Source organism: Candidatus Aminicenantes bacterium (assembly GCA_011049425.1).
GTDB lineage: Bacteria > Acidobacteriota > Aminicenantia > UBA2199 > UBA2199 > UBA876.
In genome coordinates this window covers 1-57671 of sequence record DSBM01000125.1, presented here as the reverse complement: position 1 = coordinate 57671, position 57671 = coordinate 1, and the positions used below count along the sequence as shown (strand labels likewise).

Sequence of the window (57671 nt, the reverse complement as noted above, 5' to 3'; positions counted from 1 at the left end):
GAAGGAAACGCACGTGCGGGGAATTGATATCGAGCCGGATCCACTTCCGCCGGCCGCAACATCATGGCCTGGAATAATTGCCGCGGCAGCCGCAAGAGGGCAACTGCCGTGAAAAGGAGTGTCGCCGTGAAGCAAAACAAGGTTTTTCCCGCGGGCAAGGTGGTGCTGACCGGTTTAATCCTGGCTACGATCTTTACTTACCTGCATGCCCTGGTTTTGATGAACGGAATCCCGCCCTATCTGGGCGGTGACGGAAAGGCCATCGAAAGCCGCGTGATGAAGGCAACGTCCATTTTCCTTGAATCCAATGCCGATGCCTTCCTGTTGTTTAGCGAGGTGGAAACCGGGTATGAGGCGGATTTCGATTTCAAGCGCGGTGGGGAGTTGGCGGATTCAGCCATTGAAAAGTTGGCCTGTTCAAGGGAGCATTACGCGCAGGTTTTGGCCGTGGCCGCGGTTTCGGAATACGATGCCGCGGCCCTGGAGCGGCTGCGTTGTTTTGACTATCGGGGATTTGCAACAAAAAACAACCTGTTGGTTGCGGTCATGGAACGGGTGGCAAAGAACCTGTCCAACGGCGATATCCCCGGAGTACTGCGCCGCAACCTGGCCCATGTTGATCAAATCATCCTGGGGATGCAGAAGATCCGCGAGCTGATGCAGCAGGGCATCTGCCCGCCCATTGAATCGATATGGAAGTTGTTGCAGAACTATTCAGATGCCATCTTATACGGCAATTATGCCACGCTGGTGTTTTACAATGCTTGAAAAATCCATCATTTTGGTTGATCCGGGCCCCTCGGCGGAAATAAGGGGGGAAGAGCAAGGCTCTTTCCGCCGGGGGGTTTGGTTTGCATTTTGGTTTCCACGGCTGATATGATCGCTGGGGAGCGCTTATGATCCGGGAATTCCTCTGTTTTGAAAGCGGCCGCGTGTTGGGTGACCGTCGCATTGTCGGGGTTGGCTTGCTCATTCTCTTGATTACCACTTTCCTGGTGGTTAGCGGCTATCGCAACCATGCCGCGTTTCAATTAGAGAAAGAGGCGTTTGTCAATTATGAACGACAACGGATTCCCCAATATGTCAACTACGCCCAGTACGCGGCCCTTGGATTCCGTGTGCTCTTTGAACCATCGCCGCTGGCTGTTTTCACCGAAAGCGGCAGATTGCTGGCCAGCGTGGAAAGCAAGGTGGACATGAGCGAATTGGTCCAAATTTACAACGTGCACAAAGGGCGCCAGCTTTTCACGGTCAAAGGCTATTTCAGCGATGTGTTCGGCTTTCTGTTTGTCATCGGCACCTTGATCATGGTCTATAGCGGAGCGGCGACTTTTTCCAGTCGCTCCGCCATTGTCCTGCGCATGCAGTTTCTGGGTTATTCACGCGTGTTCTGGGGAGTTCTTTTAAGTCGTTTTACTGTTTTATCCGCACTTTTTTGTATTCCCATTGCAAGCCTTTGCGCTCTGGCCCTCTGGGGAAGCATCGCTTTTTCTCCGGCCGAGATCCGTCATCTGCTGGCCGCTGGGTTGTTGTTGTGGGTGGTACTGGCTTTTTTTTTCATCCTGGGGTTTATGCTTAAAGGGGTCTTCCGGTTCAGCAAAAACACCCTGTTATGGAGCTTTTTGATTTGGTTCGCGCTGGTGTTCCTGGTTCCGGAATTGGTTGCCGAGTACGTTTACGTCCGGTCGCAACGTTTGCCGTCCAACGACTCGTTGAACTTCCAGAAGCTGCGGGTTGTATTGGAAAACGAGGCCCGGGCGGTGGAACATGTACGCAATATGAGCCAGAAAAAGGATGTCGACATGAAAGCGGTGGTTCGAAAGCAAGTCCATTTCTTTATGAAAAACATTCATCTACTGAATCGCAATATCGAACTTGATATGACACGGCGGGTTTCCAGCCTGATCCGGCAATACGAACGCGTCTCTCTATTGATCCCATCCCAGTTTTTCCTATTCGTCAATCGTGAGATATCGGGATTGGGATATCGCGGATACCTTGATTTCAAACAGCATGTCATGCATCTTCAGGAGCGTTTTATGCGCTTCTTTTTTCAGCAACACTACTTTCACAAAGCGGAAAAAGTGAAATCCTTTGTTCGTCCGGGAGAGAGCGTTTACCAGTCACCCAGTTACTTGACCACCATGTTCGGGTGGGGGGTATGCCTGATCCTGTTGTACATGATCATGATGTGCGCCTGGTCTCAGCGGCGTTACCATCGCCTGGCGAAAGAACCATGATTCGCATGTCCGGATTGACGCTGGGAAAAGGCAATGATTGCGTGCACGACCTGAACCTGGCCGTGGCGGACGGAGAAATCTTTTGCCTGCTATGCAAACAGGGAGTTCTGCGCAAGCGCCTTTTTTCCGTATTGCGGGGCTTTTCTCTCCCGGATCATGGAGAGGTGGTTTTCCCGGGTAACGCAACCGAAATAAAGGCAGGAACGGTTGCCCTGGAGCCGGTAAATGCCGCTGATTTTGATGCCGAAGCCACCCTCAATGCCCACCTGTCATTCCTTTGCCGCGCCGCCAAGCTTTCCCGGGAAGCCGTATATGAGATCCTGATCAAATTGAACGTGGGCGAGGAACAACTGGACAGACGTTTGCGGGATGCGGATGAAGAGGCTTTCCGCAAGTTGGTTCTGGCCATAATCATGGCGATCCCGGCGCCCAACCTGATATGCAACGATTTGATCCATGGTGAAAAAAAGGCTTTTGAACTGGAATTTAACAAATTGCTGATGCAACGCCGTCAAAATGGTCACGCGATTCTTTATCTGACCGATGATATTTTTTACGCCTTGCAGATTGCGGACCGGGTCTCTTTTATCAAGAAGGGCCGCCTGCTGCCGCGGGAGCCAATCCCCGCCATGGACCTGGAAGAGATGGACCTGATGCGGCTGTACAACAAATATCTGGGCTGATCACCCTGAATCGGTCAACGCTTCAGGTTGAATGCGCTGATTTTTCGGTAGAGAGAGGGTCGGGAAATTCCCAACAGCTTGGCCGCACGGCTGATGTTGAATCCCGTGGATTCAAGTACCTGTTGGATGTGTTCTTCTTCAATCTGCTTCAAGGTCTTGACCGGTCCGTTCCCCGCGGTTGAGCGGTCCAGGATCTTGGTGGGCAGGTGTCTGGGTTGAATTTCGGTGCCGTCGATAAATGTCACGATTTCAAATACCGTGTTTTTCAGTTCGCGGACATTTCCAGGCCAGTGGTAGGCTGTCATATACGCTTGTGCTTCGTGGGACAAACGCACCACTTCCTTGTTGTAGGTGAGAGCCGCGCTGCGCAGAAAACCATCGGCAAGCAGCTTGATATCTTCCGGGCGTTTGCGCAAAGGCGGAATGATTAGGCGGATCTGTTCCACCCGGTAGAAGAGATCCTCACGAAACAGTCCGGTATCAACCATTTGTTTGAGACTGCGGTTCGAAGCCGCAATTACGCGGACATCCAGCCGGTCCATGCGGCGGCTTTTCAGGGAGATGACTTCGCCGGACTCAAGTACGCGTAACAATTTGGACTGAATGGATTGGGGTAGTTCTCCGATTTCGTCCAGAAAAATGGTTCCCTTATCCGCCAAACGAAACCGTCCGGAATAACTGGAATCGGCACCTGTAAAAGCTCCCTGCTCAAATCCAAACAACTCTGATTCGGCCAGATGCTCAGGGATCGCGGCACAGTTAACGGGAATAATGGGTCGATGCTGACGGGGAGACGCATTGTGAATGGCGTAAGCCAGGAGTTCTTTCCCCGTGCCGGTTTCGCCCTGGATCAATATGGTGCGATCGGATTCCGCGGCTTCCCGGGCCTTGTGTATCACTTGGCGCATTAAACGACTGCGGAACTGAATGCGGTCAAAACTGGAAAAATCACGCAGAGAACCACGCAATTCCCGATAGCCCGCCAACTGGCGATTGACGTTCAGCGCCTTCTGGATGGTGGCCAACAGGATTTCCCGGTCAATCGGTTTTACCAGGAAATCGTATACGCCCATTTTCATGGCCTGGATCGCCATATCCAGGTTGCGGGTACCCGAGATGACAATTACGCGATTGCGGTCTTCTTCGCGGATTTGGTTCAACAGGGAGGTGCCGTTGCCGTCCGGTAAAGTCAGATCCAGGAGTATTAGCTCGTAAATGGTTGTTTTCACCGTGGACATCGCCTGTTTCAGGGTGGGAGACTCCTCAATACTGTAATTTCGGCGCATGAGGATGCGCCGCAGGGAGTCCCGCAGGGCGTTGTCATCCTCTACAATCAAGATGGTTGCCTTGCCGTTCATGCTGATTTCCCCGGGAGAACTAAAAGTACCGTCGTGCCCTTTTTCGAGCTCTGGATCTCAAGGTCCCCCTTCAGGCTGGTCATGATGCCATAAGAAATATACAGCCCCAGGCCGGTGCCATTGGTTTTGGTGGTGAAAAAAGGCTCCAGAACATGGTTTTTATGCTTTTGTGGGATACCGGGGCCATTGTCGCTGACAGCGATGACATGGCGCCTGTTTCTTTTTGTCTTTGTACACTCCGCATACGCGCGGACTCCAATCTCTCCCCCCGGACCCGCAGCGTCGAACGCGTTAAACAGGACGTTGAGCAAAACCTGGTGGAGACGGTTGCGGTCAGCGTGGCTCACCAATGATTTTTCGAAGCGGGTGTGGATCCGGGCGCCTTCGGGTATGCGTTTGCAGGGAAGACTTTCCAGGGTTGATTCCACCAGCGCTTTCAGGTCGACTTCCTCTACCTGCAAGGGACGAAAACGCGAAAAACTCAGCAGGGATTCGATCAACTCATTCAAACGGATCATCTCTGTGCGGATTTTGCCGAATGAGCGCATGGTTTCCGCGGAATTGAGATCGCCGTCCTGTAACTCCTGGAGCTCCAACAACACGGTGCTCATGGGAGTTTTCAGCTCATGGGCGATGGATGCCGCCATTTGGCCCAGCAGGACCAGGCGATCAAATTTAAACAATCTATAGTGGTTGCGGTCATTCTCCAGTTCCAACCTTTCCATTTCAATGGCAGGAACGATGATGGTTGCGCATTGGTCAAGAATGTGGGCCATTGAAGTTGGGGAAATCCGGCACTTGCGCTCCATTCGCGCGGCCACCACTCCGCGATGGTAGCCGTGAAAATGGATCGGCAGAATGAGGTTGATACCCAGGCGGTCGATCAATCCGTCTGTGTCCCGATTAAAGAGGATGCGATACATGTCGGAACGGCCATTGATGACCAGCGGGTTGGTGCGGTGGTTGAAGCAGGTGATCAGGTTGCTGTCATCGGCCAGGTTGGTGAGTTCTCCGACGTCTCGTGTGCGGCCGTAGGTCGAGAAACGGTTGCCGTCGCCGTCGCGGTAAAAAAGGACGAGAGGTCCCAGGGGAAGATGGCGCATCAAAAGTTCCGGCAACCGGTGCAGGAATGATTCAATCGCCGCAGACTCATTCAGTCCGGTGGACAGGGCTTTCAACAGATTTGCGGTCTCGTCTTTGCGATGCATTGTCTGCGCAGTGTCGCCAAACCAGCGAGAGCGGACTCCCATGCCGCAAACGGCTGGTTGACGCCCCCTTTGGCTGTCCCCGCTTCCAGGTCCAGTCAGGTGCGGTTTCATGCTGTTGAAAGAGCGCGCCTGATCCCCCCGTTTCCGGGACCTTTTCATATTACCGGTTCGGGGAGGTTGAAGTCAAGGCGGTTCTGTGGGCGAAGTCAAAAAATGTGGAAAACATTGAGAAGGGGACCGTTAAGAGAAGCCGGCGGCATGCGTATGGTCTGCTCCGTGGGGCTGTGTTATAATTCGTCCATGCTGGATTTGAATTATGTGCGCCAAAACCTTGAGCAGGTAAAGAAAAAGATCACTTCCAAGAAAGTCGATTTCGATAGCGAAACATTTCAGGCAGTGGATGAAAAGCGGCGGCGCCTGATTACGCATGCGGAAGCGCTGAAGGGCAAGAGAAAAGCCATCTCCAGACAGATTGGTATACTGCGTCGCGACAAAAAAGATACAACTGAACTGGAACAGCACAGTGTCGCCCTGGGACGGGAAGTAGAGGCGTTGGACGAGCAGCTCGGAGAGGTGGAGAGAGAGTTCAATGAACTGTGGCTGAACCTTCCCAACCTGCCGGACGATTCCGTTCCCTTGGGACGTGACGCCACCGATAACCGGGTGGTCCGGCAATGGGGCGAAAAGCCCGCTTTTGATTTTGAGGCGCGGCCGCATTGGGAATTGGGTAGTGATATCGGACGGCTGGATTTTCCCCGTGCCGCCAAGATCGCCGGTGCCCGCTTCGCGGTCTACTTCGGTAACCTTGCCCGCCTGGAGCGGACGCTGATCCAGTTTATGCTTGACATGCATACCCGCGAGCACGGTTACACGGAAGTGTTGCCGCCTTTTTTGGCCAACTCGGACAGCTTGACGGGTACGGGGAATCTACCCAAATTCAAGACAGACCTGTTCAAAGTTGAGGGCCAGGATTTTTACCTGATCCCAACCGCCGAGGTTCCCCTGACCAACCTGCATCGCGATGAGGCCTTGACCAACGCCGATTTGCCGCTGAAATACGTGGCGTATACACCGTGTTTCCGCAGCGAGGCGGGATCCTACGGCAAGGATATGCGCGGCATTATCCGCAATCACCAGTTCAACAAAGTGGAGTTGCTTAAGTTTGCGGCCCCGACGCGTTCCGCAGCTGAGTTGGAGTCCTTGACCATGGATGCGGAACGCGTCCTGCAAAGACTGAACCTGCATTATCGCGTGGTGCTGTTGTGTACGGGTGATATGTCTTTTTCGTCAGCCAAGACGTATGATATCGAGGTTTGGATGCCGGCACGCAATGATTACATGGAAATCTCTTCCTGTTCCAATTTCCATGATTTCCAAGCCCGCCGGGCCAGAATCCGGCTTCTGGATGAAAAAGGCCGGAAAACTTTTCCACACACCCTTAATGGATCCGGTCTTGCCGTCGGGCGCACAGTAGCCGCCATTATGGAAAATTTCCAGACCACTGACGGCGGAGTGCGGATTCCCCCGATACTGGAGCCGTTCTTTCCCGGGCAGGCCAGGTTGGTGTAGATGCCCTATTTTCGCTGTCGTTTTTGTAACGTAGCCGGCAGGGTTTCACAAAGGGTTGTGTTCGCCGCCGGCCGCCGTGAATTGGAAGCCTTATACCGGGGCGATGGGGACGAAAAGATCATCTCGGCCCAACGCCTGTTCGGCATGAACCGGTCGTTGCGCAATCTGTTCTCAAGGCGCATCCGTTATGGCGAGTTTCTCTTGTTCAACCAGAAACTGGCCGTGTTGCTGCGTGCCGGCTCTTCATTTATCCGGGCGCTGGAAGTCATTCTGGAAGGCATGCGCAAAGGACCGCTCAGAGAAGTGGTCACCCGGGCCCTGAGTGACGTGCGCAACGGGGTGCAGATTTCCGATGCCCTAAACAACAGCCAACTTCCATATGTGCGTATTTACCGTGCGTCCCTGCTCGCGGGTGAGGGCAGCGGCAACCTGGACAGCATGTTGCGGCAGTTCAACACGTACCTGGAGCGAATCAACACGTTGCGACGCAAAACCGTCAGCAGCCTGACCTACCCGGCGATTCTGTTTGTGCTCATGATTCTCATGGTGGGCGCCGTGATGGTTTTCGTGATCCCGCGTTTTTCCGAATTCTACGGCAACTTTGAAGCAGAAATGCCGGGAATCAGTTTGTTTTTCATTCAATCCTCGCGATTTCTCAAGGCAAACGCCCCGATCATCCTTGCCGGTTTGGCGGCCATGGTACTGGCGCTGCGCCTGGCGGAAAAGCTCAACCCCGAGTTGGCCGTTACCGACCGCATCAAGCTCCGCGCCCCCTTTGCAGGCGGGATTATTCGTGAGCGTGCTTTTTCAGTTTTCTCGCGGACGTTGTCGATCCTGATTGCCGGCGGTGTTACGGTCCCGGATGCCGCAGAAGTCGCGGTCACCGGCATTTCAAACCGTTGGCTTTACCTGCGCATGCGCAATGTACCGGAAGAGATTCGCAGCGGGCGATTGTTGTCTGAAGTGCTGGCCGGGGTGCCGGATATCCCATCCATTACGGTCGAATTGGTGCGGGTAGGCGATTCTTCCGGCAACCTGCCGGAAGTTCTGGATCAGAACAGTGAATTCCTGGAGGCCTCCATTGACATGAAGGTGGCATCCGTCATATCCTTAATTGAACCGGTGGTGATTGTGATACTGGGCCTGGTGATCGCGTTTATGCTGTTGTCGATTTACCTTCCCATTTTCAATACCGTTCAGGTGGTGCGATGAACCCGACCGTTGATTTGAAAGACGCCCGCATCGACTACGATTTGTTGTCGATCTTTCCACCCGAATTTCTGATTGCCCAGTTGATTTTCCCTTTGCAGGACGACGGCGAAGCCATTCAGATCGCCATGGCGGATCCGAATAACCTGGAAAAAGTGGCCCTGGTGGAGAATTTTGTCCGCAAGGCTGTTGTGCCGATGCCGGCGGACCGGGATGAGATCGAGCGATTGCTCAAACGCAGTGATACATTTACCCAGGCGCTCAAACAAAGAACACAGACGTTCTTTCAAAAACGTTCCACCCGCGAAGCAGAGGAAGAAACCCTCAGTATTGAGCAGGTGAGCGAAGAGGACGACTCGGTCATTCAACTACTCAACAACATCGTATTTTCCGCGGTCAACAAGAAAGCCTCGGATATCCACCTGGAAAGCCAGGCGGGATCCGTTGTGGTGAAATTTCGCATTGACGGCATTCTGCATCAAGTTATGGAACCGCTGGATCCGCTCTATCACATGCCCCTGTTGACCCGCTTAAAAGTAATCTCAGAGTTGGATATCGCGGAGCGGCGGGTTCCCCAGGACGGTCGCTTTCGCTTGAAATTCAAGCACAAGACCATCGATTTCCGGGTTTCCATTATGCCGGGTATCTACGGAGAGAATGCGGTGATCCGCATCCTCGACCGGGAGATGATCACAGAGAATATCGGAGAATTAAAGCTGAGCCAGTTGGGGTTTTCCGATTCCCTGTTGGAGATGGTTTTGTACTATATCACCCAACCCTACGGCATGTTTCTTGTGACCGGCCCCACGGGTAGCGGTAAGACCACAACCCTGTACGCGGCGCTCAACCAGATCAAAAAGCCGGAAGATAAAATCATCACCATTGAGGATCCCGTGGAATACCAGATATCGGGAATTACACAGATCCCGGTAAACGAGAAAAAAGGGTTGACTTTCGCGCGCGGACTGCGGTCCATTCTGCGTCATGATCCCGACAAGATCATGGTTGGAGAGATCCGTGATCCCGAAACCGCCCAGATTGCCATCCAGTCTGCACTTACCGGGCATCTGGTGTTTACCACGGTTCACGCCAACAACGTATTCGATGTGTTGGGACGATTCATCCACATGGGGGTGGACAGCTATAGTTTTGTCTCTTCCCTCAATTGCATCGTGGCCCAGCGCCTGGTGCGGGTGCTTTGTCCCGAATGCCGCCGGCGTGTCCGCCTGACAGAGAAAGACTTGCAATTCAACCGCATTGACGCGGAATCTTTCCCGCGTCAGGTGTTCGAAGCCGGTGGATGTCCGGAATGCGGCGGTTTGGGATACTCGGGACGCACCGCCATCGGCGAGATCCTGGAACTGACCGATGATATCAAGGAGATGATTCTGCAGAAAAAACCCACGTCGGAGATCAAGAGAGTGGCCATGTCCCAGGGCATGTTACCCATCCGTTTAAACGGCCTGGAAAAGGTGAAAAGCGGCGGAACATCCCTGGATGAACTCAATCGGGTAACCATAAAGGAATGGTTGTAGAAAAGTTATTTTTTTCGTATCCACGCCCTTCACGCTACTGCGTAATCGGGAGTGGACAGCTGGATTGCTTTCACAGAGAAAAGGGCCGTCTGCGGCGGATGCACTCCGTTGAAACCCGTGGCATGATGAATATGAGCGTGGATGATGCCGGCCGCCTGGCTTCGGTACTTGGAAACCGGTCCTGGGGTGTGTTTCTCCGTTCCGATCCGTTTATCTTTAATATCTTTGATTTTGAACACTTGCCCCGCGGCGCAAAAAAACAGCGTGAATTGGCGCAGTGGCGATTGGAAAAAGTTTTCCCCGAAGACCTGTCCAATTTTATTCATACCGTACTTCACCCCGGGGGAAAGCGATTGTTGTCCGTTCTGCTGCCGTTGCGTGATGCCGGCAGGGTGGAGGATTGGTTTCGTGAACACCCGGCATCGTTGACATTCCTGGGAAACTCAACGTTGGAGTTGATGAACCGGTTGTGGGCCGGCGGCCTGGCCGGAATGCGCAAACAATCTCCCCAGGTCATGATTGAACTGGATCACCAGCTGGGTGTGGCGGTGTTCCAGGAATCGAGCCGGCCCTACTACATGCGCAAATTTCGCTGTGATTCAGAGCAAATGTTCCTCATGGAGGTTCGCAAAACCCTGGAGTACGTAAAAAGCAACTACAGCCGAACTCCCCGTTCCGTGGCTTTTTTTCCCGGGAGACCCAAATTTGCTTTTAGCAATCAAGCCGAAATATGGCGGCAACTGAATTTGACGCCGTTCGCAATACCCGGTGGCGCGGCGTTTGCCATGTCGGGGGCCGGATGAAGCACCTTGACTTGAACATGGCGTCTTCGCGGCGCCCCGATTGGTTGCGTTTCTGGGGAGTTGCGGTATTCTTGCTGGGAGTCTCCGCACTCCTGGTGTGGAATGGCTGGCGTGCGCTGAATCATGAAAGTGAACCGTCTGGGGAAGCAAAGCTGGAAATGCGATCCCTGCGTGAAGCGGACCGAAACCACAACGCACGCATGGAAACGATCAGCGCAGAGATCCAACAATTACAAAAGCGATGGGATGCTCAGGTACGCTTTGCCAATGCCTTGATCAACCGCAAAACCTACTCTTTTCTCAACAGCATGAACCAGTTGGAGAAGGCTTTGTCCGGTCGTGTTTTTCTGCAGCGCTTAACCGTTGACCAAAACCGGCCGCAGCGACTGGAGATGGAGGTTGTCGCGCCATCCTTTTCCGATCTGATTGTGGCGTATCGGCAATTGTCGGCCTTCCGACTCGAGGTCAACAGCGAAGTCCGGGATCGTGACGGCCAGTACCGGGTGTCGATCAACTTGAGGATCAAACCATGAAAAAGTTCCGGGTTCTGGCATGGTTGATCACAGGCGTATTTGCCGGCTCACTGTTATTCTGGGTCACCGGTTATGGGATGGCACAGGCAAAGGGATCTTCAGCAGAACGGCTGCGTTCGGAATACCAGCTGCTGCAACAGCGCCGGAACCAGCTAAAGAAGAAACGCGAAACGCTTGATGCTTGGAAAAGGGTTCCGGCCGAACTCGATGCATTCCGCACAAAAGCCATTCCCGCTTTTAACCGTTTTCCCGCTTTTCGCGACGATCTTCAGCGGCGTATTTCAGAGAGCGGACTCACCCCGCTACGGCTGACTTACCGCATGCGCCCGGTCCAGCAGAATCTGCAGCGGGTGACCCTGGAGTTTTCATTGTCCGGACCCTACGCGGCGATCAAGCGCTTGATTCATGGAGTGGAAAACCAGGCTGAAATGGTTTATCTGATGTCGGTGCGTCTGCGCCGGACTGAAAGCGGTGTGATTGCCAATTTCTTAATGGAGGCGTATTTTGCGCGCTGAAAAGAGGTTGTTCGCGGTGCTTTTCTTGAGTGTGGTCGCTGTTCTGGGCGCTGAGGAGGTTGTGCACCTTTCCCGCCTGGACGGGCCGGCAAAGGAACTGACGATTCATCGTGACCTTTTTCGCCCCGGGCAAAGCCGTGTCGAGGAAACGACGCGCCCACGTCCAATGCCCATACCCCAGGTACCGCAGGGGGAAAAGAACGCCTCTCAGAATCCAGAAGATCGCATTCGTCGCAGCATTGCTTTCGAGGGATTCATTCGGCGAAAAGGCCACTTGACGGCAATCCTCAGCGTGGATGGGGAGTATTTCGTGGCAGCGGAGGGGGAGCAGGTGTTGGATGCCGTATCCGTGGAGGCGCTTGACGAGAAGCGGATGGTTGTTTTGGTGGATGGGAAGCGACACGAGATCCCCTTCCAGGGAGTGGATGAAAATGAGCAGTAATTTGAGTTGGAAGAACGCCTTGGTTGTGTGTGGAGTCCTGGGGGTGCTGATGCTTCACTCCGGATGTTCCCTGCACAAAGAACGCATCAAGCAGGGGTTGGATTACTCCCGGATGCAGGATTATGCCAGGGCGGAAGCCTATTTCACGGATCTGGTGCGACGCTTCCCGCAGAAAACGGAGTACCGTACTTTGTTGTTGCGTGTGCGCATGTCGCGTTACTATTCTCACTTGTATCGCGCCAGGTCGCTGCGCCGGCAAGGCAAAGAAAACGAAGCCATCAGAGAATACCGGTCCGCACAGGCGGTATTTCCCGGGAATCAGAAGTTGCAGGATGAATTGGACGAATACCTTGGACGCGGAGCTGACGAGGTTTCCAGCCAACGGTTTCAATCAAAGATCCAGCCTCCGGTGCGTCTGGGAGTGGATGCGGCGGAAAAGGTCAGCCTGAAACTGCGCAGTATGCCGATCACCCGCATATTCAAGGCGCTGGGAAAGTCTTTCGGCGTAAATTTCATATTTGATAAGGACTTTCGTGATTTTGTGTATTCGCTGGATGTAGAGGATGTTTCGTTTGACCAGGTATTAAACCAGCTCTGCCTTGTGGCCGCGGCAAAATTCCGCGCCCTGGACCCTTCTACGGTGCTGATTTTCAGCGACACGCCCTATAAGAACCGGGCATATGCTCTGAGCGGCGTCAAGGTATTTCCCTTGTCCAGTATCAAGGCGGAAGAAGCAAAGAAGCTGGTTTTAAGCGTTTTCCGTGAAAGTCGGCCCATGGTTCAGGAAGACGCGGCGTTGAACACGTTGATCGTCAAAGCGGACCTGGTGACCTTGAAAGAGGTGGAACAATTTCTGTCCCAAGTGGATAAGGCCAAGGCTGAAGTGGAACTGGATGTAGAGATTCTGGAGGTCAATCGCAGCCTTTTGCAGGAGATCGGCGCCGGGTTCGGTAACACCCTGTTCGAATTGAACATGGGAACTGAAGGTGACAGCGGATCGATCAGCAGTACTTTTCGGCTGGACCGCATTAAAGACACGAATTTCTTTCTGACGGTCCCAAGTGTGGCCATGAACCTGTTGGAAACCAGCGGAGACAATCGCCTGATCGCCAAGCCAAATCTGCGCGGCATTCACGGTGAAGAGATCAATTTCATGGTGGGAGACAAGATCCCCATTCCCCAGACCCAGTTCCAGTCTTTTGCCGCTGGTGGTGTCAACAACACGCCCGTGACAACCTATCGTTACGAAAACGTGGGTTTGGAAATCAAAATCACCCCCTTTGTTCATCAGAGTGATGAAGTCACCCTGCAGATTGAGCTGTCCATGACTTTTGTCACCAGTTATGTAGATCAATTCCCCGTGTTGGGCAAACGCGAAGTCAAAAGCGTGATTCGTCTGAAAGAGGGGGAAACCAACATTATCGGTGGATTCATTCGGGATGAAGAACGGGATATCATGAAGGGAATCCCCCTGATTGCCCACCTGCCGATTCTGGGCAAACTCTTTGGCAGTACGAACCGGAATCTCGATCAGACGGATTTGATTTTCTCGATTTCTCCCCGGGTGATCCGTCGGCGCCTGCAACTGGCCCGGGACAGTGAAACCATCTGGACCAATACGTTGGGGGGGGTTGAGGGCGGCCGAGTGGATGCGCCCCAGGAAGAAACCGTTGGGTCAGTTCAACCGCCGGCGAAGCGGCCTGCGGGCCGTGTGGTGCCGGAATTGGATCAACAGGGTGGCCGGGTTCTGGTTGCCCCGGCTTCCAGCAATGTACGGGTGAATCAACCCGTTTTGTTTACTTTGCGCCTGGCCGGTGTATCCACGCCTGTGGCCCGCCTGTCTCTGGCGGGGGAATTTCCCTCTGGAGACGTGGAAATCATGTCGATCAGCACCTCTTTCCTGCCGCCTGAACAAGCGCGGACCTTGAAGAACTTTTCAGGGGGAAACTTTGACCTCGGCATTAATTTTACGCCTCCAAGAAAAGATGGAATGCTGGCACAGGTTCAGGCGAGGTTTTCCACGGCGGGGAATCATGCTTTGCACATCACCAGCCTTCAGGCTTTTTCTGATTCCGGTGAAGCGGTGGAAGTGGAGCCGCCGGCTCCGGTAAACGTTGACGTCAAATAACCCGCTTTTGCCCAATATACAGAAACCCCCGTGTGGGGATTTCTGGATCCATTGAAACTTTTTGGGGGTAACCGGGTAGTCAGTTGATCAAATCTTTCAGGGCTTTCCCCGGTTTGAAAACCGGGACGTCCTTTGACTTTATCGTCAGCTTGGCTCCGGTTTTGGGGTTAACGCCGGTCCGGGATTTGCGGTGGGAAACGCTGAAAGTACCAAAGCCAACCAGGGTGACTTTGCCTTTCTGTTTCAGCTCATCGGAAACGGTGTCGATGAAAGCGTTAACCAGTTTTTCCGTGTCCGTGACCTTAAGGTTTGACTTTTCCGCAATCGCTTTAACCAGTTCGGTTTTGTTCATGATGTCCTCCCTAGTGCCCATAATAGGTAACAATAAATTGAAAGTCAAGTATAATACGCATTTCCAAGGATTTTTTTTGCGCATCCTCCGTTATGTTCATTTTTTGACTTTATTTGGGCACTGCACTAAAATTTTAGCATGAAAGGCGACCTGAATTCCGCTGAAATCCGTAGCCTGAGCCGGTTACTGGAGTCCAGGGGCGTACACATTTCTGAAGACAAGATCGCCCGTCGCATGAATCTGATCGCGGAATCTCAGCATGTGTTCCCGCTGGAGAGGCAACGGGCGCTGCTTTTGCAGTTGATCAGCATGTACGAGGAGTCGCGAAAAAAGGCGGTGATCCTGATTGAAGAGATCGGTGAGTCGAGGCTTCCCGTCACCTTCGCCATTGGCGCACTGGCAGAGGATTGGCCCGGTATGTCCAACTCAATTCTGGGGATTGTTCACCAGTCCGCGCGCAACGTCGATTTCCTTAAGGGTTTTACCGTGGATTACCGGTCCATGACGGTCGGACTGGTGATCCTGGCATTTACCTTAACCCGGCGCGATGAGTACGAACATTTTTTGCGAGAGAAAGATAAACTGGTGCGCCGCATCCGCATGGCCGCCGTGGGAAGCGTGGGCAAGTCGCTGTTTCTGGATGATGAAACCGTCAAATTCGGGATTTACAATGAGATTGTGCGCCGCATTCGCCGCATCTACCCAGGACCCGATTTAAACAAACTGATTGGAGAAAAAGGCGAAGCGTTGTATTTTGTCTCTTCCCGGAGCCGGGAGTACCTGGAGGAGCGTTCAGTACGCATGCTGGCGGACCTGATTATCGATAACCACCGTTTCCAGGAGGCGTTGCGAAGAGGCGAGGTGGAACAGGTGATCCGCATACGAAGCTTTCAGACCCGTTTCGAACACTTGACCGGTATCACATTCGTATGTCGCGAGGAACTGGTTTCTGTTGAGGATTTCCTGCACACCCTCAACTTCATGGTTCCAGGCTACATCCTCAAACACCACAAGAGTTTCGTTAACGAACAGGGAGTGTTGGTGTATCGGCTTGAGATTGTGGATCGTTACGGCAGTCCCCTTAAAGGGACCCAGATCCAACACCTTGAAGAATCCCTGATGAAACTGGTCAACACAACGTTTTCAAAACCGTTTTCGCGCGTCAAATCCATTGGTGGATTTGAACATTATGCCCGGGCGATCATCCCGTTCCTGATGCTGGAATTGCGGCGTACTCACATGACCCAGGTCTTGATGAGTGTGGAAAACCAGTCGAATTTCTCGATCACCATCAAGTTGGTGGTGGTGGCCCGCGCTGAGGATCCGGGACGTCTGCACCTCTTGTTGACGGCGCTGGAAACCCTGCGTGGAGTTGAGGTGATTTCGAGTCTGCCGCCGAAACGCTACACGCAAGAGGTGGAGGTGGCCATCCTGAAGCTTCGGGTAGAGTTCGCCGAATTTTCCAATGTCCGGGAAGTGTTTGACGTTCTGAAAAAGAGGATTGAAACCGTATACGGCAAATTCAGGGATTTTGACCAGGGGTTCCGTGAGATTGATCTGCGGGTGTTGGGAGAGCTTTACGACACCCTGAAGTCAATCAATCAACTTCTGGTGAGAGACATCTTTTTTAGTTTTGATGAATTGTACCGCATTGAAGCCCCTTTTGATCTCTTGGTGGAAGCCGTCAAACTGTGTGCCAAAGCGGTTGATCAGGCCAACCGCCCGGGTGGTCAAAAACTGATATTCCGTTACCGCATTCTTCACCAGTTGAAACGCACGGTGCTGGTGGTGTCCTCGCAAGATCAAAGAGACCTGCTTCCACGCATGGTCAAACACCTGGAATCGATCCCCTTCTCATTTTCACGAATCGAGTGGAACCAAAGATCGTACCATATCCTGGTACTGAAACATGAACCAATATTTCCAAACAGCTCCTGGTTACGACGATTGCGGGAATTTCTGAAGTCGGGAAACGGGCCGGACGATTAGCCTGCATTTTTCACAACAATCTGCTGCAATGGCGGATGTGGCCGCATTGACGGCGTTGTGCTCGGTCATTCTTCTCAGCCATAGCGCTGCTATGCCTTCGAATAATGCCTGTCGAATGCCTTGTCACTACAACCATCTACGCTATTTCGCGACAATCCTTGTGAGAAATGCAGGCTAGTGCTTGCTTTTGGCCGGACGCAACAGGCGAAAGAGTTCGTAAATGTTTTCCACTGGATGGATCGTCATACCGGGTTGCTCGGGGATTCCGGATTGGGCTTTGGGCAGAATGAAATGGGTCAACCCCTGTTGCAGGGCTTCGCGCATTCTGGGAGCGATCCAGGCAGTGGGCCGGATTTCACCGGTCAGGCCGACTTCGCCGATCATGGTTCGTGGATGGGGGGAAGTCAGGTTGAGACGGCTGGATAACAGGGCGCCCAGTACGGGAAGGTCGGCAGCCGGGTCCCGCAGCGAGAAGCCCCCGGTTACGTTGATAAACACATCGTGTTGATAAAAAGGAATCTTCAGTTTTTTTTCAATTACGGATATCAGCATGGCGGTGCGGAATGCGTCGAATCCCACCGAAATGCGTCGCGGGTTGCCGCTGAACGGGCTTTCCGATACCAGAGACTGGATCTCGACCAATAGGGCCCGTTGTCCATTGAGCGTAGGGAAGATGACCACTCCCGGTTCGCGGTTTTCCCGGCCATGGATGAACAGGGCCGAGGGGTCCGCAACGGATTCCAGACCGCCGGCGCTCATGCGGAACACTCCCAGTTCATCTACAGGGCCGAAACGGTTTTTTGCAGAGCGCAGGATGCGCAGGTCCGATTTCAATTCTCCCTGGAAGTAGAGCACCACGTCCACCATGTGTTCCAGGGTTTTGGGACCGGCGATCTGCCCCTCTTTGTTGATGTGGCCGATAATGAAAACAGTCATGTCAACGGCCTTGGCGGTTTCGATCAATGCGGCGGTGGCCTGACGCATCATGGCCACGGATCCTGTTCCGGTCGTGCTGCCGCCGGCATTGAGTGTCTGGATGGAATCCACGATCAGAATCCGTGGGTTCAAGCGGGTTACAGCGTCCTGCAGGTCTTCCATGTCTCCCATGGACAGCAAATGAACCCCCGTAGCGGGAATGCCGATGCGTTCCGCTCGCAGTTTGATCTGGGAGTCCGACTCCTCCCCTGAATAGTAGAGTATGGGACTCTCCCGGGGTCCGGTCTGGCCGCAAATCTGCAGCAGCAGCGTCGATTTGCCGACTCCGGGCTCGCCGCCGATCAGGATGACGGATCCGGGAACATATCCGTCACCCAGCACCCGGTCAAGTTCCGGTATCCCGGTTACCCGGCGGTTTACGCGGGTCGAATCCACCTGTTCAAGGGGGATTGCCGAAATTCCCCTACGTTGGCCGCCGGAAGCGGACGAATCCTTCACCGGCAGGATCTCGGTCAATGAACCCCAGGCATCACACCGGGGGCAACGTCCGTAGTGTTTGGGGCTCTGGTAGCCGCATTCCACGCATTCGTACAGGGTATGGGTCCTCTGTTTCATGGACACCTCCTTTACGAGCTTCTGGAGAGATTCTCAGCGGCTCACTCGGATTCCATGATACGGCTGAAATCAGCCACCTGCATCAGGGTATGATCGATCTTGCGCACCAGGGCGATGCGGTTGCGCCGCAGATCCTCTTGCTTGGCCATGACCAGGACGTTATCAAAGAAATTGTCGATCAACGGCTTCATTTGCAGGATTTCCGCGGCCACGGCTCGAAATTCCCGCAGTTCCAGGTGGCGGTGGATGGTGGGTTCCGTTTGCCTCAGGGTCTCGTAAAGCACCTTTTCTTCCTGGTCCTGAAGCTGTTCCGGGACCACATCTCCCACTTCGTCATCGCTTCGAGAGATGTTCTTTACCCGTTTGTGCAGGATCACCAAGGGCTGAATCGCGGGGGTGCCGAGCATTTCCGAGATCTCAAGCGTTTTAAGATAAAGGCGATAGATCTGCAGATTCGCATTGGTAATGACGGCTTCGGCCACATCGTGCCGGATGGCCAGATTTTCACGCATGATGTTATCCAGGCGGATGTAGAAGAGGTTCTCCACCTTCCGCATCAGGATATTTCTTTCGGTTTCATCCGTCACCAGCAAGTTGCAGGCATGCCCGATCAGGTCTGAAAGGCTGAAATCCAGACCCAGGTCCAGGATCACTTTGATAACGGCATTGGCGTCCCGGCGGATGCCGTAGGGATCGCTGGAGCTGGATGAGCGGATGCCTTTGGATAAGAAAGCGGTGATGTTGTCGATCTTGTCGCAGATGGACAACAAACCACCACCCAGGTGGTTGATGGGATCCTGTGTGAAACCCCGAGGTTCATAATGAGCGTAGACCGGGCGCCAGATCGACTCGGAAACCCCGGTTTCCCTCAAGTAAAGACCGCCCATGATGCCCTGAAGAGAGGGGAACTCGCCCACCATGCGGGTGACCAAGTCGTTTTTGCACCATTCCGCGGCTTTTTTGAGGTCTTCGGTCATGGAGTTGTTGTTTGTCAGACGGCAAAGATATGCAACCAGGGTCTGAATGCGGCTGGACTTATCCTGAAAAGAGCCCAGTCCTTCGTGGAATACCAGGGCGGAGAGTTTTTCGCGCAGGACGGGGAAATCTTCCGTGCGGTCGGATTCCCAGAAAAAGGATGCGTCCTCGAAAGTGGCCTTAATGACTTTCTCGTTGCCTCCAGCCACATTCCGGTGTTCATCCGGCACGTTGGATACGCCGATGAAGTGGTTGATCATGCGTCCGGAACTATCGTGGAGGGGATGGAGCTTTTTCTCGTTGCGCATGAATTCCGAAATGATCTCCTGGGGAAGGGTCAGGTAGCGGCGGTCGAATTCCCCTGAAAATACCACGGGGTACTCGTTGTTAAACACATAGTACCGCAGCATGTCCATATCGATTTCAACGGTGGTTTCAAGGTCTGCAGCCAACGAGATCGCATCCTGCAGGATGATCTTTTCCCGTTCACGCTCTGCGGCAATGACGAAGTTCTTGTGCAGTTTTTCGATGTAGTCCCGGTAAGAGTGGATCTCCAGTTTGTCCTCAGCCAGCAGGGGATGGGCGTCGATTTCCTGGGAGGATCGAATGCCGGCGAATTCCACGGCAATGAGCTCTCCGTCCAGAATGGCCAGTATGTTGCGGATGGGCCGGATAAAAGCAACTCGAGAATCGTTCCAGACCATGGCTTTGCGGAAGGTCAGGCCGGCGAGGATTCGTGGAATGGCTTTTTCGAACACGCGCTGGGACTTCTGGCCTTTGTGGCGGCGCTCAACCGCCATATACACCCCTTTGGCGGTTTCCACTTCCTGAACGTCATCCAGGGCCGTACCGTTGGCTTCCAGAAATTTGAGCAGGGGAACGGCCGGGTTCCCGGCATCATCGTAGGCGATGCGTTTGGATGGGCCGGTCAAGACTTCAGTGCGGTCACTTGCCTGATGAGGCAGGCCGGTGATATACACCATGAAGCGCCGGTTGGTGGCCGCAACTTCCATTGTGTCCATACCCAGGTGCTCATTTTCAAGTTCCATCCGGAAAGCGCCCGCCAACTGGTCGCGGATCCGTGGAGCTTCGGATACCGGAACCTCTTCAACGCCGAGTTCAAACAAAAAGTCAGCCATTCTGTTCACCCTCCCCGGGTTCCGCCTGAGGCTGGATCCGTTTCAGGTACAGGCCGGCAATGGCTCCGGCAAGGTCGCGCATTTCCGCCATAAGCGTGGTTCGCTCCGCCACGGATATGGCCTTGCGGGCATCCATGATATTAAAGGTGTGAGAGCATTTGAGCAGGTAGTCATAAGCGGGCAGGTACAGGCCGTTTTCCACCAGGTGCGTAGCTTCGTCGCGGTACATGCGGAAGGTGTCACGCAGCATGGGAATGTTTGCCGCTTCGAAGTTGTAAATGGAAAACTGGCGTTCTTCTTCATGGCGCAGATCGCGGTAGGAGGTTTTGTGCCCCCATTCCAGGTCGTATATATTGCTTTTGCGATCCAGAAAACTGGCCAGGCGCTCAACGCCATAGGTGATCTCAAGGGAATTGGGGTTCAACTCCTTGCCGCCGGCCTGCTGAAAATAGGTGAACTGGGTGATTTCCAATCCGTCACACATCACCTGCCAACCCACTCCCCAGGCGCCCAGTGATGGAGACGCCCAGTTGTCTTCGTCGAACTTGATGTCGTGGTTGCGGATATCTACGCCCAGATGATAGAGGCTGTTGAGATACAGGGATTGGCCATCAGTGGGAATGGGCTTTAGGATGACCTGGAACTGGTTGTGTTTTTGAACGCGGTTGGGATTGTCTCCATAGCGTCCGTCGTCGGGGCGGCGCGAAGGTTGCCAGTAGGCGACTTTCCAGGGGCGCGTTCCCAGAACGCGGAAGAACGTGTCCGGGGTCATGGTGCCGGCGCCGACTTCCAGGTCATATCCTGAAGCAATTACGCAGCCGTTCAGGGACCAGAATTCCTGAAGTTTGAGGATGATATCCTGAAGGCTCATGATCTCATTCCTGTTCCTGGGGTTGCCACCTCAATACCGGATGGCGCGCGGCCTGAACTTCATCCAGGCGACGCAGCGGGGTGTTGTGGGGTGCATTGCGTACCGTATCCGCATCATTTTCCGCTTCCGCCAGGATCTCTTTCATGGCGGCTATAAAACGGTCAAGGGTTTCCAGGCTTTCTGTTTCCGTGGGTTCGATCATCATGGCGCCGCGAACAATCAGCGGGAAGTAAATGGTAAAGGGATGAATGCCGTAATCCAGCAGGCGTTTGGCGATATCCAGGGTTGACACGGGTAAGTCTTTATCAGAGAACACGACTTCGTGCAGGGTGCGGGATTGATAAGGAAGGTCCAACACTTCACTGAGGCGGCAGCGGATGTAGTTTGCGTTCAGCACGGCATCTTCAGCGACAAGGCGCAGGCCATGGCGCCCCAGGCTCATCAGGTAGGCCAGGGCGCGGACCATGACCAGGAAATTTCCGTAGAAATTCTTGATGCGTCCGATGGTGTCGGGGATGTGGTAGCGGGGGCGAGAGCCGTCCGCTGCGGGAATCACGGGTGGAGGCAGGAAAGGCGCCAGGTGTTCGGCCACGCCGACGGGTCCGGATCCCGGTCCTCCGCCGCCATGAGGCGTAGCAAAAGTCTTGTGCAGGTTCAAGTGCAGGACGTCTACACCCAAGTCCCCGGGGCGGACGATGCCCAGCAGCGCGTTCATGTTTGCGCCGTCCATATACAGCATGGAGCCGTTATCATGCAGGGCCGCCGCAAGTTCACATATGTGCCGTTCAAATATTCCCAGTGTATTGGGATTGGTCAGCATTAGAGCGGCGACATCCTTGTCCAGATGCGCCTTGAGGGCTTCGGGCTCAAGTACGCCGTCCGGACCCGATGGGATCTCTTTTACACTGTATCCGGCGAAATGGGCGGACGCGGGGTTTGTTCCGTGAGCGGAGTCAGGGATCAACACGATACGGCGGGGATTCCCACGATCGCTCAAGCAGCGCCGGATTATCATCATTCCAGTCAATTCGCCGTGGGCGCCTGCCGCCGGGGCCAGTGAGAAGGCCTTCATTCCCGTGATTGCGCACAGCCGGGCCTCCAGATCGCGCATGATATCGATATTGCCTTTTACCAGATGGTGGGGTGTGTATGGGTGTGCGTTTGTAAATGAAGGTATGGCGGCTATGGTTTCGTTGACTTTGGGATTGTACTTCATGGTACAGGACCCCAGGGGGTAGAATCCCGAATCCACGGAGTGGTTGAGGTGGCTCAGGTTGGTGTAGTGGCGCACGATCTCGACTTCCGATAAACTGGGGAAACCGTGAATGTCGCTTCGCTGCAGTTCAGGATCCACATATTCCTTTGTTTCCGGCATGGGATCGGAGTCAAAAGAGTAACCGATCTTTCCGCGTCGGCTCTTGTCAAACAACAGTTCGGGCAGGGTGTTCACAGCGTACCTCCCATGGCGTTCAGCAGGCGGTCAATTTCGCTTTTCCGGTGCATCTCCGTGATGTTGATCAGCAGGCAATCCGCGTAGTCCGGGGCAAACCACTGCAATGGCACGCCTCCCAGAATGCGGTGGCTTTCCAACTGGGAAAGCAGGTCGTCTACGTGCCTGTTTTTAACCCGCACCACCACTTCGTTAAAGAAATTGCGCGGGAACACCAACTCCATGTTTGGCAGGGAGTTTACCCGGTCCGCGAAGTAGGAGGTGTTGGTGTGATTGGTCTGGGCGATGTTGATTAAACCGTCGTGCCCCATGGTGGCCATGTACATGGCGGCTCGCACTGCGCACCAGGCCTGGTTGGTACAGATGTTTGACGTGGCTCGTTCACGTTTGATGTGCTGCTCACGGGTCGAGAGGGTGAGCACGTAGCCGCGGCGCCCTTCCAGGTCTTTCGTTTCACCGACGATGCGGCCGGGAAGCTGACGCAGAAATTCCGTTTTGGTTGCCATGAATCCCAGGTATGGGCCGCCGAATCCCAGCGGCAAACCGAAACTCTGGGCTTCACCGGCTACAAGGTCGACACCGAGTTCACCCGGCGGCTTGAGAAACGCCAGTGACATGGCTTCGGTTACGATTTGGGCGGCGTAGGCGTCAACTGAATGCGTGAGTTCCGCAATGGCCGCGGATTCCTCGATGACACCGAAGAAATTGGGAGACTGAAAGATTAATCCCCCGGTTTCCGGATTCAGCAGGGCTTTCAACTTTTCCAGGTCCACACGGGCGGTGGCTGGATCCATAGGCACGGTTTCCGTCTGAATGCCCAGATTCTGGATATACGATTGAATGATTTCCCTGTATTCGGGGTGCAGGCTTTCCGCCACCAGGATACGGGGACGCCGGGATTTTCGTTGCATCAGCAACAGGGCTTCCGCCGCCGCGGTGCCGCCGTCATAGAGAGATGCATTCGAAAGGTCCATCCCGGTGAGCTGCGTGATCATGGTCTGGTACTCAAAAATGGCTTGCAGGCTTCCCTGACTGACCTCAGGTTGATAAGGGGTATAGGGTGTCAGAAATTCTCCCTTGGCGCTGAGAAGTGACACGACTTCCGGAATGAAATGGCGGTAAGCACCGGCACCGAGGAATGGCAGATATTCATCGTGACGGTTGGCCGCGGCAAGTTCACGGAATCGTTCCAGCAGGCGGTTCTCACTTAAGGCTTCAGGAATCTCGTTCAGGGGGGGAAAGCGGAATTTATCTGGAATATCGGCAAATAACTGCGCCGAATCCTTGATTCCCAGGCAGTTGTGCATCGATTCCCGGTCAGCATCCGTCAATGGCAGGAACCTCATGGCGTTCTCCTCTAGTCAGGAAATCATTTTCCGGTAATCTTCCGCCGGCATCAACTCGTCCAGTTCCGCTGCATCGGAAATCTTGATCTTGGCGATCCAGCCGCCGCCTTCGGCATCCTTGTTGATCTGTTCGGGGTGGTCTTCCAGGTTTTCGTTAACCGCGACGATTTCACCGCTTACCGGAGCGTAGACGTCGCTAACGGCTTTGACCGACTCCACATTGGCCAAGGCATCTCCGCGCTTGATGGAATCGCCCACGGCCGGGAGTTCCACATAAACCACATCGCCCAATTCGTGTTGGGCATGCTCAGAGATGCCCATTACCGCGATGTCACCTTCCAATCGGACCCATTCGTGATCCTTGGTGAATTTCAAGGCGTCAGCACTCATTTTTTTTCTCCTAACCTGAATTTTTTTTTCAGCTATATTTTTGTGCGGGACTTGCCGCGGATACAGGTTGCATGGCAACTCCCCGAAGTTTCCCGCATCAACTCTCCCGCTGGTAAAAAGGCATCTTTGTGACCCGGGCCTCCACGTCGCGGTTGTGGATCATGATATGAAACCGTGTTCCGGGTTCGGTGGCCTCGGGCGGCAGATATGTCATGCCGATGGCTTTATTCAGAAAAGGGGCCATGGTACCGCTGGTTACCTGTGAAAACTCTTTTCCCTGCCACAATACGGGGTAACCATGGCGGGCGATGCCCCGTCCAAAAACCTCAAATCCGGCCAGGCGGCGCTGGATGCCTTCTTCTTTCTGGCGCAAGAGCACATCGCGGCCGATGAAATCTTTTTTCTTGAATTTCAAGATCCAGCCCAGTCCCGCTTCCAGCACGGTATGGCTGTCATCGATGTCGTTTCCGTAGAGCGCCATACCGGCTTCCAGCCTCAGGGTGTCGCGGGCTCCAAGGCCGGCGGGGACAATTCCCAGGGATTCCCCCTGGCGGACGAAGTCCAGGAAAAGGGAGGTTGCGAACGCTTCATCGGATTTAAAGTACACTTCAAATCCATCTTCGCCGGTGTAACCCGTACGCGATATCAGCGCGGCAACGCCCTGAATTTCAGTAAAAACAAAAGAGTAGTACCTGATCTTTTGGAGGTCGGCTTCTGTAAATTGCGACAGCAGCACCCGGGCTTTGGGTCCCTGGATGGCAATCTGGGAGTACTCTTCACTCTCATTATGGATTTCCACATTAAAAGTCTCTGTTTTTTCGCGGATCCATGCCGCATCTTTCTCCAGGTTGGCCGCGTTCACCACCAGCAAATATTCGGAATCGGACAATTTGTGAACCAGCATGTCATCCACAAAACAGCCTTTTTCGGTGAGAAGGCCGGAATATTGAATACGGCCGGGTTCGAGCCGGGCGGCGTTGTTGGAAGATATGTATTGCACGGCATCCAGGGCCTGCGGGCCGCGCAAAAAGATTTCACCCATATGGCTGACGTCAAAGATTCCTCCGGTATGACGAACAGCGAGGTGTTCCTCTTTGACACCGGAGTACTGAACCGGAAGGTCCCAGCCGGCAAAATCCACCATCTTCCCGTTTAACTGGTAATGGGCATGGTTGATTCGGGTTTTCTTCATAATCATCTCCACACGATCCGGACCGGACGGCACTCTAGAAGCCTCGGATCCATCCGTTGCAATTCTGATCCAAAACTAGCACACCCCCGGGGAAATTTCAAGCAGTGCCGTGCTTTGGAAACCCTTGACATTTCCAGCGATCAACTTATATAATTATTTTTCAAAGGAAATCTTGGCGGATTCAGTCTGCTCTGTGGAGGATTCCATATGAAAAAACAATTTGTGTTGCTATTGATCATTATGATGATATCATCGTTTTTTTTGTTGGCGGATGAAAAACAGGATTTGTGGTCCAGGATCAGTCAGGAAAACAATCTGGAAGCCAAACTGACCCTGCTCCAGGAATATGAAAGCAAATTCGGCCAGGACCAGGACGAGCGGGCCCGTCTGCTCTATTTGAATCTGGCCCTGACGACTTACCAGTTAAAACAGTTTGAGAAGACCATTGCGTTCGGAGAGAAAGCCCTGACCCATAAAGACCTGGATCTGAAAAACAAACTCAACCTGTGCTTGTGGCTGTCCAATTCCTACAACGTCACCAAGACGGACTTGGAGAAAGCCCATGCGTATGCGGAACAGGTAATCGCCCTGGCCGGGGAATTAAAGGCCAGTGAGGGCAAAGATTCCCACGGAAAGTATGACAAGCAATACATCGCCCCGGCCCTGCGCATTCAAATTCAAACCCTGTATGCCCGGGGAAAAGACGATCCGGAAATGATCTCCCAGGCCGCCCGCAAGGGGCTGGAAGCCTATAACGTGGAACCAGTGCGCAAGAATGCCGACCTGCTGTTCTCTCTTTGCAACGGTTTGTTTAACCTCAACCGCAAACAAGAGGCGGTTTCAATCATGGAACAACTGGTGGAGAAAGAGTCCGATAATACCCGCTACATCAGTGCCCTGGCCGTATGGTATTCAAAGATGGGCAATAAAGACAAGGCCATCAACTACCTGGAACAGGCCTACAAAATCCGGCGCAATATCAAGACCGCTTACAACATAGCGGTTCTTTCCCAGTCTAAAGACGTGGACAAGGCCATCCGCTATCTCTCCGAGGCCTACCAGATGAATCCATCGACGCAGTCCCGGGTATATAAACTGCTCCGCCACCTCTACTACAATGTCAAGACGAAGGGGCAGACCCAGGAAGATCAGGATCAGGGATTTAACTCTGTTCTGGCTGCGGCCAAAACCCGTTTAAACCAATAGGCGTTTATCTGATTTTTGAATTATACGGTTAAAAGGATTCTGCGGCGGTCACCCGTTCGTGCCGTGATCTGGCGTGTGTCCATGTATTCCAGTAAGGGGATAATGGCGCGCCGACTCAAAGCGGTCAATTCACGGAATGTGGCGATGTCGATCATATCTCCCTGGTTGCGTTTGAATTTTTTCAGGCGGTTGATGATTTTGGCCAGATCCGCTTGAAAAACAAAATCCCGCTCGTTCAGTCGCACGACCTGTTCTTCGTTTAAGAGGAACCACAACGCACTGTTGATCGAAGGATATGATAACCCCGACGTGTGCAGCAGATCGTCGATGGAAAACACCACTTTGTGCCGGCGTTGGACCTCTTCCTCGATCAAGCGGATATTTTCTTTTTCTTTCACTGATAAACCCTGGCGCGGGAATGTGATCTGATCGTCCAGGAGGCGAAATGTCCCGGATTGGGTTTCAGGAAACAAAAGGTAGCGAAAGAGCAGTGAAGAATGCGGGATCTTCAGGTGAAATTCCAAATGCGTCAGGGGGATGGCTCGGGTGCTTTTTTCCCGCTTGGCTTCCAGCCACTCCCTCATGGATTTGCGCAAGCGCGCCAAACTGTCCTGGGATGTGACCAGCAAAGGCAGGGTTTCGATGAGTTTCAATTCACCACGCAATTCAGATTGAACTAGGCGTTGCAACATTTCTGCATGTGAAATGGCATAGAAGTCCAGAATGAGCCCGGCTTCCAGAAAGCGGTCGACCTCAAGCAAAAGAAGAACGATTTGGCCGGGATCCGGATCGGGATGGGTTTGCAGGATATGAGCAATCTTGCGCAATTTGCGCTTGTTGTACTTGGACAATACCGGCAATAGAACGTCACCGGGGATATCGCGGTTACCCAGGCGCATAAACTGGTGGTGCCGCAGAAAGATCTGCTGTTTAAAATGCGCGGTATACAGCCCCGTATCTACACGAGTGAAGGTTGCCTGCAGGTTGCTGTTCCCCAGTGAAACCCTGCCCGTGAAATGAAGTTCTTCGTGCTTCAGGGCAACGAAATAGGCATTGAACTTCATGGCAGGAAAGGCCGTTGTGTGGGAACACTGAATCGTTGCTCAACATCCATGGGGAACAGGTGGGGTGAGTGAGGGGATTTGAACCCCCAACATTCGGTTCCACAGACCGATACTCTACCCTTGAGCTACACTCACCACTTACTCTGATTTTACCGCATGGCCGCTGGGATGTCAATACGGGACGCGGTTGACCCGGGGTAGCGGATGGGCTAAACTTAGATTGGATCGAGCCGATGGGCTGGGGTCAAATGGTGAGGAGGAAATCATGCGTTGTTTTTTGTCTTTGGGCTTGTTGTTGCTGGTCGTGATGCCGGCTACCGGTTTACAGGCGGAAGAGGGGATGTGGCCTCTCAGTGAAATTCACAAGTTGGATTTGGCTTCCCGGGGGTTGCTCATGGATCCGCTGGAACTGTATAACCCCGATGGGGTCAGCCTGATTGACGGTATCATCAACTTGAGCGGTTGCACCGCGTCCTTTATTTCAACGGATGGTCTGATCCTGACCAACTACCACTGCGCGTTTCGGGCGATTCAGTCCGCCACCAGTGCTGAAAACGACTTGTTTGAGAACGGATTCATGGCAGAAGACCGCTCCAAAGAACTGTCCGCTCCCGGCTACACCGTACGCATCATCGATTCCTATCGTGATGTGTCCAACCAAGTGTTGGCCGCGGTAAGCCCGGGTATGCCTTATGCGCGGCAAACCCGTGCAAGGGAAAAGCGCATGAAATCCATTGTTCAGAAAGCCGAAAAAGCCCATCCCGGCAAGCGTGCCTCCGTGGCCGAGATGTTTCCCGGCAAGACCTATGTGTTGTTTGTCTACACGGATCTGCGGGATATCCGGCTGGTATACGCTCCCCCCCGTTCCATCGGGGAATTCGGTGGCGAAGAAGACAACTGGATGTGGCCGCGCCATACCGGGGATTTCGCTTTGCTGCGTGCCTACACGGGGCCGGATGGTGAGCCGGCTGACCGGAGCGAAAACAACCGGCCTTATCATCCCGAAGCCTATCTTCATGTTAATCCCGATGGTGTCAGTGAAGGAGATTTCGTTTTCATTCCCGGATATCCCGGACGCACATACCGGCACCGCACATCTTATTTCCTGGAATTTGAAGAGAACCGCCGCATGCCCTGGGTGGTGACTCAATACCAGTGGATGATCAACGTTCTGGAAAAGATGAGTATGGAAGACCATGACGCGGCCATTCAACTGGCTCCCCGGCTCAAGGGACTCTGGAATGTGATGAAAAATTATCGCGGCAAGTTGAAAGGAATGCGGCAAGCGAAAATCACCGCCCAGCGGCGCAATCAGGAAGAAAAAATTCAGGCGTTTATTCTTTCCCAGCCGGAGTTGAAGGAAAAGTACGGATCGGTGTTGGATGAAATCCGCAAAGTATACGAACAGGATCAGCAGGATTGGAAAGCGCGCCTTGCCTGCTCCTACCTGCCCCGGGCCGCCTTTTTGCTGGGTACGGCCCACACTTTGTACGAGGCCGCTGTTGAACGTCGCAAACCCGACCTGCAACGTAAGTCCGCCTACATGGATCGCAATTTCACCCGCTTGAGCCAACGAATCCTGCGCGGTTACCGTGACTTCTATTTGCCTGCGGACCGGGCATTAACGCAACACATGCTGTCGCAGGTGCTGTCGGAGCCGGATTCAGCCTACGTTGAGCCCATCCGGGCGGCCCTGGGTGAAAAGGAATTGCCCCAATTCATCCAGTGGATTTTCCGGGACACGGAAATGGTTGAACGCGCTTGCGCGGAAAAGTGGTTGAAAGCAAAACCGGAGGATTTCCGGCGTTCCAAGGATCCCATGATCCGCTTGGCTCTGGCGCTGCACCCGGTACTGGATCGGATTGAAGAAGAGGGTAAAGCACGCAAGGGTCGTCTGGACGAGCAACTGGCTCGATTGGTTGAAGTCAAGCGCCGGTTCCTGGGGCGGGATTTCATTCCTGATGCCAACGGCACATTGCGACTGACCATGGGCCGCATCCGCGGCTACTCCCCGGCTGACGCGGTAAAGATGGCGCCTTTAACCACCTTGGGCGGCCTGGTGGAGAAGCATCGGGGTCAACCGCCTTTCATTGCGCCCGAGCGCTTGCGGCAATTGGTGGCCAAAAACCATGACGGCGGCTTTGCGGACCCCGTTCCGGGCCAGGTGCCGGTGGCCATGCTGTACGATTGTGATACCACGGGAGGCAACTCGGGCAGCCCGGTTCTGGATGCCCGGGGCAAGCTGGTGGGCTTGAATTTCGATCGCGTTTTCGAAGCCACCGTCAACGATTACGCGTGGAGTGACCGTTTCAGCCGCTCAATCGGAGTGGATATCCGTTTCATCCTATGGTTCCTGAGTGAGTATAGCGGGGCCCATCACCTAGTGCGCGAAATGGGAGTGGCTGTTTCGGCAAAGGAGGGATGATATGCGCTTGAGATGGCTGATTCCACTGGGCATCATCGTGTTTTTGCTGGGAGGTTTCCTGGCCGAACCCCTGATGAACGGGATCAACGCTATTGCCAAGTCTCAGGTTTTTTCCACGCGCAAATCATTGCGCACTGAGCTGGCAACCGTGAAAGAGTCCCGTGACGCGATCAGGGCCCGGCTGGAGGCAGAGCAGGAAGGGCTGACGCGGCTGGCCGCGGAACTCCAAGACCGGGATTTTCAGCGCTTGACCCGGGAAGCCTTGCTCGGCGCCGCGGATGAAGAAGGCGAAAACCGCGTGATGCTACGTCCCGCGGAATCGGAAATGCTGTTGCGCCCCGCGGACCGGGACAGTGCCGCCCTGGGGGCGGTACGCTCCCAGTTCAACCGCAAAATGGCCGATATGTTGGATGTATCGCGGCGCATTCTGGGCGATAAGGTCGCGCGACTGAACCTGGAGTTGAAAGAGATCAATACCGATCTTCAGGAACGCAACCTTTTGCTGAAAGAGAAACTGGATGAACTGGATGAATACCGCCAACGTCTGGATCAACAGAAGTCCTACATCGGAGAATTGGAAAACATACGCACCGATCTTCAGGCGGCGGTGACGGATTTGGAAACCAAGATCGAAGACGGCCAGCTGAGAGTGTCGTTCCAGGGAGATATCCTCTTCGCATCCGGCAGTCACAGCCTGCGTCCGCCCGGTCGGCGTCTTCTTGATTCGGTTTTTCCCGTTTTGCTGCAACAGGTGGATAAAGTCGATATCTTTGTGGCCGGCCACACCGATAATGTCCCCATTCGGCCCGATGCCCGTGACCGTTATGCATCCAATTGGGAATTGTCGACCTACCGGGCTATTGAGGTGGTGAAATATCTGACGGACAAAGGCATGAACCCCAGGCATTTGACCGCCGCTGGTTACGGGGAGTACAAGCCGGTAACGGATAATTCCACGGAAGCGGGGCGGCGCCGCAACCGGCGGGTGGAGTTGTTTTTGATTCCGCAAGTGATCCGCAGGGCACCAAACGCACGTAAGGGGGACGGTTCTTGAGTGCGCTAAGCAATTTGACATTTTGGCTTTATCGCCTATATAGGTATTCTTTTTGCGGGAGCGACTGAACTGAAATTTTGAGTGCCGTTGTTTTATATGCAGAATGTCAAATTGTCAAGAACCGTCCCCCTTCATCCACGTTCCCCTTCAAGCAGCAAACGCTTGATTTCAAGCGCGGCGGCGGCGGCGATACCATCGACTTTCCGGGCCTCCTCTTTGCTGAAGCGCCCCAGAACCCAGGATGTGACTGAGCCCCGGCCGGGTCGTGAAATGCCCAGCCGCAGTCGCAGAAAATCCCGGGTCCCCAGCGAATCGGTTATGGACCGCAGCCCGTTGTGCCCTCCCAGTCCCCCGCCTCTTTTGAGCGCGATGCGGCCGAAGTCCAATTCCAGGTCGTCGTGAACGACCAGTATTTCGTTTGGGGAAATTGCCAGGTATCCGGCCATGCGAGAAATACTGCGGCCGCTGAGGTTCATCAGGGTCATGGGCTTGAGCAGCCAGGTGGATCCCCCGGAAAAAGAATAGCGGCTGATTTCTCCCTGGAAGCGTTTTTTCCAGTCGTGGGGAGGCGGATCCAGGAACTCGGGCACTCTCCAGGCGAAATTATGCCGGGTGTTCCGGTATCCATCGCCTGGATTTCCCAAAAACACAACCAGTTTCAAATAGAAGGGCGGCGCGTTTTCAGGCGGATTCACTGCGCGATAATCGGGCCGCCGACCCTGCCGACCGCGGTAACAAAAGTCGGAGGAGGATCTTCAATGTGGATCCCCAGTTCATTAGATCCATGAGCCGAAAAGGTCTTCCTGATCCAGCGGATGGTCCCGGACAAATTGAATTCTTCGCCGTCGAGTTGGAGGCTGACGCGGATCTGTCGCCGGGTCGGCAAAGAAGGCAAAGCCACTTTGATGCCGTCTTCGCTGATATCCAGAAGCATCCCGGCCTTGTCGTCAACTTTGATCAGACTTCTTTTTTTTAGTCTTTTGTCTTTGCGCTTTTCCATGGCGGCTCACCCTATCCGGCTCTTGGATTTTGGATTCAGCATACGCTGATCTTTTTGAATTTTCAAGGGTTGTGGCGGCAGATTCGTGAGCAGGCCCGGGCCAAGGCGAGTCCACGGGCCCCCGGTATTCAAGCAGGTGGTGTCCATAGGCATTCAAACGGAAATGCAACCCCCGGCGCCGCAGATCAGCGGCGGATTGGATGACGCGGGTTCCGGTTACGAGGTCATGAAAATATAGATCTCTGTGGCTGGAAGCAGGGATCTGCAAGATGTCTGTCAGGTTATGACCCGGGTTCAAGTCTCCATCACGCAGGCTGCCTTCAGTGGATGCATAGCAGTTGTGGACCAGAACCAGCAAGGTTTCTCTTCCCCGTCCGCGGGAAAAGGCCAGAACATTTTCGTCGATTTCTCCATTATCGGTGCGAAAAGAAAACATCTCCAGGTCATCGGCTGCAGCAAAACGCCGGCGTTGCCGCATCAGGGGGAATACAAAGGCGTTATGGTGTTGATACAGGGGCTCATCCCGGTTTTCGCTGCTGCGGGGGGCGGCGAACTCCATGCCGTACTTCTCTTCCAGGCCTTCCACTTGGCCATGGGCGAACATGGGAAGCCCGGGGAGGGTCAACATCAAGGTACAGGCGGCAAAATACTTGTCTCCCCGGCCGAATTGTCTTGCCGTTGTTTCTTCATCCGGATTGCTTAAAAAATTAACGAAACGGGAGAGAACGGAAGGGTTTTCTTTCCAGATGGAAAGGATGTACTTGCGGAAATCCGCGTTTTCTTCGTTACGCAGCATGTGCATAAAGGTGCTGTTGTACACCCGGTGCATGCCCAGTCTGCGTACGAAATAGCTCTCCATCAGCCAGAACGCTTCCGCCAGGAGCAAAGTATCCGGAAATTCCATTGTCATGGTATCCACCACCCCGCGCCAGAATTCTTCCGGCATTTCGGCGTCAAAAGCGGCCTGATCCAGAGCCGACTCCGCCCGGGAAGGAATGGCACCTCCCTGCCCGCGGGCAGGGTACCAAAGGCGGCGAAAGTGTCGCCTGGTCAGCGTCATGGCGGCATCAAAGCGGATGATGGGCACCCGGCGGGCAACGCCGCGAATCTGGTCCATCACGATCCGCCGCACTTTTTCTTGAAGAAAATCCAACTGGGCCGTGTCGTTCCAGGGGATATGGGTGCCGTCATTGCCGTGGTACACATAGCGTTGCCGGCCTTTGCGGTCATGCATGCGAAACACCACCGCCGCATCGGAATGATCAAAGTAATGATCTTCAATGTGGATCGAAGTCTCCGCTTCGGGGCTGAGTTCAGGCCCATTGAACGAATATCCGGGATAGGGGCAGTCATTGCGCTGGATAAACAGTTCCGGGTGATTTCGGACCATGGGTGAATCCAAACCCATGTGGTTGGGAACCATGTCGGCCCCCAAACGAATGCCCACTCCGGCGGCGCGATGTGAAAGGTTTTCCAGGGCGTTGTCTCCTCCCAGTTCGGGCGCGACGTGGTAACGGTTGATCGCATAAGCTGAGGCCAGGGCTTCATGGTCGCCGCAGAGGCGCTTGATGCGCAGTGAAGCGGGGCTACGCTCCCACAGCCCCACCAGCCAGATACCCGTAAATCCCTGAGCCGCAAGGAGTTGCAACTCTTCATCGGGAATATCTGACAGGCTGTTGACCGGGCGCTGCCAGCGTACACTTAATTGGTGCAGCCATACATGGGCATGCTTGGCCACCAGCACGAGCTTCCTCATCCAATCGCTGTCATGACTGAAATAATCCGCTCCATCCATGGATTCATCCGCGCGGCGCCAGTAAGTGGCTTTCGGCGGCGGTGGAGGATGGGCGGGGGGTTTTTCTTCGGCCACCAAATCCAGCGCGCTGTTAACGCAATCAGCCAGGTCGGGCATCCAGGCTCCCCATTCACGTTTCAAGACCACCAGTTGCTCAAACAGGGAGTCCGGGGCGGCACGGACCGCTGCCGTTAACGCGTCAGGCAGAAAGGCAATCTTTTCCTCGCTTGAATCGGGAGTGGCACGCAGCAGAGACTCCAGTAGGGGCAGAACGGTGGAAAAAACTTTCTGCGCAAGCAGTTTTTCCACTGGAAACAGTGCTTTTACCCGATTCAGAGCCGGGTTGGCTGTTGCCAGATCGAGCAGCCAGAGTTCTTCGAGCATTTGTGATCTGCGTTGCAATCCATCCAGGTACTCGGCGGGCGAGGTGCGGTTGAAAAACACTCCTTCCGGTGGGAAATCCGTCGTAACCAGGCAAAGAATCTGATCCAATTGGGTCGGTCCCATTTTCCGGGCCAGGATGTTTACCGGCAAAACGGCTGAGCCCAGGCTGATGCGGATGATCCGGTGTTGGATCTGGTGGATCAGCGAGGCGGCCAGAAGTTCACCGGCCCCGAGTGGGGGCATCGCGGCTGCGGCAATTCGTGCGGCAAATCCGCGGGCGCAGGGAATTGATTTCAATACCAGATCTCCTTCGCTGGAGAGCCGGGAAGGATCGGGTTGGAGCTGCTCGCGGATTTTGCGGTGAAGGCGCATTTGTTGTTCACACTAGCCCATTGCCAAAGGGAAGTCAATCGCGATGCAAAAATTTGATTTTCCTTTTCCAGCCGGGGTATAATTCCGGAAAGGCGAATCGGATCTGCTGACATGCAACACAACGTACGCAAGATGGTGCTTGTTTTCACCGTCCTTTTGGTGGCCGGACTGTCCGGGTTGTTTCTGGCCATTGCCGAGTTCAATCGCAAGTACGAATCCCAGTTGGAATCCCTGGGAAAGATGCAGCAGCGCGTGCGCTCGCTGGAAAAAGAACTTGATTTGCGCAACAGACAGCTCAAGGATTACGAGATCACCCGCTACCGGGTGCAGGCTTTTGCGCGTCGTTATCCATTGTTTGATCGTATCGCCCAGGTGGTCTTCCAAAAAAGCCGTGAATACGGATTTCATCCCCGGTTGGTCATGGGCGTGATCCAGGTGGAGAGCGCTTTCAATCCCAAGGCGGTTTCCCATCGCGGTGCTTATGGGTTGATGCAGGTTAACCTGTCGGTTTGGAAAGATGAGTTAAAGATCGATCGTCGCCGCATTTTTGATGTTGAATACAACATCGACCTGGGCTTACAGATTCTGAAACAATATTCCCTGGTTGCCAAGGGCAATATCCAGCGGGCGTTGCATCTCTACAATAATGGTTACAAATACAACAATACCGGATATGTACTGCGGGTCAACTCCGTTCTTTTCGATTCCGACGTCAACCAACTGTCCCGGTTCAACCTGACGCAACCGTCGGGACAACCTTAGCCTGCGTTTCGCGACAATCCTTGCGAGAAATGCAGGCTGGTCCGGGGAAGCCCGGTTATTCGCCTGGGGCGTATTCGGTTTTCAAGATGACGTCCATGGGTTGGTGTTCGCCGCCTTCATGTTGAAAATCCACGCCGCTCACCCGGCTGCCGCTCTTTTCGAACAGGTCGATCTCCCAAAAGAAATCCGGCCACAATGTGGTACGGAAACGGTATACTGATGGCTTCAGGCGGCAGATGCGCCAGGCGGGGCCATGTTGGATGGGACTTCCGTAGGCGGTTAATTGCATACGCCCCTGGTCGCCGAAAAAGTGCAACATCAGGTCATTCAGGGGAATGATCACCCTTCTGGGCTGGGTGAAACGTGATCCGCCGTCCACTTCAATGCGCGTGGGTAGTTCCCGCCCCCGGCCGCCGGTCTGGCAGAACTGGGCCCCGCGCACTTCCCAGACGCCCCGGTCAACGGTGTTGATCTCCCAGTGATAATCGGGCCAGTTGGCATGGCGCAACTGGAAGATATAGGGACGCATGCGGCACTTGCGCCAGTCTTTGCCGTCCGAAATCACGTCCCCCTGGCTTTCAATGGTGAGCTTGTAGTTTTCCGGTTCGAAAACCAGTTGTGCCTGGTTCAGTCCAACCTCGAGTTTCTGGAGTTTGGGAAACGCCAGCAGGGTCAGGCCCAGAATGCTGTTGTCCAGGCGGGCATATTCTTTCAGTTTTCCTTCCGGGTCAGCCACCACGGCCATGTAATACTTGCCCGGAGGTACGTCAAAGGGAATGGTGATGGAGTCGGTAAAAGAAATCTTACGACTCTCGCCCGGATCCAGTTGCTTTAGCGTAACCCGTCCCAGGCGCAAGGGCGCGTCCGGTGAGAAAACCGTGACACTGGGAATGGGGGTTGGCGGCAACTGGCTCTGGGCGGAAAGCAGCAATTCCACCTGAACTTCCTCAGCAGGGGAGGCGCCTTTGTTTTTTACCGACACTTCAATCTCATCAGTTATGTCCTGGCCGTTCTGAATGTGAATGGGGAATTTCATCTCCACGGCCAGGTCGGGGACTTCCGAGAATGTCAGGTGGTAAAAACGCAAGTAGTTCAATTCCTTCTGCTGGTAGCGTTTGTCTGCGTCCCGGATCACGAAACGGCCGTCCGGGATTTTAATGTCCTTGGTAACCAGTTGCAGCAGGTAACCCGATTCACCTGGGTTGCTCTGGACATTTTCCAGGATTTTTCGGTAGTCATTTTCTTTGAATTCCACCAGGAGCCACTGGTCATTTACCACGCGGAAAGTCCACTTGATTTCTCCGTTTTTCACTTTTCCCAGCCGCGCAACGGTTTCGCCGTCCGTGTTGATGATCTCCAGATCACCGGCGGCATCCTGGAGTTCGTCCAACCGGATCATCTCGTACAGGTTGTCCAGGCTTAAGAGCAGATGGTTGCCCGACTCCTGATTCAGTACAGGTTCCTTGATTTTAAGGAAACGTGCCGTCGATTGCTGTTGTCCCGCGTACAGCAGGACCGCGGACAGGATTGCGATAACCGGTACACTTTTCTTGCCTGTCATGCCGACCTCCCGATCTGAGCAGTTGATATCATTTCGAAAGCATAAGGTTTCATTATACATTATGGTATAAACGCCCTTATTTTTCAGGCGTTTGTCCCAGCGAATCGTTGGGGCGTTTGATTCCGTCCATTCGTGGGGTACAATCCTTTCGGAGATACCGTGATCGATACATTCAGCTACTCCGCCATTGCCACGTTCAACAATTGCCCGATGGCTTTCCGTTTCCGTTACCTGGAGAAGCGCCCTGAGGCTTTTGTTACGGTGGAAACCCACATGGGCCGGGTGATGCACGGGGTCCTCTTTCAGGCGTATGCGGCCACAGATGGGCCCGCCTCCGTTCCGGCAGCCGTATTGGAGGCAAAATACCGTGAGTTGTGGGAGCAAGCGGATCTCCAGCGCCTGCATATTGTCCGGCAAGAGGTATCTCTGCATGAGTATTTCCAGGCCGGCCACGACATGCTGCTTGCCTATCAGAGACGGGTCATGGGCAATGACCGGCGTTTCAGCCTGGGGCTGGAAAAAAACTTTCAGTTGCATCTTTCTCCAGATATCGCTTTCCGCGGTGTGGTGGACCGCATTGCCCGCCAGGAGAATGGTTGTCTGCGCGTGATCGATTACAAGACCGGCCGTACCGGCGATCCCTTCGACTCCCTGCAATTGCCTGCGTACGCACTGTTTGCTTTGACGCTGACCACGGATGAAGCCGTGGAATTGTGTTTCGAGGACCTGCGTGAACAAGTGACAAAAACGACTTTGTTTTTTCGCGCCCAGGCGGATAACACAAAACAACAGTTGGTGGAGGCCATAGATGTGATCCGGCAGGCAAAGGAATTTCCGCCCCGGCCTTCGGCCTTGTGTCGCTGGTGCGGCTACAGTCCGGATTGCCCGGCAGTCGCCGGTCCGTCACTCGCTGTCGGGGTATCGGAACCGGCCGGCGACTTGTGCGACAGCTGTCCGGAATGCGGCGCACCACTGGTACGCCGCAAGGGCCGGTACGGAGAGTTTTTGGGTTGCACGGCATTTCCCGGCTGCCGTTTTACTTTGGACTTGAGTGTCAACGAGGCGCAAATGCCCGCGGAGATGGTCTGTCCCGAGTGCGGAAGTCCCTTGCGTGAGCGCAAGGGCCGCTACGGACGTTTTCTGGGCTGTTCGCGATATCCCGCGTGCCGATTTTCCCGCGATGTTTCCACGAAAGACAAAAAGGCCTGACCGTTCTCTTCTATATTGAATGGATTAAAACGGATGAATGACATGTTGCAGACCGTGGGGATACGCGTAAGCGGACGCAAGCGATTTTAAAAGCAGTGCCGTTCTCTTGTCTGATTGTTTGTTTAAACTCCGGACCCGCTGATACCAGAGGGTCTTCGCCGCCGGTGGTTGACTTGGACCATGTAGTTCAGTATACTGAAAAGACTCTGACGGGAAAGTTGTAAATTCTAATTCCAACTAGAGGAGGAAAATATGCGCAAAGCCCTTATTATGGGTGCGGCTGGACGGGATTTTCACAATTTCAACACGTTTTTCCGCCATCGCAAGGATATCGAGGTAGTGGCCTTTACCGCCACGCAGATTCCAGGGATCGATGACAAAAAGTATCCGGCTGAGCTGGCGGGAAAGGAACAATATCCAAACGGCATTCCCATCCATCCTGAGACTGAACTGGAAAACCTGATCCGTGATCACGGTATTCAGGACGTGTATTTCTCATACAGCGACCTGCCCTACGAGTATGTGATGAGTCGTTCCGCCCAGGTAAATATGACGGGCGCCAATTTCATCTTGCTCGGTCCCGGTGAAACCATGGTAAAGAGTTCCAAGCCCGTGGTTTCGATCTGTGCCGTTCGAACCGGTTGCGGCAAGAGCCAGACAACCCGCCGGGTATCCGCGGTGCTCCAGGAGATGGGGCTGAAAGTGGCGGCTATCCGTCACCCCATGCCTTATGGCGACCTGGTTAAACAGCGGGTGCAGCGTTTTGCTTCGCTTGAAGATTTAAAAAAGCACGAGTGTACAATTGAAGAGATGGAAGAATACGAGCCCCATATCGCCAGTGGTACGGTGATATATGCCGGCGTCGATTATGAAGCCATCTTGCGCGAAGCGGAAAAAGAAGCAGACATCATATTGTGGGACGGCGGCAACAACGATTTCCCTTTCTACCATTCAGACCTGGAGATTGTGGTGGTGGATCCCCATCGTCCCGGTCACGAAGTTTCTTATTATCCGGGCGAAGTCAACCTGCGTCGCGCCGACGTGATTGTCATCAACAAGATTGATACCGCTGATCTGGATGGTATCCTTGAGGTTCGCGAAAATATCCGCGAGTTCAATCCCGGTGCGGTTGTCGTGGACGCTGCTTCCCCGGTTTTCGTTGATGATTCCGAAAAGATCCGCGGCAAGCGGGTCCTGGTTGTGGAAGACGGGCCTACCCTGACCCATGGCGAGATGACCTATGGTGCGGGAGTCGTGGCTGCATACAAATTCGGAGCTGAGGAGTTGGTGAATCCGCGTCCGTTTGCGGTCGGCGAGATCGAAAAAACCTACGCCAAATATCCGGAAATCGGCGAAGAACTGCTGCCGGCCATGGGATACGGTGACAAGCAGATAAAGGATCTGGAGGCCACGATCAATGCCGTGGACTGTGATCTGGTGATCATCGGCACACCCATTGATCTGGGACGGGTCATCACCATCAATAAACCCATGGTTCGAGTTACATACGAGCTGGATGAGATCGGCAAGCCCACACTTGCAGACATTCTGCAAAAAAAATTTCGGAAATAGGAGCGCGGTTAATTAACGGTCTGCCGGGTAATGTTTCGGCAGGCCGTTCCGCACGGTGATGAAAAAACGAACAGCGCTTGTAGCATTCGGCGGCAACGCCATGTTGCCCGCGGGCAGCCGGGGAACCGCCAGCGAACAATACCGCAATGCCCGTAACGCAGCCGCCCTGATGGCGGAAATCGTGCGCAAAGGGTACGAGTTGGTGATCGTTCACGGCAACGGACCACAGGTGGGCAACATTCTGTTGCAGATGGAAGCCGGGGCCAATATTACTCCGCCCATGCCCATTGATATCTGTGATGCCATGACTGAGGGCAGTATGGGGTACTTGCTGGAGCGGGCATTGATCAACGAGCTGCGCAAACGATCGATCGACAAAGAAGTGGTTACGATGCTGACCCAGGTGGTGGTGGATCGCAATGATCCCGCCTTTTCCCGTCCCACCAAACCCATCGGTCCGTTTTACCCGGATTTTCGCGCTCGGCAGTTGAGAAGAGAAAATCGTTGGGAGATGGTGGAAGATGCCGGAAGGGGTTTCAGGCGCGTTGTGCCTTCGCCGCATCCCATCGATATCGTTCCCAAACGCGCCATTCGTACCCTGCTTGACAACGGCGTCATCGTCATCAGCGCCGGCGGGGGCGGTATTCCGGTTCATATCAACGGCTCGGGCTATCTGGAGGGAGTGGAAGCGGTAATCGACAAAGATTTCGCCGCTTCTTTGATCGCTCGAGAAGAAGGGGTTGACCTTTTCGTGATCCTTACCGGCGTGGACCGTGTGTATGAAAATTTCGGAACTCCGGAAGCCAAGCCGGTACGTGTCATGAGCCTGTCCCGGGCCCGGGCCATGCTGGAGGCCGGGCAATTCCCGGCCGGCTCAATGGCGCCCAAGATCAAGGCCGCCATGGAGTACATTGAGGCGGGAGGCCGGGAAGTGTTGATCACTTCAGCAGAGAAACTGAAAGCGGCAATGATCGGGAGGTCCGGCACACGTATCGTGGCTGGAGGGGAGTCATGAAACCAGTTCATTGCGATACAAGGAGAGAATGGTGGAAGTCAACCTGAATATTGAAGATCCAGATGTTGAGGTGATCCGCTCCTATTTAAAGGGCAAGGAAATCCCTCAGGAACTGGATGAACTGGTATACCACCTGGCGCTGGTTAAAACCAGGCATTTGCGCAAAAATCGGGTCAAGATCTTCGATCCCGGTTGTGAATACCGGGAAGGCGACCTGATCTTTAAAGAATACTCCGGCAAACTGCCGACCGGGGCCAAGCGTTTCATTGAAATGGATCACGGCGTTGTGTTAAAGGTGGTGGAAGTGCGCCAGAACCTGGGGCGCCATGAGATACGGCTGGAATACGACGGTACTTCGGATTTTCTCGGGTACACCCAATACCTGGAACGACAGAAAATCGATTTGCTGTTGCCGCATAAGCAGGCTCGCCCCATTTGCAAAACCCGGTATCTGGAAGAAGAGCAAGACCCGCGTCTCAAGCAGCAACCCCTGGTGGAACGTGATTTCAATCGCTTGCGCAAAAAAGTGGTCAGCGCGTTGAGCCGCATCCAGGGAGTGGCCTTTATCTCGGAGAGATTGTTGCTTGAGGAGAACCTGAAGAAAATCGACGACAGCGTATTCAGCCATATTCGTGAATTTCTTCGTGAAAACAAAAAATCGGAAAGTACGGAGTTTCTGGTGGAGAATTTTGTCAAAATCAAACCCAAAGACCCCGCTTTTTCCGCCTATTGTTTTGCCTTGAATTTCCGCATGATGCGGGATTTCAAGATCGATTTTCATCAGACCAGCATGACGGGTTGGGGACGCTGGAACTTGATTTCCGTTATCTACCATTTGCGCAAAGATTCTTTAATCAGCTTGTTTAATCCTTTGGAAAAAGAGGTTCACCTGCCCAACCGCAAGGGATTGACGTTGTTACGGCGAAAATTGAATGCGGAGTTGTTTCCGGAACCCAACCGTTTTTACCTGACCCAGCGTGAAGTGGCTTCAGGGGCGTTGCGTGTCAAGCCCGGGACGTTTCAATTTGGGGAATCGATTGAACTCACGGCCCATGAAGTCGGCACCAAAAAGGAACTCACTCTCTATTACTATCCGGATGACCAGTTGATCATGGGGTTCAAGGATTACTTTGAGGGCATTCGCGCCCTTCAGGCCCTGAGTCTGACCCTGGAGCAGGTTGGCGAAGATCGTTTTCAGTTCGAGGTGCGAACCACCAAGAAAGGTACGGTCTCTGATCGCGTGGAGTACGATCCGGATAAAGGCACGTTCCGGGTTACGGAAGAAAAAGTGGCTTCGCCGGTGTTTGCCAACAAAACCATGTTCCTGGAATCAGAGGTGTTTCGCATTGTGCACGAACATATCGAAGATTTCCGCGAAGCCGATTCCATGAACGACTTGGTGCAGCGGGTCTTCCTGGTATTCGGTCTCCGTGAACGCAATTACGAGATCCACACCCTGCGTTTGTACCATGTTTTGGATCTCATCTATCCGGTATGTCTCCGTACCGTGGAAGACATCCTGCTGGCCAATCCGGAATTTGTCTCTTCTGAGAAGGTCCCCGGTGTTTTCTACCTGGATTCTGATTCCATTGGTCAGCCCGAAACAGAGGAACGTGAACGCCTGTTGGAGGTTCATGAAATTGAAGAGAAGGCGGAAGTGGAGGTCGAAGCAGAGGTGGTTTCGGCCGCTGATACGCAAGCCGGGGAAGAGAGCAGCCGCGAAGAAGAGATCCGTTTGTTGCGTGAAGAACGGCGTCGCCGCCGCGAAGAAGAGATGCGCATAAAAGAAGAGCGCATGCGTCGCATCCGCATCGAGAAACTGGGAGAACGGCTGCAGGCTGTTGAAGTGCCGCCCGTGGTTGCCGAACCAAAGGAGGCGGAGGCGGAAACGACTCGTCGCCGGCGTCGCACTGAAGAAGAGGAGAAAACACCCAAGCCCAAAAAGCGAGTGGAAAAGGCACCGGTTCCTGAAGAGGAAACCCTGGACATGGATGAGATCGAAGAGGAAATCCAACTGGAAAAGCTCAAGGAAGAAGTGCTTGAGAAAAAGCCGGTTGAGGTTCCCAAGGAAAAGAAAGAGGTCGCGTACCAGGACGATGGCGGTTTCGGCGGTATTCTGGCTTCCAAACTGGATGACTTGTCGGAAAAAGAAAAAAAGCAAACAAAAAAGCCGGATAAAAAGAAGGGCGGGACCAAAAAGTGAAATTGTTGACCGCCCAATGGATGCGGGAAATCGATTCCCGGGCCATTGAAAAGATCGGTATCCCCTCCCTGGTTTTGATGGAGAACGCTTCCCGGGGAGCGGCGCGCTGGTTCCGGGAGTGTTTCCCGGCTGCACGCTTCAGCCATGCTGTGGTCTTGGCGGGAAGGGGCAACAACGGCGGAGACGGAATGGCCGTGGCCCGGATCCTGGCGGATTGGAATGTCTCCACGGTTGTTTGCCTCATGGCGGAACCAACTGCATTGCGTGCCGATTCAGCGCGGCAATACGCATTAATGACATCCCTGGGTATACCGGTACACATATTGCCGGGAAAGGAAGCGTTGTCGCGGTTGTTTGCGCAAATGCCCCGGGAACGGACTTTTATAGTGGACGCCTTGCTGGGCATCGGTATCGATCGCCCGGTTATCGAGGGTCCACTGGCGCAGGCGATCCAGGCAATCAATGCCTCGGGTTTACCCGTTGCCGCAGTGGATGTTCCCTCCGGTCTATGCGAAAGTGTGCTTCCCGGGAAAGGACTCTGCGTGCATGCCGCATGTACGGCTACTTTTCATGCCTTGAAAGTGGCGCACCTTTATCCGGATGGAAATTCCCAATGCGGGCGCATCCGCGTAGTGGATATCGGGATTCCCACCATGGCTGAAGCGGGAGTGGGGGATTCGTTAATGATCACGACGCCGGAGTTGGCTTATCCCTTGGCGGCGCCGCGCACACCCGGGGCCCACAAGAAAGATTTCGGGCATGTGCTTTCGATTGCCGGTTCAGTAGACAAACCCGGTGCCGGATTTCTCTGCGCGTATGCGGCCCTGCGCGGAGGCGCGGGGCTGAGCACCCTTGCCTTGCCCCAGAACAGTCCGTCGGCAGCACTTCGGAATCCGGAAATCATGACCCTCTACTGGCGGCAAGCCGATGACCTGGCGGCCGTGCTGCAAGGCTTCGATGCCATCGCTGTCGGTCCCGGGCTGGGAGTGGATAACCCGATTCCGGAAATGCTGAACCGCTTGTTGAGCGTGTCAAAAGTGCCCTTGATCCTGGATGCGGATGCCTTGAATGCATTGGCCGGGAACCTGCCGCGTTTGCGCGATGCATCCGCTCCGGTGGTGATCACTCCCCATCCCGGAGAGTTCTCACGCTTGACCGGTTGGCCGGCCGAAAAAATTCTGGCGGACCGTTGGCGGGCGGCCCGTGCAGTGGCCATGGAAAACAAGATTGTCGTGGTTTTGAAAGGTCATCACACGGTGGTGGCTTCACCCCAGGGTCGTGTGTGGGTGAACGCAACCGGTAATCCCGGAATGGCTACTGCCGGGAGCGGGGACGTATTAACCGGATTCATTGCGGCCCAGGTGGCCCGGGCGCGCAGTCATTGCCCGTTGGACGAGATTTGCGCCGCCGCGGTTTACCTTCACGGAAAGGCCGGAGACCTGGCCGCCGCACGCATGGGAGAGATCGGCATGACGGCGGGTGACCTGCTGGATGAATTGCCCGCGGCCATTAAGGGAATTCATGATGATCCGGGGCCTTTCACGATCGAGCGCTGAAACCCGGCTCTGGGGGAACGCCCTGGGCGGAGTCCTGATCGGCAAAGAGCTGATCCTGGTTCATGGCGGACTGGGCGTTGGCAAGACTCGTTTTGTCCAGGGCCTGTACGCCGGGCTGGGAGGAGATCCGGGCGACATCGTCAGCCCGACTTTTTCCTTGATGAATGTTCACGATCTTGCCGACGGATTGCGGTTGCTCCATTACGACCTGTACCGCTTGGAAGCGGTTGCGGGCGGACGCATGCCGGAAATCGACGATGAACTCGGGGAAGCAATCCAGGTAGTGGAATGGGCCCAATACCTGGGACCTCGCTACCAGAAATTACCCGATGCCGTCACCGTTATCCTGGAATTTGCAGGCGAAGAGAACGGGCAGCGAAATATCTTTATTCAATGGCGCAACTTGAATGCCGCCGGCCTGGCAAAAGAAATGAAACGACTGGGACTTGACGTCCATTCCGGCTGAATCACCAGAGAAAGAAATGGATCCCCGCGTTGATTGACAGTCCGCGCATGTCCAGATCTTCGAAGCCTTCGAACAACTCACCCAACTCGGCCTTGAGATAAAGGTATCGGGCTTCCAGGGAGATGCCTGAATTGCGCCCAAGCCGCAGAACCATACCGGCTTTACCGGTGAATCCGGGACTGAATTTCGACGCGTCGGCATACCCTTCGTAGACGCTGTAATCCTGGTTGTCGATAAAATTCCCCCATTGCTCGTATTTCCAGGCGTATAGACCGCCGCCGAGAGCAAGGAAGGGGTAAAGGGCACGACGGCGCCCGATGGGGTAGAGTTTGACGGTGGCTTCCAGGGAGGTGATTCTCAACGAAACATTCTGGGGAATCAGAGAGCCGTCACTAAACTCAAAGTCACGGTAGTAGCTCCGCTTTTCCTTCTTGTAGATTCCCCCTTCAAAAGAGAGTGAGAACCGTTCGCTCATGAGCCATTCGTATTCCAGTCCGTAATACAGGTCCACCATATCCGCTTTTTCGAACTCCAGGTTGGCCCGGTTGATATCCCAGAGATCCGATTCCATGAAGGGGATAAACACCCCGGCTTTCAGGTTCAGGCTTTGGGCCGACAATCCCATTGAAGCGGCCAACAACACACTCAGCCAAACAATCATTATGCGTTTCATGAGTACCTCCACTGCTTCATTAACAGCAAAAATGTTGCCAATCCCTGCCGGTCCTCAGGGCCGTTATTTGCTTCATCTGTGGACAATTTTGCGGCTCGGTCCGGGACGCTTTTCATTGCAGGGCATCGCGCAGTTTGGACCTGGATGGCAGGGAATGAAAGCGCGCAATTTCAGTCCCGTTGCGAAAAATGATCAGGGTGGGAACACTGAGTACCATGTATCGAGCTGCCAGTTCCGGCACTTGTGATACGTTGATCTCATAGGTCTGGATGTCCTGAAGGGAAAGTTCATCAATCACACTTTCAAGCAGGGCCGGCACTTTGCGGCAGGGAGCACATCCGGGAGAACTGAAATCAAAAACAACGGTTTCGGCCGTCGAAAGCGCAGTATCATGGGTGTCGGCAGTCAGCGGTTTCATAGGCTCTTCTCCAGAAGGGATTCAATGGTGCGGCGCAACGAATCCGGATGCCCCGCGCCAACGGTAATGGTTGCGATACGGCCCGTGCGATCGATCACCACCAGGGTGGGGATGCCGGAGATCTTGTATGTATCAAAACTCTGGCCTTCCCGGGATACGGCCACCGGGTAATTGATGTCATTGCGGCCAACGAAATCAGTGATCAATCGAAGTTCTTCATCCGCTTCCACCCGTCCCCGGTCCTGGATGTCGTCTTTATAGTAACCGTGCAGGCGTGTCAATCCGATGATTTCCAATCCTTCTTTTTTGAGGTCTTTGTACATGCGGATCATATCGGGGATGACCATGCGGCAGGGTTTGCACCAGGGGGCCCAGAAATCGATCAACACCACTTTGCCTTTCAACCCCTCCAATGTCAGCGGACGCTGGTTGATCCAGTGCTCAGCTACCAGACGGGGTGACGGCTGGCCAAGCATTTCCATGCGTTGACTCTCGCTTTCCAGGGAGGCGCGCATCGCGGGGTCCCTGGCACTCTCAATCGCCTTTTTCAGCCATTCACGTGCGCTGTCGAAGCGGCTCTCCATCTGCTCCAGCCGGGAGAGTTGCGCGTATACGTTGGCACGAAACAGGGAAAAGTGGGCAGGCATGTCGGAAGATTCCACGAATTTGCGGGCGAAGTCGCGCTGAACATCGGCACTATCCGCAACCATGGCGAAATAGAGCCAGATATTATGGCGGTCGGTGGGGTCGGTGATGTCGCTTTTGAGGGAACGAAACATCTTTAGGGCATCATGCTGCCGTTGTGCGGCCATATGGGCCAGCACCTGGACCGTAATGGCTTCCGGCGGTGTTTTGCTGCGGTTCAATAACGGCTTTAACAGGGACTCCGCACTGGAAATTCGTTGCAGATTGACCAAGACACGGGCCCGCAGAATCACTGCGGCGTCGGACTTCGGGTCGTCGGGCATATCGTTGAGCAATTCATCCAAGCGACGGTTGCGGGTTTTTTGCAACTTTAAGTAGGCTTCCCGGTCCGTCACTTGGGTGAGGCCGGAGTTGTACTCCTGCTGAATCCGGGAAAAGGTGGAATGAAAACGTGCCAGGTCGGCATTGGTATTGGGGCATCCCACGGTTGCAAGCAAGAGAACGAGGCAGGTCAAGGTTATGGAAACTCGAGTTGTCATATTCGCATCTCCAAGTAATTAAATTATAACTTTAATGGTATCATACCCTGCCGCGCGACGCAATTGTTGCAGCGGCCTGGCCGCTGACGCCGGCAGTGAAAATTACAGTCGGATGTTTAAACATGCGGGAAGGCATTCGAACCGTGCCGGCAAGGTTCCGCCGGGTTCACCGTCGAATTCAAGGCCCACGGTTTCATTGTTTGTGTGCACTTCAATGGATCTCGCTCTTAAAACGCGAACTTCGGGACGTTTTTGAATGGTTCCGGTATATAAACTGAGTGAACGACGGATAATGGCCAGGGGCTTCATGTCGTCTACCAGCACGAGATCGAAACAACCGTCATCCGCCCGCGCGTCCGGCGCAATAATCATGCCGCCGCCGAAAACACTGCCGTTGGCCACGGCACCGATCAGGAAACGCCCTTCCAAGCGGACTCCCTCGTCTGTCTCGATGCGGATACAAGGGCTGGAATAGTTGCGGATCGTGGACAACAGGCCGGAGTAATACGTCCATCGGCCCGGTTTGCGAACCGGGACGTTTGTCAAGCGCCGGACCACTTCCGCGCCGATTCCGAAGTCGGCGACGTTGACAAAATACCGCGGCGCGGGCGCATCCGCTCCCAGGTATTCGATTCGTCCGGCATCGATGCGCCTGGGCAGAGCCGTTTTAATGCGCTGCAGTGAAGCCCTCAGGTCACGGGGAATTTTCAGGCCGCGGATAAAGTCGGATCCGGTTCCGGAAGGAATCATGCCCAGGGAGGCGTCTCCGTTGATGGCGCAGTGTTGGTTTTCCGCAAAAAATCCATTCGCGATTTCGTTGAGCGTGCCGTCTCCGCCGACGCCGATAATGAGATCAAATCCGTCACGCAGCAATTCGCGCACGATTTCGGTGGCTTGAAGGGGGCGCTCGGTAAAGACGTATTTGAATTCACGATAGTATTGCCGCACCGCTTCACGGATGGTTTTCCAACGCTCAGCGGTTCGGCCCCGGGCGGAAAAGGGGTTGACCACCAGGTGGACACGGCAGGTTTCAGTCATGATGTTCCCCGCTGGGGAGCCCGGAATCTTTCTGTTTTCGCGGTGACCAGGCCCAACGGGCGATCAATCCGCCCAGGATCCCCACCAGACCGGACAAACCGACGGACATGAGCAATACGATCCCCAGCATACCTCGGAAATCATCGCTGGTGACCCACGGATCCACCTCTGCTCCGAAATTGGGCAGGATTTTTTCGATCAGCATCAGCATGCGGTTGAATCCCTCGGGGGAAATTGTATGCAGGGCCATGTACGTAACCAGTGCGAAAATCACGCCACCCAAAAGCCCGCTCAATCCTCCGCACAGGGCGGCTTCCGTTAAAGTGGCTTTCTGGTTGCGGCGTTGAAAAACCCAAACTCCGATGGCGCCGCCGATTGCCATCCAGAACATAAAGAAAAGGTTCAGAAGGTTGACAAGCGGGATCAGGGATATCACACCTGCGCTAGCGGCCCCGATCAGAATCCCATAGGTGAGTTGTGCGGACCGGGTTGTCGCTTTCACTTCAATCTCTCCACTTTGCCCACGTTCCGGGGCGGGGGCGTATTCGTAATCAGGATTCTTCCCTGAGATGTGATCACCTTGTACAGGGGAGAAGGTACATTTGCACCCCCGGTGAAAGTGCGGCCCATGAGGCGCATTACCCGGCGCACGTACTGCTGGGTTTCCTTGAATGGGGGGATGCCGTTGTATTTGCGAACCGCTTCTTCGCCGGCGTTGTAGGCGGCCAGAATCAGGGCCAGGTCACCGTTGAAACGATCATTCAAGTACTTCAAGTGACGGATGCCGGCTTCCAGGTTTTCATTGATATTGAAACGATTTTTGACGCCATACAGTTTGGCTGTATCCGGCATGAGCTGCATGATGCCGACAGCTCCCTTGGGCGAAACCGCGTAGGGATTGAGCGCGCTTTCAGCCCGCGCCACAGCGTAAACAAGGGATTCTTCCATGCTGTGCCGGGTTGCCAACTCGCGGATCTTGAGGGACAATTCCCGGCTGGCTGAGGGGATGGAAATACCACGGTTCTGAACGGATACGGATCGGGCCGGCCTGCGCAATGCGTTGCGAATCTCGATTTGTCCCCGCGGCTTGCGTTGAATTTTCACTTCATCCTGGGTATGCGCGGTCAAAGGCAACAGCAGGAGCAATACCCCCATGAATTTCATGGCAGCCGGCTCCTGAGAATCTCTATCACACGTGAACGCAAGAGAGAAAAATCGGTGATCAACCGCCCGCCGGCCTGGGCGAAATCGGGCCGCCCGCCGCCGCTGCCTTCCACCAGTTCCGCGATCTGTTTGACCAGTTGCGAAGCATTAAAGGTTGAAGCCAATTCGTCGGCCACTGAAACCGTGATGGCGGATTTGCCGTTGGTGTTGGCGAACAGCACGGCCAATCCCTTGAGTTGCTTTTTTAATTCGTCCGCCAATGTACTGAGTTGCTTGCGATCCAGATCGCCGAAAAACTCCACCACAGCCGCGGTTTCACCGATGGGCTCGGCTCTGTCCATGACTGTTTTCAAATCCGGTTGTCTTTGCCGCCGTTGCAGAGCCTCCAGGCGCCGCTCCAACTCCCGGGTATTTTGTTCCAGTTGAACCAGGTATTGGGGGAGTGTCTCCGCGGGTTGACTGAAATGTTGCTGCAACGTGTGCAAACAATGCAAGCGCTGCTGAATATGGGCGAATGCGGGGGCGCCGCCCAGGGCCTCGATGCGCCGGATTCCCGCGGAAATTGAGGATTCGGAAAGGATCTTGAACACACCGATTTCACCGGTGGCATCCAGGTGAGTGCCGCCGCACAGTTCGGTGGAAAAGTCATCCATCTGGATGACGCGCACGATGTCGGAATATTTTTCTTCAAAAAACGCAATGGCGCCCCGGGAAACCGCCACATCGTATTCCTCCGTGGTGGCGTTGATCAAGACATTGCGGCGGACCTTCTCATTTACCAGGTTCTCTACGGACTGGATTTCCTTGTCCGTCAAGGCTTGAAAATGGGTGAAATCAAAGCGCAGCTTGTCCGGACCCACGTACGAGCCGGATTGCTTGACATGCAGTCCCAGCACTTCCCGCAGTGCGGAGTGCAACAGGTGCGTAGCCGTATGATGGACCGCCGTATCGCGGCGGTGCGTTGCGTCGATTTCCAACCTGGCCCGGTCTTTCGAGGCAATGCGACCACGGCGCAGGCGGATGTAATGCAAAAAAGCCCCGCTTTCGCTCTTGCGCGTGTCCGTTACCTGGAAAAAAGCGCTGTCCGTGTGTCCTTTGCCCCGGTCGCCCACCTGTCCCCCGGATTCCGCGTAAAAAGGCGTGCGGTCAAAAATGAGGATCACCTCTTTTTCACTGTCTCCACTTTCCACGGACTTGACTGGTTTTCCATCCACCAATACGGCAATGACCGTTGCCGCATCTTCGATAACCTTGTATCCCGTAAAACGAGTGGTCCATGTGCCGGCACCTTCCAGAACGGGCGCGGAAACGGAATCACGCCGGCGTGTCCTCGATTGTTCCCGTTGCTGGTTCAAAGCCGCCTGAAAGCCTTCATGGTCGATCTCTACGTTTTTTTCCCGCGCCAGGTCAGCAGCGAAATCCAGGGGAAAGCCATAGGTATCGGATAACGTGAACAATTCGTTTCCGGGAATGATGGGGCGGCTGGATTCGCGGGCCCGGTCCAGGAGTTCGTCGAAACGTCTCAATCCCCGGGCCAGCGTGTGCGCGAAACGTTCTTCTTCATTCAGGATCACCCGCGAGATAAAATCAGCGGAAAATTCGAGTTCAGGATAACAAGGCGCCATGATTTCGACCACCGTGTGGCAGAGGCGGTGGAGGAACGGCGCCTCTTGTCCGAGGGCGCGGCCATGTCTGGCGGCCCGCCTCAGAATGCGGCGCAGAACGTATCCGCGGCCGTCATTGGAGGGCAACACACCGTCGGCAATGAGAAAAGTCAAAGCACGGATATGATCGGCCACCACGTTCAGGGGAACCTCTGATTCCGCTTTGGCGGTATCCGTGCCGGTGAGTTCAGCCGCAGTGTTGATAATGGGGAGAAACAGATCGGTGGCGTAGTTGCCCGAAACTTTCTGCAGCAACGCGGCCAGGCGTTCCAATCCCATGCCCGTATCGATCGAAGGCGCGGGCAGCGGGGTTAAAACTCCCGATTCATCGCGGATGAACTGCATGAACACCAGGTTCCAGATTTCAACGAAACGCGAAGGGTTGGCCACGAAATCGGCTTTTCCGAAATGCTCACCGCGGTCGAAATGGATTTCGGAACAGGGTCCGCAGGGGCCGGTGTCTCCCATTTGCCAGAAATTGTCTGCCTCGTCCATGCGCGCGATGCGGGCTTCCGGTACTCCGATCCGTTCCCGCCAGATGCGGAAAGCCTCGTCATCTTCCCGGAAAACGGAAACCCACAACTGCTCCGGTGAGAACCCATAATTCCGGGTCAGCAGGGTCCAGGCATATTCAATGGCGGCTTCCTTAAAGTAATTTCCGAAAGAGAAGTTTCCCAGCATCTCAAAAAAGGTATGGTGAAATGCGGTGCGGCCGACCTCGTCGAAATCGTTGTGTTTTCCCGATACCCGCATGCACTTTTGAATGCTGGCGGCCCGGTTGTATTCCCGTGTTTCCTGCTGCAGGAACACGCCTTTGAACTGATTCATGCCGGCGTTGGTAAACAACAGCGTGCGATCGCGAGCCGGCACCAGCGGGGCGGATAACACGCGGCGGTGTCCGTGGCCTTCAAAGAAAGCCAGGAACCGTTCACGGATCTCTAGGTGGTTCATATGTCATCGATGTTGAGCAGGTTGTGATCCCGGGGCCCGTCTGACTCAGCGTTTTCGTCTCCAGTGTCGGCGATATCGGATATGCGCTTTTCCATCTCTTCGGTGGCCATGTCCTTGGTGCTCTGAACCCCGATCTTTTTGAGTTTGAACTCGTCTACGTTGGAGGCCCACTTCAAGGCGTCCTCATAGCTGATCAACCCGCGTTCGTACAGAAAATAAAGAGATTGGTCAAATGTCTGCATGCCATACTGGGAAACACCCTGGGCAATGGCCTCGCGTATGAACTTGGTTTTTTCAGGATTCACGATGCAGTCCTGGATAAACGGGGTGGTGATCATGATCTCTACCGCCGGCACCCGTCCCTTGCGATTGGAACGAGGGATCAGTCGCATCGAGATGATGGCCTTGAGCACGGCTGCCAGTTGGATGCGGATCTGTTTCTGCTGGTGGGGGGGGAACATGGAAATGATGCGGTTAATGGTTTCGGGGGCGTCCAGGGTGTGAAGCGTGGACAGCACCATGTGGCCGGTTTCGGCGGCCAGCAGGGCGGTTTCAATTGTCTCCAGGTCGCGCATTTCTCCAACCAGGATGACATCCGGATCTTCACGCAAAGAACTGCGCAAGGCGCGGGCGAACGAGTGGGTGTCGGAGTTGACCTCGCGCTGGTTGATAATGCATTTTTTGTCGCGGTGGAGATATTCTATGGGGTCTTCGATGGTCATGATGTGTTCAATGCGATGGGTGTTGACGTGGTCTATCATGGCGGCCAGAGAGGTGGATTTGCCGCTTCCGGTTGTACCGGTGACCAGGATCATTCCCCGGCGCTCGTCCGCGATTCGTTCCAATACCAGCGGCAGGTTCAGATCATGAATGGACTTGATCAGGGTCGGAATGATGCGCATGACAATACCGATTGCGCCGCGTTGTTGAAACACATTGCAACGGAACCTTCCCAATCCGGGAACGCTGTAAGACATGTCGATTTCGTGATCCTGTTTGAATTGTTCTTTCTGACGGGTTCCCATGATCGAAAAAGCCATGGTGATGGTGTCTTCCTGCATGAGCCGTTTGAGCTCCACCAGTGGATGGAGGGTGCCGTCGATTCTGAGAACGGGATGGTTACCGACTTTCAGGTGGAGATCGGACGCGTTACGCTCTACCGCAATTTTCAGTAGATCATCTATGTTCATGACTCGCGCCTCCGCCGTATATTATAAGCTTTTCTGGAAGGATATCAAGTTTGGGAACGGATCCGGATATGATCAGGGCAACGCTGCCGGCAGGGGGTAGTGAACCCCCGACTGCACGATCTCCACATCCGGAATGCCCTGATTCAGGAGTTTCTGCCTGAGGCTGGTGAGCGAATCGGCTTCTCCATGAACCAGGAAGATCTTTTTCAAGCGGTCCAGGTCGTGTTTGCCCAGCCATTCCTGCATCTCCTTGTAGTCTGCATGGGCGGAAAAAGCATTCAGCGTCACGACTTCCGCTTTGACGGGGTAATCTTTGCCGAATATTTTAACTGAGGGATGTCGTTCCACCAGTTTCCGACCCAGGGTGTTTTCCGCCATGAAGCCCACAATCGCCACGATGTTGCGGGGTTTGCCGATGTGGTTTTTCAAATGGTGAAGGATGCGGCCGTTTTCAGCCATGCCGCTGGCGGAAATGATGACAGCCGGCCCCTCCAGGTCGTTGATTTCACGCGATTCGCGCACGGATGTCACGTAGCGGATGGTTTCAAACCCGAAAGGATCGATGTTTTTGGACAAAAAGTAATCCACGGTTTCACGGTCAAAACATTCCGGGTGGATTTTAAATATCGAGGTGGCGTTTACGGCCATGGGGGAGTCGATGAAAATGGGAAGGGCATGGATGCGGCGTTCGCGGGTCAATTGGTGAATAAAGTAAATGAGTTCCTGGGTGCGTTCAATGGTAAAGGCGGGGATAATGACTTTCCCACGGCGCTCTGTGGCGCGCCGGATCACCTTTTCCAGTGATTCCCGGGCCATGCCGATCGATTCGTGCAAACGGTTTCCATAGGTGCCTTCCAGGACCAGGTAGTCCATTGGCGGCAAGATTTCGGGGTCGCGGATAATGGGTAGATTGGGACGGCCGAGGTCGCCGGAAAATCCGATACACATGCCGTTATCGATCTCGAGGTGGACGGTGGCGGCGCCCAGAATATGGCCGGCGTCGTAAAAGTTGGCCTTTACTCCAGGGATCGCGCCAAAGGTTCTATGGTAGCCGTGCCCGGCGAAATGCTGCATGGCGTTTACGGCATCCTGGCTGTCGTAAAGCGGTTCGTAGGCGATGAGGTTGCGCTCCGGGTACTTGCGGGCCTTTTCCGCCAGGTATTCATGATCTTTTTGCTGGATGTATGCGCTATCGAAAAGGATGATGTTGGTGATGTCGCGTGTGGCGGATGTGGCGAATACCGGGCCGTCGAATCCTTTCTTCACCATGATGGGCAAGGCGCCTGAATGGTCGAAATGGCCGTGGGTCAGAATGATCGCGTCCACATCGGCCGGGTTGAACGGCAGGTCACGGTTCTTTTCATAGGATTCCCGCCGGCGCCCTTGAAACATGCCCGAATCGATCTGCAATGTGTGGCCGTCTACGTCCAGGAAATGCTTTGAACCGGTAACCTCCCGGCAGGCTCCGTGGGAGTAAAAGTCGATTTTCATGCCATTAATATACTGGTGATGAGAATAGAACGCAATCCCCGGGTTGACACTTTTCTGCCGCGCGGCTATAGTGAATGAGATTGTGGTGCGTGTGAATGAGCCTAAAAATCCTTGCCTTGACCGCCTTGCTTTCAATTCCCCTGTTCGTGGCTTTGTGGATGCTGGGCCGCTTTGAGAAGCGCCGCAAGCAGCGGATCGTGGATGATTTTCTTGCTTATGCCCATGCCCATCCCGCGTCGGGGCGCAACATGCGTGAAATGCGGCGCGTGTTGTTGCCGGTGGATCTGGATGTATGGCTGCACGCCACGGACAGCAACGGCCGCCTGTTGCGTGGGCGACTGCGTGATCTCTCTTTGAGTGGAACTGCCGCGATCATCGGTGGTTTCCGCCGCCGCCTCGAGCCCGGAATGGAGGTGAACCAGGCGATTATTTCCACGCCGCTGAACCGGTTCTGTGTAGAGTGCATGCGCCTGGTGCGGATCGGTTCGGGACCGGATCGGCATGTGGCGGCCTTTCAATTTCAGCGCATTGATACGGCACAGTTTAAAGAACTGCAACGATTCATCGGTTACCTGGACCGGTATCAGCATCATGAAACTGCCCGGAATTGAGTTTCCCCATCGCCGCCTGTTTGTGGACCTGTTCGGTGAAGCGGTTTTCCTGGTGGGAGGAACGGTCCGGGATTATTTACTTACAGCCGCCCGGCGTGGGGGCCGGGATATCGACCTGGTTGTGACCGGCCGCACTTACGGGGAAATCGAAGAGATTCTCAGCCCCCATGGCCGCACCGGAACCGTGGGAAAGAGTTTCGCCGTCGTCAAGTTCACTGTTGACGGCATGACCTATGATGTGTCTGTGCCGCGCATGGATGCACGCCTGGATCCGCGCCGCCATTCCCACCGCAATTTCGCCATTCTGTCCGGACCGAAAATTACGCTTGAAGAGGATCTCGCCCGCCGTGATTTTACCTGCAACTCAATGGCAATGCGTCTGGTGGACAACGAATTAGTGGATCCGTTCAACGGCAGGGAGGCCTTGCGTCAGCGCCGAATCGTCATGACCGGTCCCGATACGTTCGCAGATGATCCATTGAGGCTATTGCGTTGCGCCCGATTTGCCGCGGTTCTCGGGTTTAAAGTAGACCCGGAAATCATCCGCCGCGCCGCGTCTATTCCCCTGCAAGAACTAAGCCGGGAACGTGTGCAAGAAGAGTTATTCCGCCTGCTCCTGGAACCCCACCGCCCCTCAATGGGTCTGGATGGGTATTTTCGTTTGTCCGTGCTAAAGCAGCTTTTTCCGGAACTGGATCGTCTGGCATTGACCATCCAGGATGCCCAATTTCACCCTGAAACCGATGCCCAGGGCCACCATACCGTCTGGGCCCATACATGCATTACCGTTGACGTGGCGCGACGCTGCGCGCGACTTTTCGCTTTGGATGACAACCGCTCTCTGGCCCTGTTACTGGCTGCGCTGCTGCATGATCTGGGCAAATCCCTAACCACAACCTGGGAGTACAAGCGGGGTCGCATGACCGTGACATCGCCCTTGCACGATTCGCACGGCGTGGACATGGCTGCGGCACTTTTAGAGAGGATCAACGTCGAAACCCGGCAGGGATTTCCCCTCAAGCAGGCCATACTGGACCTGATCCGCAGCCATCACCGTATCTACGAGTTATACCGCAATCGGGAAGAGATCGGCTTCAAAGCGGTCGCCCGCCTGGTCAAGGACATGGATGGAGAAGACCTCCTGCTTTCCCTGCTGGATTACGCCGATCGACGTTCACGTGAACGTGAACCCCTGAATTTTGTCAAGCCGGACGCCATTTTTTCGTGGTTTCGGGAGCGCACCCAGGAGTTTAACCTGAACCGGGAAACCATTCGTCCTTTGATCATGGGGCGCCACTTGCTGCAATACGGGGTTCATCCCGGCCCGGCAATGGGACGCTGGCTGGAGAGGTTGTATGAGCGGCAATTGAGCGGCGATTTTTCCACGGTAGATGAGGGCCTTTCCCTGTTTGAACAGATGATGGAGTCCAACGGAAGCGAAAAGTCGAAAGTCGAAAGTGAAAAGAAGGTGACAGGGGACAGGAGACAGGTGACAGGGAAAAAACGTAGGGGCGGTTCGTGAACCGCCCTGTAGAACGTAGAAGGTAGAACGTAGAAAGCAGGTAAGAAAGCAACATGTGAAAGGCAGGGGACAGGAGACAGGAAGTCGAAAGTGAAAGCACTTGGCGAAGGGCGAGTGGCAAGGGGCAAGAGGCAAGATGACAGGAAGAAATCAGTCGAAAGTTGAAAGTCAAAAGTGAAAACCAAGCGACAAGGAACTCTCTCAACGTTTCTAATCCAGGGCGGGTTTGAAACCCGCCACTACATTCTCAACTTCTTCTCAACTCCCCAACTTTTTAACTTTTTCAACTTCTTTCCTTTTCAACTTTTGGTTCTCTTCCATTTTGTGTGGGTTTGCACGTCACTCTGGTTTAAAAAGGGAAAGGCTTTTGAAGGGTACCCTTTCGGGCATAAATACCCAGTGGGCATAAGTCACCGCTCACCACTTCGGTGTTCTTCGACGGCTTAAGATGGCCATGGTGGATGTTCGGGATGTTTCCGAGGCCGGCTTTCGTCTTCGGGGAGTACCCCTCAGCCGACCATCCTGTCTCAGACCATGGGTCCCCGGAACCTACGTTTGCGTTCGCTTATGCTTTATGCCCTGCGGGTACTCATACTCACAACCGCTTACCAATTACCAATGTGTATTTACCCACACAAAACGT

General features: G+C 54.4%; 48 protein-coding genes and 1 tRNA gene (1 of these 49 running past the window's edge). 24 read left to right on the top strand and 25 right to left on the bottom strand.

The genetic code is table 11. The features are described 5' to 3' along the window. The 4 genes from ENN40_08680 to ENN40_08665 form a co-directional block, all read left to right on the top strand. Positions 1–27, top strand: the 3' end of a protein-coding gene (locus ENN40_08680) for a hypothetical protein (GenBank protein HDP95417.1). It extends 348 nt beyond the left edge of the window; 27 of the gene's 375 nt are visible here — the last part of the coding sequence; its start codon lies off the left edge, out of view; it ends in the stop codon at positions 25–27. A 99-nt stretch (positions 28–126) separates the two neighbouring features. Then, on the top strand, positions 127–768 hold the full coding sequence (locus ENN40_08675) for a hypothetical protein (protein HDP95416.1): 642 nt from the start codon (positions 127–129) through the stop codon (positions 766–768). A gap of 128 nt (positions 769–896) precedes the next feature. After that, a complete protein-coding gene (locus tag ENN40_08670) occupies positions 897–2240 on the top strand; it encodes an ABC transporter permease (protein HDP95415.1) in 1344 nt (447 codons plus the stop codon). Further along, positions 2237–2923: a hypothetical protein gene (locus ENN40_08665; GenBank protein HDP95414.1), complete on the top strand. Its 687-nt coding sequence runs from the start codon at positions 2237–2239 to the stop codon at positions 2921–2923. The genes ENN40_08670 and ENN40_08665 overlap by 4 nt, the downstream gene beginning before the upstream one ends. A 14-nt stretch (positions 2924–2937) precedes the next feature. Here ENN40_08665 and ENN40_08660 read toward each other — a convergent pair whose 3' ends face one another. Both ENN40_08660 and ENN40_08655 read right to left on the bottom strand, forming a co-directional pair. Beyond that, complete coding sequence (locus ENN40_08660) at positions 2938–4281, bottom strand: sigma-54-dependent Fis family transcriptional regulator (GenBank protein ID HDP95413.1); 1344 nt, start codon at positions 4279–4281, stop codon at positions 2938–2940. Beyond that, positions 4278–5648 (bottom strand): hypothetical protein, encoded by a 1371-nt coding sequence (locus ENN40_08655; protein HDP95412.1) that lies wholly within the window; start codon positions 5646–5648, stop codon positions 4278–4280. Before ENN40_08655 ends, ENN40_08660 begins: the two co-directional genes overlap by 4 nt. Before the next feature lie 141 nt (positions 5649–5789). Here ENN40_08655 and ENN40_08650 point away from each other — a divergent pair, with 141 nt between their 5' ends. From ENN40_08650 to ENN40_08620, 7 genes are all read left to right on the top strand, one after another. After that, positions 5790–7058: a serine--tRNA ligase gene (locus tag ENN40_08650; protein ID HDP95411.1), complete on the top strand. Its 1269-nt coding sequence runs from the start codon at positions 5790–5792 to the stop codon at positions 7056–7058. After that, a complete protein-coding gene (locus ENN40_08645) occupies positions 7059–8270 on the top strand; it encodes a type II secretion system F family protein (protein ID HDP95410.1) in 1212 nt (403 codons plus the stop codon). Continuing rightward, positions 8267–9802, top strand: a complete 1536-nt coding sequence (locus ENN40_08640; GenBank protein ID HDP95409.1) for a type II/IV secretion system protein — start codon at positions 8267–8269, stop codon at positions 9800–9802. The genes ENN40_08645 and ENN40_08640 overlap by 4 nt, the downstream gene beginning before the upstream one ends. Before the next feature lie 131 nt (positions 9803–9933). Further along, positions 9934–10605, top strand: coding sequence for a hypothetical protein (locus ENN40_08635; protein HDP95408.1), 672 nt, complete (start codon positions 9934–9936; stop codon positions 10603–10605). Continuing rightward, the gene (locus tag ENN40_08630) at positions 10602–11138 is read left to right on the top strand and encodes a hypothetical protein (protein HDP95407.1); all 537 of its coding nucleotides are present in this window, start codon (positions 10602–10604) and stop codon (positions 11136–11138) included. Before ENN40_08635 ends, ENN40_08630 begins: the two co-directional genes overlap by 4 nt. Then, entirely contained in the window at positions 11135–11653 is a 519-nt protein-coding gene (locus tag ENN40_08625; GenBank protein HDP95406.1) for a hypothetical protein, read from the top strand. Before ENN40_08630 ends, ENN40_08625 begins: the two co-directional genes overlap by 4 nt. A 296-nt stretch (positions 11654–11949) precedes the next feature. Next, a complete protein-coding gene (locus ENN40_08620) occupies positions 11950–14223 on the top strand; it encodes a hypothetical protein (protein ID HDP95405.1) in 2274 nt (757 codons plus the stop codon). 79 nt (positions 14224–14302) lie between these two features. Here ENN40_08620 and ENN40_08615 read toward each other — a convergent pair whose 3' ends face one another. Next, entirely contained in the window at positions 14303–14575 is a 273-nt protein-coding gene (locus ENN40_08615; GenBank protein ID HDP95404.1) for an HU family DNA-binding protein, read from the bottom strand. Between the two features lie 138 nt (positions 14576–14713). Between ENN40_08615 and ENN40_08610 the strand changes: the two genes are divergently transcribed. Then, positions 14714–16564: a hypothetical protein gene (locus ENN40_08610; GenBank protein ID HDP95403.1), complete on the top strand. Its 1851-nt coding sequence runs from the start codon at positions 14714–14716 to the stop codon at positions 16562–16564. A 174-nt stretch (positions 16565–16738) separates the two neighbouring features. Here the strand turns inward: ENN40_08610 and radA are convergent, their stop codons facing one another. From radA to gcvT, 7 genes are all read right to left on the bottom strand, one after another. Next, entirely contained in the window at positions 16739–18115 is a 1377-nt protein-coding gene (radA, locus tag ENN40_08605; GenBank protein HDP95402.1) for a DNA repair protein RadA, read from the bottom strand. 41 nt (positions 18116–18156) lie between these two features. Further along, a complete protein-coding gene (locus ENN40_08600) occupies positions 18157–20229 on the bottom strand; it encodes a glycine--tRNA ligase subunit beta (protein HDP95401.1) in 2073 nt (690 codons plus the stop codon). Next, positions 20222–21100 (bottom strand): glycine--tRNA ligase subunit alpha, encoded by an 879-nt coding sequence (locus ENN40_08595; protein HDP95400.1) that lies wholly within the window; start codon positions 21098–21100, stop codon positions 20222–20224. Before ENN40_08595 ends, ENN40_08600 begins: the two co-directional genes overlap by 8 nt. 4 nt (positions 21101–21104) lie before the next feature. Further along, positions 21105–22550 (bottom strand): glycine dehydrogenase subunit 2, encoded by a 1446-nt coding sequence (locus ENN40_08590; GenBank protein HDP95399.1) that lies wholly within the window; start codon positions 22548–22550, stop codon positions 21105–21107. Beyond that, on the bottom strand, positions 22547–23896 hold the full coding sequence (locus tag ENN40_08585) for an aminomethyl-transferring glycine dehydrogenase subunit GcvPA (protein HDP95398.1): 1350 nt from the start codon (positions 23894–23896) through the stop codon (positions 22547–22549). Before ENN40_08585 ends, ENN40_08590 begins: the two co-directional genes overlap by 4 nt. Positions 23897–23911: 15 nt before the next feature. Further along, entirely contained in the window at positions 23912–24286 is a 375-nt protein-coding gene (gene gcvH, locus ENN40_08580; protein ID HDP95397.1) for a glycine cleavage system protein GcvH, read from the bottom strand. A 97-nt stretch (positions 24287–24383) separates the two neighbouring features. Next, positions 24384–25478 carry a glycine cleavage system aminomethyltransferase GcvT gene (gene gcvT / locus ENN40_08575; GenBank protein ID HDP95396.1) on the bottom strand — a complete coding sequence of 365 codons (1095 nt, stop codon included), beginning with the start codon at positions 25476–25478 and terminating at the stop codon, positions 24384–24386. A 207-nt stretch (positions 25479–25685) separates the two neighbouring features. Here gcvT and ENN40_08570 point away from each other — a divergent pair, with 207 nt between their 5' ends. Continuing rightward, positions 25686–26684 carry a tetratricopeptide repeat protein gene (locus ENN40_08570; protein HDP95395.1) on the top strand — a complete coding sequence of 333 codons (999 nt, stop codon included), beginning with the start codon at positions 25686–25688 and terminating at the stop codon, positions 26682–26684. Between the two features lie 20 nt (positions 26685–26704). Here the strand turns inward: ENN40_08570 and ENN40_08565 are convergent, their stop codons facing one another. After that, complete coding sequence (locus ENN40_08565) at positions 26705–27748, bottom strand: hypothetical protein (protein HDP95394.1); 1044 nt, start codon at positions 27746–27748, stop codon at positions 26705–26707. A 60-nt stretch (positions 27749–27808) separates the two neighbouring features. After that, positions 27809–27883 (bottom strand) — tRNA-His (locus ENN40_08560). A gap of 130 nt (positions 27884–28013) precedes the next feature. Here ENN40_08560 and ENN40_08555 point away from each other — a divergent pair. Together ENN40_08555 and ENN40_08550 are read left to right on the top strand one after the other, a co-directional pair. Next, a complete protein-coding gene (locus tag ENN40_08555; protein HDP95393.1) occupies positions 28014–30173 on the top strand; it encodes a S46 family peptidase in 2160 nt (719 codons plus the stop codon). Position 30174: 1 nt separating this feature from the next. After that, positions 30175–31227 (top strand): hypothetical protein, encoded by a 1053-nt coding sequence (locus tag ENN40_08550; GenBank protein HDP95392.1) that lies wholly within the window; start codon positions 30175–30177, stop codon positions 31225–31227. A gap of 131 nt (positions 31228–31358) precedes the next feature. Here ENN40_08550 and ENN40_08545 read toward each other — a convergent pair whose 3' ends face one another. From ENN40_08545 to ENN40_08535, 3 genes are read right to left on the bottom strand one after another with little or no spacing between them, the layout of a single operon-like run. Then, positions 31359–31922 (bottom strand): aminoacyl-tRNA hydrolase, encoded by a 564-nt coding sequence (locus tag ENN40_08545; GenBank protein HDP95391.1) that lies wholly within the window; start codon positions 31920–31922, stop codon positions 31359–31361. Further along, positions 31919–32227 carry a PilZ domain-containing protein gene (locus ENN40_08540; GenBank protein HDP95390.1) on the bottom strand — a complete coding sequence of 103 codons (309 nt, stop codon included), beginning with the start codon at positions 32225–32227 and terminating at the stop codon, positions 31919–31921. The genes ENN40_08545 and ENN40_08540 overlap by 4 nt, the downstream gene beginning before the upstream one ends. After that, positions 32175–34778 carry an alpha-amylase gene (locus ENN40_08535; protein HDP95389.1) on the bottom strand — a complete coding sequence of 868 codons (2604 nt, stop codon included), beginning with the start codon at positions 34776–34778 and terminating at the stop codon, positions 32175–32177. Before ENN40_08535 ends, ENN40_08540 begins: the two co-directional genes overlap by 53 nt. 111 nt (positions 34779–34889) lie before the next feature. Between ENN40_08535 and ENN40_08530 the strand changes: the two genes are divergently transcribed. Next, entirely contained in the window at positions 34890–35540 is a 651-nt protein-coding gene (locus ENN40_08530; protein HDP95388.1) for a hypothetical protein, read from the top strand. Positions 35541–35595: 55 nt separating this feature from the next. Here ENN40_08530 and ENN40_08525 read toward each other — a convergent pair whose 3' ends face one another. Further along, a complete protein-coding gene (locus ENN40_08525; GenBank protein ID HDP95387.1) occupies positions 35596–37161 on the bottom strand; it encodes a hypothetical protein in 1566 nt (521 codons plus the stop codon). A gap of 99 nt (positions 37162–37260) precedes the next feature. On the opposite strand from ENN40_08525, the gene ENN40_08520 reads away from it, so the two are divergent. The 6 genes from ENN40_08520 to tsaE all read left to right on the top strand — a co-directional run bounded on the left by ENN40_08520 (position 37261) and on the right by tsaE (position 45122). Further along, positions 37261–38310, top strand: a complete 1050-nt coding sequence (locus tag ENN40_08520; GenBank protein ID HDP95386.1) for a hypothetical protein — start codon at positions 37261–37263, stop codon at positions 38308–38310. Positions 38311–38562: 252 nt separating this feature from the next. Then, positions 38563–39882, top strand: coding sequence for a GTPase (locus ENN40_08515; GenBank protein ID HDP95385.1), 1320 nt, complete (start codon positions 38563–38565; stop codon positions 39880–39882). 58 nt (positions 39883–39940) lie between these two features. Continuing rightward, positions 39941–40897: a carbamate kinase gene (arcC, locus tag ENN40_08510; GenBank protein ID HDP95384.1), complete on the top strand. Its 957-nt coding sequence runs from the start codon at positions 39941–39943 to the stop codon at positions 40895–40897. A 28-nt stretch (positions 40898–40925) separates the two neighbouring features. Next, positions 40926–43100 (top strand): hypothetical protein, encoded by a 2175-nt coding sequence (locus ENN40_08505; protein HDP95383.1) that lies wholly within the window; start codon positions 40926–40928, stop codon positions 43098–43100. Continuing rightward, complete coding sequence (locus ENN40_08500; GenBank protein ID HDP95382.1) at positions 43097–44656, top strand: NAD(P)H-hydrate dehydratase; 1560 nt, start codon at positions 43097–43099, stop codon at positions 44654–44656. The genes ENN40_08505 and ENN40_08500 overlap by 4 nt, the downstream gene beginning before the upstream one ends. Next, positions 44592–45122, top strand: coding sequence for a tRNA (adenosine(37)-N6)-threonylcarbamoyltransferase complex ATPase subunit type 1 TsaE (tsaE, locus tag ENN40_08495; GenBank protein ID HDP95381.1), 531 nt, complete (start codon positions 44592–44594; stop codon positions 45120–45122). The genes ENN40_08500 and tsaE overlap by 65 nt, the downstream gene beginning before the upstream one ends. 1 nt (position 45123) lies before the next feature. On the opposite strand, the gene ENN40_08490 is transcribed toward tsaE, so the two are convergent. The 9 genes from ENN40_08490 to ENN40_08450 all read right to left on the bottom strand — a co-directional run bounded on the left by ENN40_08490 (position 45124) and on the right by ENN40_08450 (position 54895). Further along, a complete protein-coding gene (locus ENN40_08490; protein ID HDP95380.1) occupies positions 45124–45795 on the bottom strand; it encodes a hypothetical protein in 672 nt (223 codons plus the stop codon). A gap of 112 nt (positions 45796–45907) precedes the next feature. Then, positions 45908–46213 (bottom strand): thioredoxin, encoded by a 306-nt coding sequence (locus tag ENN40_08485; protein HDP95379.1) that lies wholly within the window; start codon positions 46211–46213, stop codon positions 45908–45910. Further along, entirely contained in the window at positions 46210–47397 is a 1188-nt protein-coding gene (locus ENN40_08480; protein HDP95378.1) for a redoxin domain-containing protein, read from the bottom strand. Before ENN40_08480 ends, ENN40_08485 begins: the two co-directional genes overlap by 4 nt. Positions 47398–47499: 102 nt before the next feature. Then, positions 47500–48435 carry a diacylglycerol kinase family lipid kinase gene (locus ENN40_08475; GenBank protein ID HDP95377.1) on the bottom strand — a complete coding sequence of 312 codons (936 nt, stop codon included), beginning with the start codon at positions 48433–48435 and terminating at the stop codon, positions 47500–47502. Continuing rightward, entirely contained in the window at positions 48428–48937 is a 510-nt protein-coding gene (locus ENN40_08470) for a hypothetical protein (GenBank protein HDP95376.1), read from the bottom strand. The genes ENN40_08475 and ENN40_08470 overlap by 8 nt, the downstream gene beginning before the upstream one ends. Then, on the bottom strand, positions 48934–49599 hold the full coding sequence (locus ENN40_08465) for a lytic transglycosylase domain-containing protein (GenBank protein ID HDP95375.1): 666 nt from the start codon (positions 49597–49599) through the stop codon (positions 48934–48936). Before ENN40_08465 ends, ENN40_08470 begins: the two co-directional genes overlap by 4 nt. Continuing rightward, positions 49596–52214, bottom strand: coding sequence for an alanine--tRNA ligase (gene alaS / locus ENN40_08460; protein HDP95374.1), 2619 nt, complete (start codon positions 52212–52214; stop codon positions 49596–49598). Before alaS ends, ENN40_08465 begins: the two co-directional genes overlap by 4 nt. After that, positions 52211–53404 carry a type IV pilus twitching motility protein PilT gene (locus ENN40_08455; GenBank protein HDP95373.1) on the bottom strand — a complete coding sequence of 398 codons (1194 nt, stop codon included), beginning with the start codon at positions 53402–53404 and terminating at the stop codon, positions 52211–52213. Before ENN40_08455 ends, alaS begins: the two co-directional genes overlap by 4 nt. Before the next feature lie 72 nt (positions 53405–53476). Continuing rightward, positions 53477–54895 (bottom strand): MBL fold metallo-hydrolase, encoded by a 1419-nt coding sequence (locus ENN40_08450; protein HDP95372.1) that lies wholly within the window; start codon positions 54893–54895, stop codon positions 53477–53479. A gap of 95 nt (positions 54896–54990) precedes the next feature. On the opposite strand from ENN40_08450, the gene ENN40_08445 reads away from it, so the two are divergent. Both ENN40_08445 and ENN40_08440 read left to right on the top strand, forming a co-directional pair. Further along, a complete protein-coding gene (locus tag ENN40_08445; protein ID HDP95371.1) occupies positions 54991–55506 on the top strand; it encodes a hypothetical protein in 516 nt (171 codons plus the stop codon). Continuing rightward, a complete protein-coding gene (locus ENN40_08440; GenBank protein ID HDP95370.1) occupies positions 55397–57028 on the top strand; it encodes an HD domain-containing protein in 1632 nt (543 codons plus the stop codon). The genes ENN40_08445 and ENN40_08440 overlap by 110 nt, the downstream gene beginning before the upstream one ends. The last annotated feature ends 643 nt before the right edge of the window (positions 57029–57671 follow it).

Coding starts and splice junctions, on each gene's coding strand:
- ENN40_08670 (HDP95415.1), top strand. CDS start 897: ATGATCCGGGAATTCCTCTGTTTTGAAAGCGGCCGCGTGTTGGGTGAC.
- ENN40_08665 (HDP95414.1), top strand. CDS start 2,237: ATGATTCGCATGTCCGGATTGACGCTGGGAAAAGGCAATGATTGCGTG.
- ENN40_08660 (HDP95413.1), bottom strand. CDS start 4,281: ATGAACGGCAAGGCAACCATCTTGATTGTAGAGGATGACAACGCCCTG.
- ENN40_08655 (HDP95412.1), bottom strand. CDS start 5,648: ATGAAAAGGTCCCGGAAACGGGGGGATCAGGCGCGCTCTTTCAACAGC.
- ENN40_08650 (HDP95411.1), top strand. CDS start 5,790: ATGCTGGATTTGAATTATGTGCGCCAAAACCTTGAGCAGGTAAAGAAA.
- ENN40_08645 (HDP95410.1), top strand. CDS start 7,059: ATGCCCTATTTTCGCTGTCGTTTTTGTAACGTAGCCGGCAGGGTTTCA.
- ENN40_08640 (HDP95409.1), top strand. CDS start 8,267: ATGAACCCGACCGTTGATTTGAAAGACGCCCGCATCGACTACGATTTG.
- ENN40_08635 (HDP95408.1), top strand. CDS start 9,934: ATGAGCGTGGATGATGCCGGCCGCCTGGCTTCGGTACTTGGAAACCGG.
- ENN40_08630 (HDP95407.1), top strand. CDS start 10,602: ATGAAGCACCTTGACTTGAACATGGCGTCTTCGCGGCGCCCCGATTGG.
- ENN40_08625 (HDP95406.1), top strand. CDS start 11,135: ATGAAAAAGTTCCGGGTTCTGGCATGGTTGATCACAGGCGTATTTGCC.
- ENN40_08620 (HDP95405.1), top strand. CDS start 11,950: ATGGGGAGTATTTCGTGGCAGCGGAGGGGGAGCAGGTGTTGGATGCCG.
- ENN40_08615 (HDP95404.1), bottom strand. CDS start 14,575: ATGAACAAAACCGAACTGGTTAAAGCGATTGCGGAAAAGTCAAACCTT.
- ENN40_08610 (HDP95403.1), top strand. CDS start 14,714: ATGAAAGGCGACCTGAATTCCGCTGAAATCCGTAGCCTGAGCCGGTTA.
- radA (HDP95402.1), bottom strand. CDS start 18,115: ATGAAACAGAGGACCCATACCCTGTACGAATGCGTGGAATGCGGCTAC.
- ENN40_08600 (HDP95401.1), bottom strand. CDS start 20,229: ATGGCTGACTTTTTGTTTGAACTCGGCGTTGAAGAGGTTCCGGTATCC.
- ENN40_08595 (HDP95400.1), bottom strand. CDS start 21,100: ATGAGCCTTCAGGATATCATCCTCAAACTTCAGGAATTCTGGTCCCTG.
- ENN40_08585 (HDP95398.1), bottom strand. CDS start 23,896: ATGAGGTTCCTGCCATTGACGGATGCTGACCGGGAATCGATGCACAAC.
- gcvH (HDP95397.1), bottom strand. CDS start 24,286: ATGAGTGCTGACGCCTTGAAATTCACCAAGGATCACGAATGGGTCCGA.
- gcvT (HDP95396.1), bottom strand. CDS start 25,478: ATGAAGAAAACCCGAATCAACCATGCCCATTACCAGTTAAACGGGAAG.
- ENN40_08570 (HDP95395.1), top strand. CDS start 25,686: ATGAAAAAACAATTTGTGTTGCTATTGATCATTATGATGATATCATCG.
- ENN40_08565 (HDP95394.1), bottom strand. CDS start 27,748: ATGAAGTTCAATGCCTATTTCGTTGCCCTGAAGCACGAAGAACTTCAT.
- ENN40_08555 (HDP95393.1), top strand. CDS start 28,014: ATGCGTTGTTTTTTGTCTTTGGGCTTGTTGTTGCTGGTCGTGATGCCG.
- ENN40_08550 (HDP95392.1), top strand. CDS start 30,175: ATGCGCTTGAGATGGCTGATTCCACTGGGCATCATCGTGTTTTTGCTG.
- ENN40_08540 (HDP95390.1), bottom strand. CDS start 32,227: ATGGAAAAGCGCAAAGACAAAAGACTAAAAAAAAGAAGTCTGATCAAA.
- ENN40_08535 (HDP95389.1), bottom strand. CDS start 34,778: ATGCGCCTTCACCGCAAAATCCGCGAGCAGCTCCAACCCGATCCTTCC.
- ENN40_08530 (HDP95388.1), top strand. CDS start 34,890: ATGCAACACAACGTACGCAAGATGGTGCTTGTTTTCACCGTCCTTTTG.
- ENN40_08525 (HDP95387.1), bottom strand. CDS start 37,161: ATGTATAATGAAACCTTATGCTTTCGAAATGATATCAACTGCTCAGAT.
- ENN40_08515 (HDP95385.1), top strand. CDS start 38,563: ATGCGCAAAGCCCTTATTATGGGTGCGGCTGGACGGGATTTTCACAAT.
- arcC (HDP95384.1), top strand. CDS start 39,941: ATGAAAAAACGAACAGCGCTTGTAGCATTCGGCGGCAACGCCATGTTG.
- ENN40_08505 (HDP95383.1), top strand. CDS start 40,926: ATGGTGGAAGTCAACCTGAATATTGAAGATCCAGATGTTGAGGTGATC.
- tsaE (HDP95381.1), top strand. CDS start 44,592: ATGAATTGCCCGCGGCCATTAAGGGAATTCATGATGATCCGGGGCCTT.
- ENN40_08490 (HDP95380.1), bottom strand. CDS start 45,795: ATGAAACGCATAATGATTGTTTGGCTGAGTGTGTTGTTGGCCGCTTCA.
- ENN40_08485 (HDP95379.1), bottom strand. CDS start 46,213: ATGAAACCGCTGACTGCCGACACCCATGATACTGCGCTTTCGACGGCC.
- ENN40_08480 (HDP95378.1), bottom strand. CDS start 47,397: ATGACAACTCGAGTTTCCATAACCTTGACCTGCCTCGTTCTCTTGCTT.
- ENN40_08475 (HDP95377.1), bottom strand. CDS start 48,435: ATGACTGAAACCTGCCGTGTCCACCTGGTGGTCAACCCCTTTTCCGCC.
- ENN40_08465 (HDP95375.1), bottom strand. CDS start 49,599: ATGAAATTCATGGGGGTATTGCTCCTGCTGTTGCCTTTGACCGCGCAT.
- alaS (HDP95374.1), bottom strand. CDS start 52,214: ATGAACCACCTAGAGATCCGTGAACGGTTCCTGGCTTTCTTTGAAGGC.
- ENN40_08455 (HDP95373.1), bottom strand. CDS start 53,404: ATGAACATAGATGATCTACTGAAAATTGCGGTAGAGCGTAACGCGTCC.
- ENN40_08450 (HDP95372.1), bottom strand. CDS start 54,895: ATGAAAATCGACTTTTACTCCCACGGAGCCTGCCGGGAGGTTACCGGT.
- ENN40_08445 (HDP95371.1), top strand. CDS start 54,991: ATGAGCCTAAAAATCCTTGCCTTGACCGCCTTGCTTTCAATTCCCCTG.
- ENN40_08440 (HDP95370.1), top strand. CDS start 55,397: ATGTGGCGGCCTTTCAATTTCAGCGCATTGATACGGCACAGTTTAAAG.